The 57671-nt window shown below is 36.4% G+C and carries 58 protein-coding genes, 1 pseudogene and 1 riboswitch (1 of these 60 running past the window's edge); of the genes and pseudogenes, 48 read left to right on the top strand and 11 right to left on the bottom strand.

The genetic code is table 11. The features are described 5' to 3' along the window. The 3 genes and pseudogenes from J5J03_RS15105 to J5J03_RS15095 all read left to right on the top strand — a co-directional run. A protein-coding gene (locus tag J5J03_RS15105; RefSeq protein WP_208590629.1) for an ATP-binding protein crosses the window boundary here: on the top strand, nt 1-462 show its 3' portion. 75 nt of this gene lie to the left of the window's left edge; only the last 462 of its 537 coding nucleotides appear in the window; the start codon falls outside the window, past its left edge; it ends in the stop codon at nt 460-462. A gap of 41 nt (nt 463-503) precedes the next feature. Beyond that, nucleotides 504-1265: a class I SAM-dependent methyltransferase gene (locus J5J03_RS15100; RefSeq protein WP_208590628.1), complete on the top strand. Its 762-nt coding sequence runs from the start codon at nt 504-506 to the stop codon at nt 1263-1265. Nucleotides 1266-1297: 32 nt separating this feature from the next. After that, nucleotides 1298-1972 (top strand): annotated as a pseudogene (locus tag J5J03_RS15095) (HAD family hydrolase). Between the two features lie 198 nt (nt 1973-2170). Here the strand turns inward: J5J03_RS15095 and J5J03_RS15090 are convergent. Further along, a complete protein-coding gene (locus J5J03_RS15090; protein ID WP_208590627.1) occupies nt 2171-3463 on the bottom strand; it encodes a lysine N(6)-hydroxylase/L-ornithine N(5)-oxygenase family protein in 1293 nt (430 codons plus the stop codon). A gap of 115 nt (nt 3464-3578) precedes the next feature. Between J5J03_RS15090 and J5J03_RS15085 the strand changes: the two genes are divergently transcribed. After that, nucleotides 3579-3902 (top strand): DUF4870 domain-containing protein, encoded by a 324-nt coding sequence (locus tag J5J03_RS15085; protein WP_208590626.1) that lies wholly within the window; start codon nt 3579-3581, stop codon nt 3900-3902. Nucleotides 3903-3985: 83 nt separating this feature from the next. On the opposite strand, the gene J5J03_RS15080 is transcribed toward J5J03_RS15085, so the two are convergent. After that, complete coding sequence (locus tag J5J03_RS15080) at nt 3986-4750, bottom strand: FixH family protein (RefSeq protein WP_208590625.1); 765 nt, start codon at nt 4748-4750, stop codon at nt 3986-3988. A gap of 295 nt (nt 4751-5045) precedes the next feature. Here J5J03_RS15080 and J5J03_RS15075 point away from each other — a divergent pair, with 295 nt between their 5' ends. The 15 genes from J5J03_RS15075 (at nt 5046) to J5J03_RS15005 (ending at nt 17522) form a co-directional block, all read left to right on the top strand. After that, entirely contained in the window at nt 5046-6125 is a 1080-nt protein-coding gene (locus J5J03_RS15075; protein ID WP_208590624.1) for a metal ABC transporter solute-binding protein, Zn/Mn family, read from the top strand. 311 nt (nt 6126-6436) lie between these two features. Next, nucleotides 6437-6961: a cupredoxin domain-containing protein gene (locus tag J5J03_RS15070; RefSeq protein WP_208590623.1), complete on the top strand. Its 525-nt coding sequence runs from the start codon at nt 6437-6439 to the stop codon at nt 6959-6961. A 16-nt stretch (nt 6962-6977) separates the two neighbouring features. Then, the gene (locus tag J5J03_RS15065; RefSeq protein ID WP_208590622.1) at nt 6978-8393 is read left to right on the top strand and encodes a cbb3-type cytochrome c oxidase subunit I; all 1416 of its coding nucleotides are present in this window, start codon (nt 6978-6980) and stop codon (nt 8391-8393) included. 15 nt (nt 8394-8408) lie between these two features. Beyond that, the gene (locus tag J5J03_RS15060; RefSeq protein WP_208590621.1) at nt 8409-9035 is read left to right on the top strand and encodes an SCO family protein; all 627 of its coding nucleotides are present in this window, start codon (nt 8409-8411) and stop codon (nt 9033-9035) included. Beyond that, nucleotides 9035-9577: a hypothetical protein gene (locus tag J5J03_RS15055; RefSeq protein WP_208590620.1), complete on the top strand. Its 543-nt coding sequence runs from the start codon at nt 9035-9037 to the stop codon at nt 9575-9577. Before J5J03_RS15060 ends, J5J03_RS15055 begins: the two co-directional genes overlap by 1 nt. A 99-nt stretch (nt 9578-9676) precedes the next feature. Further along, the gene (locus J5J03_RS15050) at nt 9677-10024 is read left to right on the top strand and encodes an ArsR/SmtB family transcription factor (RefSeq protein WP_208590618.1); all 348 of its coding nucleotides are present in this window, start codon (nt 9677-9679) and stop codon (nt 10022-10024) included. A gap of 15 nt (nt 10025-10039) precedes the next feature. Next, a complete protein-coding gene (locus tag J5J03_RS15045) occupies nt 10040-11335 on the top strand; it encodes an arsenic transporter (RefSeq protein ID WP_208590617.1) in 1296 nt (431 codons plus the stop codon). An 18-nt stretch (nt 11336-11353) separates the two neighbouring features. Then, nucleotides 11354-11773 (top strand): arsenate reductase (thioredoxin), encoded by a 420-nt coding sequence (arsC, locus tag J5J03_RS15040; RefSeq protein WP_208590616.1) that lies wholly within the window; start codon nt 11354-11356, stop codon nt 11771-11773. Between the two features lie 86 nt (nt 11774-11859). Next, on the top strand, nt 11860-12837 hold the full coding sequence (locus tag J5J03_RS15035; RefSeq protein ID WP_208590615.1) for a DUF3221 domain-containing protein: 978 nt from the start codon (nt 11860-11862) through the stop codon (nt 12835-12837). A gap of 157 nt (nt 12838-12994) precedes the next feature. Further along, nucleotides 12995-13594 (top strand): NAD(P)H:quinone oxidoreductase, encoded by a 600-nt coding sequence (wrbA, locus tag J5J03_RS15030; RefSeq protein WP_208590614.1) that lies wholly within the window; start codon nt 12995-12997, stop codon nt 13592-13594. A gap of 100 nt (nt 13595-13694) precedes the next feature. Further along, nucleotides 13695-13804: riboswitch (TPP riboswitch) on the top strand. Nucleotides 13805-13882: 78 nt separating this feature from the next. Next, nucleotides 13883-14857, top strand: coding sequence for an ABC transporter substrate-binding protein (locus J5J03_RS15025; RefSeq protein WP_208590613.1), 975 nt, complete (start codon nt 13883-13885; stop codon nt 14855-14857). 13 nt (nt 14858-14870) lie between these two features. Next, nucleotides 14871-15164, top strand: a complete 294-nt coding sequence (locus J5J03_RS15020; protein ID WP_208590612.1) for an MTH1187 family thiamine-binding protein — start codon at nt 14871-14873, stop codon at nt 15162-15164. 102 nt (nt 15165-15266) lie between these two features. Next, on the top strand, nt 15267-16022 hold the full coding sequence (locus tag J5J03_RS15015) for an ABC transporter permease (RefSeq protein ID WP_208590611.1): 756 nt from the start codon (nt 15267-15269) through the stop codon (nt 16020-16022). Continuing rightward, complete coding sequence (locus J5J03_RS15010; protein ID WP_208590609.1) at nt 16022-16765, top strand: ABC transporter ATP-binding protein; 744 nt, start codon at nt 16022-16024, stop codon at nt 16763-16765. The genes J5J03_RS15015 and J5J03_RS15010 overlap by 1 nt, the downstream gene beginning before the upstream one ends. Then, a complete protein-coding gene (locus tag J5J03_RS15005) occupies nt 16758-17522 on the top strand; it encodes a TatD family hydrolase (RefSeq protein ID WP_208590607.1) in 765 nt (254 codons plus the stop codon). The genes J5J03_RS15010 and J5J03_RS15005 overlap by 8 nt, the downstream gene beginning before the upstream one ends. Nucleotides 17523-17571: 49 nt before the next feature. On the opposite strand, the gene J5J03_RS15000 is transcribed toward J5J03_RS15005, so the two are convergent. Then, on the bottom strand, nt 17572-18357 hold the full coding sequence (locus tag J5J03_RS15000; protein WP_208590605.1) for a thermonuclease family protein: 786 nt from the start codon (nt 18355-18357) through the stop codon (nt 17572-17574). Between the two features lie 107 nt (nt 18358-18464). Between J5J03_RS15000 and J5J03_RS14995 the strand changes: the two genes are divergently transcribed. Next, nucleotides 18465-19031: a YdcF family protein gene (locus tag J5J03_RS14995; protein WP_208590604.1), complete on the top strand. Its 567-nt coding sequence runs from the start codon at nt 18465-18467 to the stop codon at nt 19029-19031. Here the strand turns inward: J5J03_RS14995 and J5J03_RS14990 are convergent. The 5 genes from J5J03_RS14990 to J5J03_RS14970 form a co-directional block, all read right to left on the bottom strand. Beyond that, a complete protein-coding gene (locus tag J5J03_RS14990; RefSeq protein WP_208590603.1) occupies nt 19028-19582 on the bottom strand; it encodes a hypothetical protein in 555 nt (184 codons plus the stop codon). The genes J5J03_RS14995 and J5J03_RS14990 overlap by 4 nt on opposite strands. Continuing rightward, nucleotides 19579-20205 carry an SCO family protein gene (locus J5J03_RS14985; RefSeq protein ID WP_208590602.1) on the bottom strand — a complete coding sequence of 209 codons (627 nt, stop codon included), beginning with the start codon at nt 20203-20205 and terminating at the stop codon, nt 19579-19581. Before J5J03_RS14985 ends, J5J03_RS14990 begins: the two co-directional genes overlap by 4 nt. A gap of 379 nt (nt 20206-20584) precedes the next feature. Further along, complete coding sequence (locus J5J03_RS14980) at nt 20585-22264, bottom strand: cbb3-type cytochrome c oxidase subunit I (RefSeq protein WP_208590601.1); 1680 nt, start codon at nt 22262-22264, stop codon at nt 20585-20587. Between the two features lie 12 nt (nt 22265-22276). Further along, nucleotides 22277-22738, bottom strand: coding sequence for a cytochrome c oxidase subunit II (locus J5J03_RS14975; protein WP_208590600.1), 462 nt, complete (start codon nt 22736-22738; stop codon nt 22277-22279). A 95-nt stretch (nt 22739-22833) separates the two neighbouring features. Next, nucleotides 22834-22959, bottom strand: coding sequence for a cytochrome C oxidase subunit II (locus J5J03_RS14970; RefSeq protein ID WP_163581860.1), 126 nt, complete (start codon nt 22957-22959; stop codon nt 22834-22836). 172 nt (nt 22960-23131) lie between these two features. Between J5J03_RS14970 and J5J03_RS14965 the strand changes: the two genes are divergently transcribed. From J5J03_RS14965 to J5J03_RS14955, 3 genes are all read left to right on the top strand, one after another. Continuing rightward, the gene (locus J5J03_RS14965) at nt 23132-23512 is read left to right on the top strand and encodes a cupredoxin domain-containing protein (RefSeq protein ID WP_208590598.1); all 381 of its coding nucleotides are present in this window, start codon (nt 23132-23134) and stop codon (nt 23510-23512) included. A 148-nt stretch (nt 23513-23660) separates the two neighbouring features. Next, nucleotides 23661-24344, top strand: coding sequence for an RluA family pseudouridine synthase (locus J5J03_RS14960; protein WP_208590597.1), 684 nt, complete (start codon nt 23661-23663; stop codon nt 24342-24344). Between the two features lie 14 nt (nt 24345-24358). Next, the gene (locus J5J03_RS14955; protein ID WP_208590596.1) at nt 24359-25396 is read left to right on the top strand and encodes an LLM class flavin-dependent oxidoreductase; all 1038 of its coding nucleotides are present in this window, start codon (nt 24359-24361) and stop codon (nt 25394-25396) included. Between the two features lie 28 nt (nt 25397-25424). Here J5J03_RS14955 and J5J03_RS14950 read toward each other — a convergent pair whose 3' ends face one another. Then, entirely contained in the window at nt 25425-26261 is an 837-nt protein-coding gene (locus J5J03_RS14950) for a COX15/CtaA family protein (protein WP_208590595.1), read from the bottom strand. Nucleotides 26262-26453: 192 nt separating this feature from the next. Here J5J03_RS14950 and J5J03_RS14945 point away from each other — a divergent pair, with 192 nt between their 5' ends. The 22 genes from J5J03_RS14945 (at nt 26454) to J5J03_RS14840 (ending at nt 50434) form a co-directional block, all read left to right on the top strand. Beyond that, nucleotides 26454-26708 (top strand): DUF2249 domain-containing protein, encoded by a 255-nt coding sequence (locus J5J03_RS14945; protein ID WP_208590594.1) that lies wholly within the window; start codon nt 26454-26456, stop codon nt 26706-26708. Further along, complete coding sequence (locus J5J03_RS14940) at nt 26695-26910, top strand: DUF2249 domain-containing protein (RefSeq protein ID WP_208590654.1); 216 nt, start codon at nt 26695-26697, stop codon at nt 26908-26910. Before J5J03_RS14945 ends, J5J03_RS14940 begins: the two co-directional genes overlap by 14 nt. Nucleotides 26911-26914: 4 nt before the next feature. After that, nucleotides 26915-28159 (top strand): hypothetical protein, encoded by a 1245-nt coding sequence (locus J5J03_RS14935; RefSeq protein ID WP_208590593.1) that lies wholly within the window; start codon nt 26915-26917, stop codon nt 28157-28159. 14 nt (nt 28160-28173) lie between these two features. Beyond that, on the top strand, nt 28174-28470 hold the full coding sequence (locus tag J5J03_RS14930) for a metal-sulfur cluster assembly factor (RefSeq protein WP_208590592.1): 297 nt from the start codon (nt 28174-28176) through the stop codon (nt 28468-28470). Nucleotides 28471-28588: 118 nt separating this feature from the next. Continuing rightward, a complete protein-coding gene (locus tag J5J03_RS14925; protein ID WP_208590589.1) occupies nt 28589-28774 on the top strand; it encodes a hypothetical protein in 186 nt (61 codons plus the stop codon). A gap of 91 nt (nt 28775-28865) precedes the next feature. Further along, nucleotides 28866-30494, top strand: coding sequence for a BCCT family transporter (locus tag J5J03_RS14920; protein ID WP_208590588.1), 1629 nt, complete (start codon nt 28866-28868; stop codon nt 30492-30494). Between the two features lie 162 nt (nt 30495-30656). Then, a complete protein-coding gene (locus J5J03_RS14915) occupies nt 30657-30845 on the top strand; it encodes a hypothetical protein (RefSeq protein ID WP_208590587.1) in 189 nt (62 codons plus the stop codon). After that, entirely contained in the window at nt 30842-32311 is a 1470-nt protein-coding gene (locus J5J03_RS14910; protein ID WP_208590586.1) for a sodium:solute symporter family protein, read from the top strand. Before J5J03_RS14915 ends, J5J03_RS14910 begins: the two co-directional genes overlap by 4 nt. Before the next feature lie 102 nt (nt 32312-32413). After that, nucleotides 32414-32830, top strand: a complete 417-nt coding sequence (locus J5J03_RS14905) for a MarR family winged helix-turn-helix transcriptional regulator (protein ID WP_208590585.1) — start codon at nt 32414-32416, stop codon at nt 32828-32830. A 2-nt stretch (nt 32831-32832) separates the two neighbouring features. Continuing rightward, a complete protein-coding gene (locus J5J03_RS14900) occupies nt 32833-33999 on the top strand; it encodes an MFS transporter (RefSeq protein WP_208590584.1) in 1167 nt (388 codons plus the stop codon). Between the two features lie 77 nt (nt 34000-34076). Then, nucleotides 34077-35816 carry a methyl-accepting chemotaxis protein gene (locus J5J03_RS14895; protein WP_208590582.1) on the top strand — a complete coding sequence of 580 codons (1740 nt, stop codon included), beginning with the start codon at nt 34077-34079 and terminating at the stop codon, nt 35814-35816. 250 nt (nt 35817-36066) lie between these two features. Then, nucleotides 36067-36279: a YdbC family protein gene (locus J5J03_RS14890; RefSeq protein ID WP_231710772.1), complete on the top strand. Its 213-nt coding sequence runs from the start codon at nt 36067-36069 to the stop codon at nt 36277-36279. 421 nt (nt 36280-36700) lie between these two features. Further along, nucleotides 36701-38071 (top strand): type I glutamate--ammonia ligase, encoded by a 1371-nt coding sequence (gene glnA / locus J5J03_RS14885; protein ID WP_208590578.1) that lies wholly within the window; start codon nt 36701-36703, stop codon nt 38069-38071. Between the two features lie 99 nt (nt 38072-38170). Further along, a complete protein-coding gene (locus J5J03_RS14880) occupies nt 38171-39388 on the top strand; it encodes an EAL domain-containing protein (protein WP_208590576.1) in 1218 nt (405 codons plus the stop codon). 17 nt (nt 39389-39405) lie between these two features. After that, nucleotides 39406-40299 carry a diacylglycerol/lipid kinase family protein gene (locus tag J5J03_RS14875; protein WP_208590575.1) on the top strand — a complete coding sequence of 298 codons (894 nt, stop codon included), beginning with the start codon at nt 39406-39408 and terminating at the stop codon, nt 40297-40299. Nucleotides 40300-40663: 364 nt separating this feature from the next. After that, nucleotides 40664-42196, top strand: coding sequence for an extracellular solute-binding protein (locus J5J03_RS14870; RefSeq protein ID WP_208590653.1), 1533 nt, complete (start codon nt 40664-40666; stop codon nt 42194-42196). A gap of 156 nt (nt 42197-42352) precedes the next feature. Continuing rightward, complete coding sequence (locus J5J03_RS14865; RefSeq protein ID WP_407927840.1) at nt 42353-43246, top strand: ABC transporter permease; 894 nt, start codon at nt 42353-42355, stop codon at nt 43244-43246. Between the two features lie 30 nt (nt 43247-43276). Further along, the gene (locus tag J5J03_RS14860) at nt 43277-44152 is read left to right on the top strand and encodes a carbohydrate ABC transporter permease (protein ID WP_208590574.1); all 876 of its coding nucleotides are present in this window, start codon (nt 43277-43279) and stop codon (nt 44150-44152) included. Nucleotides 44153-44239: 87 nt separating this feature from the next. Beyond that, entirely contained in the window at nt 44240-46573 is a 2334-nt protein-coding gene (locus tag J5J03_RS14855; RefSeq protein ID WP_208590573.1) for an AraC family transcriptional regulator, read from the top strand. A 21-nt stretch (nt 46574-46594) separates the two neighbouring features. After that, a complete protein-coding gene (locus J5J03_RS14850) occupies nt 46595-49111 on the top strand; it encodes a glycosylhydrolase-like jelly roll fold domain-containing protein (protein WP_208590572.1) in 2517 nt (838 codons plus the stop codon). Nucleotides 49112-49125: 14 nt separating this feature from the next. Continuing rightward, on the top strand, nt 49126-49806 hold the full coding sequence (locus tag J5J03_RS14845; RefSeq protein WP_208590571.1) for a YesL family protein: 681 nt from the start codon (nt 49126-49128) through the stop codon (nt 49804-49806). Then, nucleotides 49799-50434: a rhamnogalacturonan acetylesterase gene (locus tag J5J03_RS14840; RefSeq protein WP_208590570.1), complete on the top strand. Its 636-nt coding sequence runs from the start codon at nt 49799-49801 to the stop codon at nt 50432-50434. The genes J5J03_RS14845 and J5J03_RS14840 overlap by 8 nt, the downstream gene beginning before the upstream one ends. Nucleotides 50435-50816: 382 nt before the next feature. On the opposite strand, the gene J5J03_RS14835 is transcribed toward J5J03_RS14840, so the two are convergent. Then, nucleotides 50817-52979: a methyl-accepting chemotaxis protein gene (locus J5J03_RS14835; protein ID WP_208590568.1), complete on the bottom strand. Its 2163-nt coding sequence runs from the start codon at nt 52977-52979 to the stop codon at nt 50817-50819. A 263-nt stretch (nt 52980-53242) separates the two neighbouring features. After that, the gene (locus tag J5J03_RS14830; RefSeq protein WP_208590566.1) at nt 53243-53944 is read right to left on the bottom strand and encodes a DsbA family oxidoreductase; all 702 of its coding nucleotides are present in this window, start codon (nt 53942-53944) and stop codon (nt 53243-53245) included. Between the two features lie 527 nt (nt 53945-54471). Here J5J03_RS14830 and J5J03_RS14825 point away from each other — a divergent pair. The 3 genes from J5J03_RS14825 to J5J03_RS14815 all read left to right on the top strand — a co-directional run bounded on the left by J5J03_RS14825 (nt 54472) and on the right by J5J03_RS14815 (nt 57043). Continuing rightward, entirely contained in the window at nt 54472-54732 is a 261-nt protein-coding gene (locus J5J03_RS14825) for a phage holin family protein (RefSeq protein WP_208590564.1), read from the top strand. A gap of 16 nt (nt 54733-54748) precedes the next feature. Beyond that, on the top strand, nt 54749-55609 hold the full coding sequence (locus J5J03_RS14820) for a peptidoglycan-binding protein (RefSeq protein ID WP_208590563.1): 861 nt from the start codon (nt 54749-54751) through the stop codon (nt 55607-55609). 150 nt (nt 55610-55759) lie between these two features. Beyond that, on the top strand, nt 55760-57043 hold the full coding sequence (locus J5J03_RS14815) for an IS110 family RNA-guided transposase (protein ID WP_208587795.1): 1284 nt from the start codon (nt 55760-55762) through the stop codon (nt 57041-57043). The last annotated feature ends 628 nt before the right edge of the window (nt 57044-57671 follow it).

Raw genomic sequence — 57671 nt, 5'->3', positions numbered from 1 at the left:
TTACCTCATAAATATCTTGATACGGATGATTATTTTTGGATAACCAAATTTACAGAACAAAGACAAGTTCCAGAAAGAATAAACATGCTTAAAAAGGATTTATCGCAAAATGAAAACTGGATTTTATCCGGGGCAGTTTGTGGGTGGGGAGATACCTTTAAAGATTGTTTTGATCTGGTTATATTTCTATGGATTCCTTCAGACATTAGACTGGAAAGGTTACGACAAAGAGAATTTCAAAGGTATGGAAAAGAGATATTAGCTGGTGGTAGTAAATACGAGCAATCAAAAAAATTTATGGAATGGGCTTCCTTATATGATAATGGCGGTATGGACGTTAGAAGTAAAACTTTACATGAACATTGGATGGATGATTTAACTTGTCCAATTTTAAGGATCGAAGGAGATTATACCGTGTCAGAAAGAGTTGATATGGTCTTGGATTATTTAAAATCTAACTAAAAATTAATTATGCTGCAAAAGGAAATTAGAGAGGTAAGATGATGAAAACAACTAATTATTCAAAAATCGCCGAAAAGTACGACAATAATCAATATAGAGTTGATGAAATAAGCTTTGATGATGATTTAAAAGAATACATGAAAAACAATAGGCAAAAAGAATACGACGTACTGGATTTATCCTGTGGAACCGGTCTTTACCTTGCAAAACAAACCAATTATTTTAATGGCTCAGATATAAAATGGAGCGGATTAGATTTATCAGATCAAATGTTGAGTAAGGCGAAGGAAAAGGTAAAGAATGTCGAGTTGATTCAAGCAGATGTTGTGGATATGCCTTATGCTTCAGAAACATTCGATTTTATTTCCAATAACTATGCATTTCATCATTATATGAAGAAGGATAAGGCATTGAATGAGATACAACGTGTACTGAAAAAAGGTGGCATTTATAAATTACATAATATAGCCATACATGATATGCCTAAATGGTGGGTTTACTATTATTTTCTGTCAGCTTATGATGAAGATTTTAAGAGATTTTGGAGTAAAGATGTTATGTTTAACAAGCTTACATCAAAAGGTTTTGAAGTGGATCTTAAAATCGTGTACCGAATGGAAAATATAAAGGTGGTAGAATATATAGAACACGCTAAAAATAGAGATATTTCCGTACTTACTTTAATCAATGATGAAGATTATGAGAAAGGATTAGAAAGCATGAGAGCTGATATAAAAACTAATCCTAACAAAACAATTGTCAATGATTTTGCGGAAATGTTTTGTATAGCTAAAAAAATATAGCTTATCTGCTATTTACATGGGGGAAATTCCAAGTGATATTCTTCGATATTGATTCAAACACTACTCGACCACGACAAAGCGGAAAGATTGGCAGCAATCGATTTCTATAAAAAGTTTAACGATGAGCTAGCGTGTAACGAAATGGAATTTGTAGATTTGTGGTTTGCATTATCCAAAAAGTATTTCGAGAAATTTTTATCGGGTGAAGTAACATTCCAGGAACAAGAAGATTACGTATAAAAGACTTATATGGTCATCATTTAAATGACCAACAAGCAGATAACAAATTCAACCATTATTTGGCTTTGTATAAAAGAAATTGGTCTTCTTTTGAAGATGTAATCCCTTGCTTAAAATCGTTAAAACAAAAAGGGATTCGACTTGGGATAATAAGCAATGGTGAATATCAGCAACAAATTGAAAAATTAGAGAATTTAGAGATTAAGCATTATTTTGAGTATATCATTACCTCAAGTGAAATAGGCGTTGCTAAGCCTAATCCTATTATTTTTCAAAAAGCATGTCTACTAGCAAATGCTCAGGTTCATAAATGTTATTATGTAGGTGATAGATTTGAAACAGACGCAATAGGTAGTAAACAAGCAGGAATGATTGGCGTATGGCTAAACAGAATAAGTCATGAAACTACTTCAAGTGTAAAAGTAATACATAGTCTTACAGAATTAACTATGATTGAAACGAAATGACAAGAAGTCAGCGGACATTTATTCCGTTATTTTTACAAAAATGACTCATTATAAGGGGGATGCGGACATCTATTCCGTTATTCATCGAGATTTGGCTTGTATTTGGAGAATTTCTTATAAATAAGGGAATAGATGTCCGCAAACAGCTAAAATTACCCCTTTTTCCGTGAAATAGCGGAACAGATGTCCGCTTAAAATCTATTCCGAATCAAACTGTGTAAAAATCGTACCTCTTTTTTCTTCATAGACTGTTTCTCCGGCAATTTCATTAATAATTTGGATATTGCGGTCTACGGCCAATTCTAAATTAGTCGCTCCTGTTCCATGTGATTGTTCCAAATTCGTTAAGGTGTAAAAGTGATGCTTTCTTTGCCCTAGTTTAAACACAAGCTTAAAATTATTATCCACTTTGAAATGTTTGTCATCATTCCATTCAATTTTGTTTTCAAAACGCTGGTAGAACCAGTCTGGAATGTTTGGTCTATACCCAGTAGCTAGTATCACTTTCTCCGTTTCAAAAGTAACATCTTTACCTACCTGCCATTGTTTTGCCTCGACTTTTAAATGTGAGTTATCCTGTACAACTTTCTGAATCTCTGTTAGTGGTTGAATGGTAACTGGCAGTTTATTGTTATCAACGGAACGATGATAAAGTAGCTCATGAATTTTATGTAAGGTTTCCCGGTCAATTCCTTTTCGTAACTGGCCTAGGAGATCTAGAGAATCTTTTCTTTCTTGATAAGGTAACTGATGAAAATAGTCAACATAATCTGGTGTAAATACTTCTTGCCCTAATTTACTGTTATCTAACTGTAAGAATGCAGGAGATCTTGTATACCAAGATAAGTGGTAATCAAAATGCTCTTGAAGTTTTAGTAAGTCAAAAAATATTTCTGATGCGCTTTGTCCTGATCCTACAACGGTAATATGCTTCGCTTGAAGAGTTCGTTTTTTATGGTATAAATATTGACTGGAATGGTGAACATGTTCTGAGCCGATATCATCTAATTCGAATGGAATCACTGGGGTACTACCAGTTCCTAATGTGACATGTTTAGTATAGTAAGAACGTTCTTTTTGTTCACCCCAATGGTTGACAACCACTTCAAAATGATCACCATGATCAATGACATCTTTTACTTGAGATTTAAAGTGGCAATTTGGCATTTGATCGACTACCCATTTTAAATATGCTGCGTATTCAGCGCGAGGCATTTCAAATTTATGAAAAAAGAAATATTTATACAGGCGATTGTGTTCATGCAAATAATTTAAGAACGTATACTTACTAGTAGGGTTCGCAAATGTCACAAGATCTGCCAGAAAAGAAACCTGTAAATCAGAGCCTTCAATCAGCATTCCGGGATGCCAGGCAAATTGCCCATTCTGATCAAAAAAGATTGCTCTCAGATTTGTTTTTTCAGCTGTTAATGTTGCGAGTCCAAGGTTATAGGGACCAATCCCTATTCCGATAAGATCATATTGTTCCATAGTATACCCCTTTTTTAATCATTTCCTCTTATTATATACGTTACAAGAAGAATTATCTATTTATCAACAAAAAATGACAAGATATGGTACAATATCGAAGGAGGAGGTGTGGATAATGACGAACAGTGACGAAAGATTGTTTGGAATGTTAATTTATTTACTAAGTTTCTTTACGGCAATTATCGGTCCATTAATTATTTGGATGATCAAACGTGATGAGTCAGCATTTATTGACTTTCACGGAAAAGAATACTTCAATTTCTTTATTTCCTTTACGATTTATAGCATAGTAAGTGGGATTCTTGTGCTATTGTTGATAGGTTTTGTACTACTGCCGATTGTAGGTGTTCTAGCATTTATATTTACCCTTATCGCCTTATTTAAAGCGTTCAACGGGGAGGAATATCGAATCCCGCTTGTAATCCGTTTTATCAAATAAGTTGCTCTATTTATTGACAAGATGGTAAATAAAGGTATACGTCGTTTCAACTATACATTGAAATGACGTATACCTTTCTCAAATTATTCTTCTATTTCAAATTCAAATTCTTCATGTTCGTGTAGTCCAGTATCATCTGTTACATGGACGACCATCTCTACTTGTCCAGCATCTTCAAAAGAGTAAGAAGCTACGTATTTACCAGTATCAACTTCCTCTGTCTCGACCCAGTCATGTTCCGCCTTATTTTCTAGTATGATTTCGTAACGTACTCGTGCGTTCTCATATGGTTCCTCATCCATGGTAAGTTCTACAGTGATGTCTTTCTCCTGATTGACAGTTATACTTTCCAATGGATTTAGTTTTATTTCAAAACCATGCTGATGCTCATGTTCGTGTTCTGTACTTTCTGTTTCATCATGCGACTCATGATCATGATGTTCAGCTTCCTCACCATTGATAGTAATGGATTTTTTTGGCATCGAATGCATATCTCTAGCTGTCGTATGCGCATAAATCTCATAAGTGCCAGGTTCTTCGAAGGTCACTTCTGCTGAATAAGTGCCATCTTCGTGATTAGTAGCATCCACATTGACTGTATTGTCCTCATCTTCTACATTCCAATACTCAAAGGTCATTTCTTCCGCATCTGTTACCAGTTCATCTTCACCGTAAGTAACGGTAGTTTGTAGCGATACGGATTCACCTACTTCTGCTTCTTTAGGAAGTTCAAAATCTACCTGAATACCTTTTACTTCTTCATGTTCTTGTTCATCATTCTCTGTTTGATTGTTACAAGCCACTAATAATAGCGTTAATAAAGTGATTAGGATATAGATTTTTTTCATTATGATCCTCCGTAGATACATTTTTATTTAATATTACTATACGACTATGAACAGGAATAATCAATGAACAATGTATGACATTTAACAACTGCGCTTCATCTTAGGTTGATAAAACTGTTTTTATTTATTATGTGTTAATAATGGAGCTAAAAACAAATCAAATCGTAACAATTATTATTTACATTATAAAGCTAATCATCTATAATACTATTAAACCGTATCGATTACGGTTTGTTTTTGTGTGATTAATTGTATTTATATTTTTATACGTAAGAATGAAGGGGGATATTTTTTAATGAAAAAGATGAGTATAGTCATTTTATCTATATTATTTCTATTACTAGGTTGTAATGCTGAGGAAAATTCCCAAGCAAACCAACAAGAGTCAGAGAACGATACACTACAAATTTATTCAACCTTGTATTCATTAGCCTATTTTACAGAAGAAATTGGTGGGGAGTTTGTGGAAGTAGAAACGATTTTACCACCTGGATCTGATCCACATAACTTTGAACCTACTTCTAAAATGATGGTAGATATCGCAGAAGGGGATATGTTTTTATATAACGGAGCTAATCTAGAAGCATATGCAGAACAAATAGAAGAAGCACTTGTTGGTGAAGATGTATTAATGTTAGAAGCAGCTAAAGGAGTTTCACTAGTTGAGCATGTTCACGGTAATGAAGCTGAGGAACATAGTCATGAAGAAGAGCATGCACATGAAGAAGACGAACATAGTCATGAAGAAGAGCATGTACATGAAGAAGACGATCATAGTCACGAAGAAGAACAAGAGCATGAGGAAGAAGATGCGCACGAAGAGGATGAGGCACATGATCATGACCATGGTGATGAGGATCCACACCTTTGGCTAGACCCTATTCGTGCCATAGAATTAGCACGCAATATTAAAGATGGACTAATCGAATTAAATCCAAAACAAGAGGAAACTTTTGAAGCAAATTTTCGTGACCTTGAAGAAGGATTGATTGCTTTAGATGATGAATTTCATCAACAATTAGAGTCTGCCCCAAATAATGAAATTCTTGTTACACATGCAGCTTATGGCTATTGGGAACAGAGCTATGGTATTGAACAAATTGCAATATCAGGGGTGTCGCCATCTGAGGAACCTTCTCAGAAACAGTTGGAAGGAATTTTGGATCGCGTAGAGAATAATAATATCCAATACTTATTATTTGAACAAAATATAGAACCAAAAGTAGCAGAAGTGATTCAAGCAGAAACAAACGTCGAATCATTACAATTGCATAACTTATCCATTTTGACTGATGAAGATATTGAAAATGGCGAAACATATTTTAGCTTAATGGAACGGAATCTAGACGTATTAACAGAAGCAGTAGATTATTAAAGAGTACCTAGTTTCTGGGCGATCGAAGCTAGACATATACCCAAATTTTATACTATTAAATAAAAACACGGAGTGACACTCCGTGTTTTTTATTGTTATGAGAAGGGAGAAGAACTGTAATTTATTGTATTAAAAATACCCCTGATACTACTCATTTATTTTATTTTACATAAATAAAAGTTTAATATTTAAATATATTAAAAGTTTTGTTTTTTGTCAATAAAAAAGCCTTTAACGTGATCTGTATCACACGTAACATAAATAAATTGTCATACATTGTGACATAGATATTGATTTTAGGAGGTAGTAGGATGGTTCAAACAGTTGCGTGGATAACAAGTCTTGTTTTTATGTTATTGATTACTTTTATTTTTTTGTGTGTAGCTATGAAATCGACTGAAAAAAGAGATTATGAACCGATTAAAAAGAAATGGTACAAAGCAAGGACATTTTATGGTGTTACTCTGGTGGTATTTATGCTCATCATCACGATTTACACACTGAGAGAACTTCCTTATGATCAGCCAGTTTACGGAAAGGGTGAAGACCCAACAATTGTTGATGTGGAAGCGTTGCAATTTGGTTGGGAGTTAAGTCAATCAGAATTTAAAGTAGGAGAGGCTATAGAATTTCATGTGACAAGTCAAGATGTTAACCACGGGTTCGGACTATACGATGAGGAAATGAACATAATTGCGCAAACACAAGCAATGCCAGAATATACCAATGTTGTCTATTTGACGTTTACCGAACCTGGTACGTATGAAGTGTTATGTTTGGAATATTGCGGTCTTGCACATCATGCGATGACTTATCAAATTACGGTAACGAATTAGAGAAGGAGTGTTTTAGATGGTCCATAACCGATTAATTAAAAATTATTTAGTCATTGGCGGAATAGTGATTTTATTGATGATGGTATTTGGTATTTTAATGTTACTTGCTCAAGGTGGTGGTTTATCTCTTAGTCCGCCGACATTTTATCAATTCATGACCATTCATGGGACAGGAATGATAGGTGCGGCTGCATTAGCAGCATCTGCTGTGATGTGGTATTTTTTAAGTCAACATGTAACATTATCAAAGAGAATTTTTAAGGCTAACTTGATATTATTTTTAATCGGACTAGTGCTTGTCATTATTGGTGTTTTCTCCTTTGATTATGCAAGTGCCTGGACGTTTTTGTATCCACTACCAACCTTATCTGCCAAAGCATGGGGAATAATTGGTGCATTGTTGTATCTATTTGGTATGTTGATTATTGGTATTGGCTTTTTACTATTATTCATTGATACTGGCCGGGCAATCATTAGGAAGAAAGGCAGTCTTGCAAAAGGTTTAGGCTGGGATGTGATTGCCGGTAAAAAGGCTGAAAAAGATGCACCAGAACCTGCGATTATTGCTGGTACAATGGTAACGATCGTTAATGTAACAGCATTGATTGCCGGAGCAACTGTGATTATGATGAACATCATTCATACCATTAATCCAGCATTTACCTTTGATCCACTGTTAGCAAAAAATTTAACGTATGCATTTGGTCATGTTTTTGCTAATTCGATTATTTATATGAGTGTTATTGTCGTCTATGAACTGTTAGCTAAATATACAAATAGATCATGGAAAGCGAATAAAGTCTTTCTAATTGCATGGTCCATGTCAACCATATTCACGTTAATGATTTATACACACCACATGTTAATGGATTCCGTGATGCCCAAATGGATGTTAATAATTGGACAGGTGTTCTCTTATGCAAATGGATTACCGGTATTAATTGTCACCGCTTATGGTACGCTGATGATTGTATATAAATCAGGAATTAAGTGGGATATGTCATCCGGGTTAGCCTTTTTATCCATGTTTGGCTGGACAGTTGGAGTCGTTCCTGCAATCATAGATGCGACGATTGTTGTGAACCATGTTATGCATAATACCAAATGGGTACCGGGACATTTCCATATGTATATGGGGCTTGGTGCAGTTGTGATGATTTTTGCCTTTATGTATTATTTAGCAAAAGTAGATGGTGGTCTAAAAATAACGAAATTAGACTGGATTGCCTTTTTTAGTTATATCGTAACAATGGCTGCTGTTAGTGTTCAATTTTTAGTTTCAGGTGCATTAAGTACACCTAGACGTTGGGCAACACATACTCCTGAATGGATGGGGCCGGCCTTATTTGGAGGAATCGCCGGTGTGTTTCTAGTAATTGCTACTACTTTATTTATCGTTCATTTTGTTCGCTATGTATGCAACGAAACGTAAAAAGGAACGATCAATATGACGAAAAAATGGTGTAATAGAATAGCTATTATTGTATCGATTATTTTAGTTGTTTGGATGTGGTTTATTGGAACAGATGGATTTACTGCTTTTACAGCAGAAACAGCTCGAAAGAACAATTTGATAGAGACGAAACCGAAGTTTCCTGAGGTGATATTGGAAGATAGCAAAGAACGAACGTATACGATGGAGGCGTTTCGTGGGAAAAATGTGTTTATAACCTTTGTTTATACAGCTTGTACGACAGTTTGCCCAGAATTAGAAAGAAATTTTGCCGAGGTATATCAAAGCATTCCCCCATCTTATATTGGGGAAGAGCTCATCTTTCTAACGATAAGTTTTGATCCAGAACGAGATGATCCAGAAACATTAGAAAACTACAGACAATACTTTCATAGTGATGGAGAAACATGGCGAATGGCAAGGATTCCAGATCAGCTGCAGCTAGAATCTTTATTAGACGCTTTTGGGGTGATTGTTATCCCGGATAAGTACGATGGCTTTTCCCACAATTCTGCTTTTTACTTTGTTAATAAGGATGGATATTTAGAGAATGTTCTAGATTATACTGATATTAAAGCTGCTTCAGAATATGTCGTTGGAAGGTTAGAGAGGGAGATATGATGAAACTGGCCATCTTATTTTTTATTCTCTTACTAGCCCCTGTTATTAGAGAAAGTCTTGAATCGGTAATGGTACTGCATATGTTTCTTCAATTACCTTTGCTCATTTTAGTGGGTGTTTTATTACATGGCAATCGTAATTGGCGTTTTCTAGAAAAATGGAATGATAATGGTGTAGCTGGCATGTTACTTGCAGTGGGGGTTTTAATTTTCTGGATGCTACCGCGGTCATTGGATGATGCTTTAACAGAGATAGAACTAGAAATTTGGAAGTTTGCATCACTTCCACTGCTTGGATTTTTATGGAAGAATAGTTGGCGAAAAATAGGGGGGATATTCAAGAGTTTTCTTTATATCAATTTTTTATCCATGTTCGGTTTATTGGCATGGCTGTATCTCGGAACACCTGTGCAAATTTGTAATAATTACTTGATTAACGAGCAACACATAGTTGGGGCAGTGTACCTGTCCAGTGTGCTGGTATTATTGCTTAATTTATTGTATATTGTTTTTTTTAGAGGATTGGGGGAAGAGGCAGAATAGCCTCTTCCTTTATTAATTTTTTGTAAATGTGAGATTTACGCATTGCGCATATAAGTATATTGTTATATATTTATATACAAATGTGAAGGGGGCATAAGAATGACGACCAAAACGGAATTTCAAATTGAAAAAGCCGCACCAATTTTTAAGGTGTTAGGTGATAAAACAAGGCTTACCATGATGAAATTAATCGAAAACCAGACTTGTTGTGTTTGCGAATTTGTTGAAATTTTTCAAATGAGTCAACCATCAATCAGTCAGCATTTGCGTAAATTACGAGATGTAGGCTTAATCAAGGAAGAACGGAAAGGGCAATGGGTATTTTATTCTCTAAATCATGAAAGTGAATGGTTCGTATTCATGAAGTCTATTTTAGAGCAATTACCTAGTCAGGAAGAAAAGTTAATAGAATTAGAGAAAAACGGAGCAAGGATTACTTGTTGTTAGTAGGGGGACAATACTTTGTTTGACGTAATTTTAGCTATTCTTATTTTTTTAGTGACATTAGTACTTGTGATCTGGCAGCCTAAAAATTTATCGATTGGTTGGTCGGCAATCGGCGGTGCAATAGTGGCACTGCTTGTTGGCGTCGTCGGATTTCAGGATGTCTTAGAAGTAACTGGAATCGTCTGGAATGCAACATTAGCATTTGTGGCAATTATCATTATTTCGTTAATCTTAGATGAAATCGGCTTTTTTGAGTGGGCTGCCTTACATATGGCCCGTCTCGCAAAAGGTCATGGTATTAAAATGTTTATTTATGTCAGTTTACTAGGTGCCTTAGTAGCAGCCTTTTTCGCAAATGATGGAGCAGCTTTGATCTTAACACCAATCGTTCTGGCTATGGTTCGTAATTTGCAATTTAAAGAGAAAATGGTCTTTCCTTTCATCATGGCGAGCGGTTTTATTGCTGATACCACCTCATTGCCATTGATTGTTAGTAACTTAGTGAACATTGTTTCAGCAGATTTTTTCGAAATAGGTTTTGTCGAATACGCATCGAGAATGGTCATTCCCAATATATTTTCGATCATTGCTACGATTACGGTATTGTATTTATACTTTAGAAAAAATATTCCGAAAAACTATCAGATCGATCATTTAAAACAGCCAGCTGAAGCATTAAAAGATATTAAAATGTTCCATCTGTCATGGTATGTCCTTGCAATATTATTAGTTGGCTATTTTGTCAGTGAATTTATTGCTGTACCAGTTTCAATTATTGCTGGTATTATTGCAATCTTTTTCTTAATGATGGCACGAAACAGCTCTGCTGTTAACACAACAGCAGTAGTCAAAGTAGCACCATGGGAAATTGTCTTTTTCTCGATCGGGATGTATGTGGTTGTCTATGGTCTTCGTAACGCCGGACTTACTGATGTTTTGGCAGGACTTATTCAATGGAGTGCAGATCAAGGTCTGTTCAGTGCTACTGTTGCCATGGGATTTATAGCAGCAATTTTATCTTCCGTGATGAATAATATGCCTACCGTCATGATTGATGCACTGGCAATTGCCGAAACAAATACATCTGGAGTTGTACGCGAAGCGCTGGTCTATGCGAATGTAATAGGTTCTGACTTAGGTCCAAAAATCACTCCGATCGGTTCGTTAGCAACACTGTTATGGTTACATGTTCTATCCCAAAAAGGTGTGAAAATCTCATGGGGTACTTATTTTAAGACAGGAATTATTCTTACGATACCCATTTTATTTATTACATTAGTGGGTCTATATCTGACACTATTATTATTTTAACTATAGGAGGAATCTAAAATGGCGAAAAAAACTATTTATTTTTTATGTACAGGTAACTCTTGCCGCAGTCAAATGGCAGAAGGATGGGGGAAACAATATTTAGGTGATTACTGGAATGTTTACAGTGCTGGAATTGAAACACATGGTTTAAATCCAAACGCTGTCAAAGCGATGAATGAAGTAGGTATAGATATTTCTAAACAAACATCTGACAAAATTGATTTGGAAATACTGCGAAATTCGAATATGGTTGTAACGTTATGTGGCGATGCACGTGATAAGTGCCCGGTTATCCCATTTGGTATCCGCAATGAACATTGGGGATTTGATGACCCAGCCAAAGCAGAAGGAACAGACGAAGAGAAGTGGGAAGTTTTCCGTCGAGTACGTGATGAGATTGGGGAACGGGTAAAACATTTCGCTGAAACAGGAGAATAAAAGAATGGACGTTTGATTGTCCATTCTTTTTTTGATGTAACCTTTTCCAAAGGATGACGACTAATAGAAAAAGGGAGGCGATTGTATTGAAATATGTACTCGGTCTTATAGCGATATTATTCGTAACTGCTTGTGGTACAAATTTGGATAACGGGAATAAAATGCAAGCGGATCAAAATAATGATGTGCAAAATGTGATGGAAGGTTATGTCGCTAACATAGGAGATAATCGTGTATTAGTTGTCGAGAATCGATTGGATCCATCCATATCTGAGTTCCATCCAGAACAGCAGGAAGAGGCAGGGGATGCAATTAGTTTCAGCCTCGACAATATAGAAGATAGCATGGCTGACTCACTTATGAGAGGCGAAAAAATTCAAGTCACCCATGGTGCAGTTGCAGAATCCTATCCAGGACAAAGTAGTGCAGTTGCAATAAAACGGATCGTTGATGAAGAACATGATATGGTCATAGCACCTGATGAAACGGTAAACTTAGTCACTTTAGAACAATTTATACAAAAAACAGAAAACAATGAAGAAGCCATCATGCGAGGAGTAAACATTACTGCTGAAGGTGGCTCGGTGTTTGATCATTATATTTTTCAGAATGGAGAGTATATCGTAAAAGAAGATGCAACTCAAGATAACTTTGTTGAAGTAGAAACAATAAGCGAAGTATCCTGTCAACAATTAGAATATTACTTAACAGAGGATCAAAACATTATGTTCGAACTAACAGGTTGCGATAATGACACTGGAGGATTAGTTATAGCAAATCTGCCCTTTGCAGATATGATAGTTCCTGAGGACATCTATCACCGTGTTGAGGTAATCGTAGGTGAGGAGGTTGTATTGGATACAACTGACGAATCCGAAAAAAAAGAGATTATAACAAAAATACGTGAAGGTACACCACAATCTGTAATGGCGATGACCATGATGGCACCAGAAGGGGAAATTATTTTATATGGTAAGCAAGCAATCATTCATTTTGATTATCAGGAAGCAGGAAATGTGATTCGCTACAATACTTTGGTTGAGGCAGGGTTAACATTTGATTAAACATGGAGAGTCGCTCCATGTTTTTTTAGTTTATTTATCTTGAAACTGAGATAATTGTGTGATAAATTAAAAGCATCTCATCTTCGAGATAAAAGTATACATTTTATCAAATTGGGCAAACCAAATAATATCTAACAAGAAAAGGAGTTTTATCTATATGGTAAAAGTGGCAGTAGTTTATTATAGTTCTACAGGTATAAACTATCAATTAGCAAACTGGGCAGCAGACGCGGTAAAAGAATCAGGAGCAGAAGTAAGAGTGGTACGAGTTGCTGAAACAGCACCAAAAGAAGCGATTGCTCAGAATCCAGGCTGGCAAAAGCACGTGGAAGAAACAAAAGATGTTCCTGTTGCAACAACTGAAGACTTAGAATGGGCAGATGCCATTATCTTTAGCACGCCAACACGTTTTGGAAATGTTGCTTCCCAAATGAAACAATTTATTGACACACAAGGTGGTCTATGGGCATCAGGTAAGACTGTAAACAAAGTAGTAAGTGCCATGACTTCAGCTTCTAATCCCCATGGTGGACAGGAAGCAACTGTGTTAAGCCTTTATACATCTATGATGCATTGGGGTGCTATCATCGTTCCTCCAGGGTATTCTAATGATTCCATTTTTGCCGCTGGCGGTAACCCTTATGGAACAAGTGTTACCCAAAGCCAGGAAGACGGCTCCATGGTTGAAAATGTTCAAGATGCAGTTAAACATCAGGCAAAACGTGTCGTTGAAGTAGCAAGTAAAATTCATGGATAATAATAAATAAACGAATCTCTTTCATTAGAGGTTCGTTTATTTAATGGTCAAAACTTGAAGAAAAACACGAATTATGTCAAAGTAGAAGTTAGCAATATTATATGAAATGTAGGGGGACCGGTGTTGCCGGTTGAGACTGTATCCGTAAGATGCTGACCCTTAGAACCTGATCTGGTTAGCACCAGCGTAGGGAACATATGAGATTAACTATCTATATGCGCCCTAGGCTATAAGTCTAGGGCGCTTTCTTATATGTTCCTCTAAAAAGATAAAATAGGGGGATTCATCATGAAAAAGTTTTTATTTGCAATAATTGGTATGTTTATACTCGCGGGTTGCGGGAACGAAGAAAGCACACCAGCAGAATTGGAAGAAGTTACCTTAGTATTAGATTGGACGCCTAATACTAATCATACCGGCCTTTATGTTGCGGAATCAAAAGAATATTTCGAAGATGAAGGATTAGATGTGGATATAGTCATGCCAGGTGAAGCAGGAGCAGATCAGACTGTAGCTTCAGGGCAAGCGGAATTTGGGATCAGCTATCAGGAACAAGTAACAGAAGCACGTACTCAAGATATTCCGCTCGTTTCAATTGCTGCAGTAATCCAACACAATACCTCGGGATTTGCAGCACCAGTAGAAAAAGAAATTACATCACCTGCTGATTTTGCCGGAAAAACGTATGGTGGTTGGGGGGCTCCTGTTGAATCAGCAGTTATCGATGCATTAATGAAACAGGAAGAGGCATCTGTCGAAGATGTCGAGATTGTGAATATGGGCAATACCGACTTTTTTACAGCAGTAGAGCGTGATGTAGACTTTGCTTGGATTTACTATGGTTGGACTGGAATTGAAGCAGAACTTCGCGGTAAAGAAATTGATATGATCTATCTCACGGACTATTCAGAAAAACTAGACTACTATACACCGGTTATTACAACAAATGAAGAGATGATCGAAGAAAATCCGGAAACAATCAAAAAATTTATGGCTGCAGTTAGTCGTGGTTATCAGGATGCGATAGACAATCCAGAAGAAGCAGCTGATATTTTATTAGAAGCACAGCCAGATTTAGACGAAGAATTAGTTCATGCCAGTCAGGAATGGATATCACCAAGGTACCAAGACGACGCGGATAAATGGGGCGAACAATCAGAAGAAGTTTGGAGCAATTATGCAGAATTCATGTTTGAAAATGACCTGTTAGAACGAGAACTAGAAGTCAACGTAGCATTTACAAACGAATTTTTACCAGAATAATGGAGGGTTATGAATGGCTGAAGCATTAGTTAGTATCCAAATCATTCCTAAGACACCTAAAGGGGAAGATTCAATACCTTTCGTTGATGAAGCAATCAAAATTATTGAAGAATCAGGTGTCAAATATCAAGTTAATCCACTAGAAACCACAATGGAGGGCGATCTAGCAGCATTATTATCTGTTATCGAAAACATGAATCAACGTATGCATGAATTAGATTGCCCAAGTGTTATCTCACAAGTGAAGATTTATTCACAAAAAGATCATGAAGCTTCCATGAGTGAATTGACGAAGAAATATCGTTAAATTTGAAAAGTGTCCAGAAAACTTCCGAAAGTGTCCAGAAAAAGATCAAAAGTGTCCAATAAATCACGAAAAGTGTCCAGTAAACCAATAGGAGCATGCTCTATGTTTAGAAAGTCTTTTTTACCAGTTAGTGTGATCGTCAGTATTTTAATTATATGGGAATTGTCCAGTCGGATATTAGCTATTCCGACCTGGATTCTTCCTGCACCAACTGTCATTATGCAAGAGGCGATCAATGGCTGGAGTAATTATCAGCATCATATCTTTTCAACTGTATTTTTAACTGTGAGCGGATTTGCCATTGGTGTAAGTGTAGGCTTACTCATTGCGGTTATGCTTCATCTATTGCCTAAAATCCGTGAAGCACTCTATCCATTGCTGATTATGTCGCAAAATATTCCGATTATTGTACTCGCACCTTTACTTGTTATTTGGTTTGGATTTGGTATTACGCCTAAACTATTAATTATTACATTAGTATGTTTCTTCCCGGTTGCTGTATCGACAATCGATGGATTAAGACATACAAATCCGGAATTAATTCATTATATGAAAATGGCTGGTGCAACGAAGAAACAAATTTTCACTAAGCTGGAACTGCCTCATGCAGTTCCACAAATGTTTTCCGGACTGAAAATTTCCGCTACCTATAGTGTGATGGGGGCTGTTATCTCGGAATGGTTAGGTGCTAACAAAGGAATTGGTGTATACATGACGCTAGCCTCATCATCATTCCGTACTGATCGAGTTTTTGTAGCGATTTTATTTATTATGATCTTATGTCTGATTTTTTTCACGATTATTATTGCTATGGAAAAAATTATCTTAAAATGGCATCCGGGTAAGGAGGAACAGTAATGAGCACACTAGAACTCGAAAATATTTCGAAAAGCTTTGGTGAAAAAAACATTCTTGATCACTTGGATTTACGCGTGAACGATGGCGAATTCGTTTCTTTACTCGGACCGTCTGGTAGTGGGAAAAGTACTATTTTTCATATGATTGGTGGACTCTATCAAGCCGATCACGGAACGATTCTACTAGATAACGAAGCGATCAATGGTAAAAAAGGATCGATTAGCTATATGCCACAAACCCCATCGCTTTTTCCTTGGCGTACTGTTCTTGAAAATGTGGTGTTGAGTGTGGAGTTACATCAAAAGCCAGATAAACAAAAAGCGCTAGAGATGTTAGAAAGAGCAGGGTTAAAAGATTATGCCAACGCATATCCGCACGAATTATCTGGTGGGATGCGTCAACGTGTTGCGTTTGTTCGAAGTCTTTTAAGCCCACAATCTTTTATCTGTTTAGATGAACCTTTTTCAGCATTAGATGAGTTCACAAGGTTAGAAATGCAAAAATGGTTATTAACTATTTGGGAACAAGAAAGGCCATCTGTTTTATTTGTTACCCATCATATTGAAGAAGCGATTTTTTTATCAGACCGAGTGCTTGTTTTAGGTTCTAAGCCTGCCAATGTTATCAAGGAATTCACGATTGATTTCAAACGTCCGAGAAATGAAGAATTAACTTTAACGCAGGAATTCCTCGAAAAAAAGAAGGAAATCTATCAGACATTACGAGGTGTATTAGATGATTGATGCACATATTCACTTGGATTGGTATCAGCCCAATGAGCAAAAAAAGATCATGGATACGTTAGAAGTGGATGGAATGATTGCAGTATCCAGTAATCTAACAAGCTGTGAAAAAGTTTGGCAATTAGCGGAGCAATATCCAACTGTTTATCCAGCGTTTGGCTGGCATCCGGAACAATCACTCCCGACTGATCAAGAAATAGCGCACATTGAAACTTTGATTCATGAGCATCATGAGAAGATAGTTGCCATTGGAGAAGTCGGACTTCCTTTTTACAAAAGAAAAGATGAACCTAGTCTCGATCTTCAACCATATATCGACATATTAGAGCGATTCATGGCCCACGCTGTACAATATGATTTGCCGATTGTATTGCATGCTGTGTATGATGATGCTGCATTAGTATGTGATTTATTAGCAAGGTATGGTGTAAAGCGTGCCCATTTTCATTGGTTTAAAGGAGATGCTGCTACAATTAAGCGGATGATCGAGGCAAATTATATGATCTCTGTGACACCAGATTGTTTCTATGAAAAAGAGATTCAGGATTTAATGGAAAGCTACCCTATTGAATTGATGATGGTAGAAACGGATGGTCCATGGCCGTTTGAAGGGCGATTTCAGGGGGAAATGACACATCCGAATATGATCAAAGAAGTGATTAAACAAATAGCAAAAATTAAACAGTTACCCATACAACATGTAAAAGACCAAGTAGAACAGAATACAAAATTATTTTATCGCATATACAATCAGTGATAAAAATATGCCCGAAAGGTCATCTGATGACCTTTCGGGCTTTCCTTCACTACTCACAAGCTACACCATCACCATCGCCATCCATATGGCTACCATACCCAGCATCATCTTCATGCAAAGGAGTTACACCGGCTTCACGTGCCTCTGAGCAATTAGCATAATAAACATCCTCATCTGGAGTCTCTTCTTCTTGTTTTTCTGTAGAAGCATCTTCATGGTTGAAGCCATCTTCCGTTACATATCCATCGATACTCCAGATTCCAATCCCTGCTTCGCGTGCTCGTTGTTCTGCTTGCTTCATTTCATCTTGATGAGTGTAAGGCGGGTCATAGACATAAGCATAGCGTGCTAATCCTTCTTCTAATAATAGTTGATTAAAATTTTCCCCATCCACCCAAATATAGCCAAGAAGTCGATCATAGTTATCTCGTTCTGGTCCATCGAATTCGATTTGAATTTCTTTTCCTGCCAGTTTTTCCACTGCAAAATCAGATGCTTCCGGACCATAAGGTTGAACAGGAAGGTTAGGGTGTTTGGTTTCAGGTGTATCGACTAATAAAAGTCTTACAGTTTCTTCCTGACCATCTAATTCAATATGGACTGTATCCCCGTCAACTACACGATTGACAGTAGCCGTGGCGAAATTTTCATCTTTTGCTGTTTTTAAAGCTTCAGGCTCTTTTACAGGTGTCTCGCTATCCTGAGACATTGTTTCTTCGGTAGTATTGTCCGCTGCTGGTGTTTCAGCTTGGTCCTCTTCGATCGTCGCAGTACCACACCCAGCTAGTATCATCATAACAAAAAGTAAACTGATCAACCATTTTTTCATCAACATGATGTATCCCCCTGTTGTCTTCTTCATCTCTGAAAATAAGTTTACTATATGGAGGGATAGTTTAAAAGCCTTTTTTCAGTTATGATAGGAAGGGAAAGGAGTATATAATGAGAAAAATAGTTATCATTCTGATTGGACTGGCATTCACTTTTTTTGTTATACATACGATCGTTATTATTATTGATGGATTAACCGATGAAGATGAACGATCTGAAGTTGGTGTAGTCCTTGGTAATAAAGTTAATGAAGATGGCACACCTTCACCAAGACTGCAAGCTCGTCTTGATAAAGCTTATAATTTGTATATTAATAATTTACTAGACACGATTATTGTCAGTGGTGGTGTAGGGAGAGAAGGGTATGATGAAGCAGTAGTAATGAAAGCATATTTAATCGAAAAAGGTGTACCTGAAACATCGGTCATAACTGATAATAATGGCTATAATACGAGAATGACGGCGGAGAACAGCTTGGAGATCGTTCAACAACATGATTTGTCAACAGACAATATAACGGTTATTACGCAATTTTTTCATATTTCTAGGACTAAACTGGCTATGAAACAGCAAGGTTTTGAGGAAGTATATGGTGGACATGCAGAATATTTTGAATGGCGAGATATTTACTCTACCATTCGTGAATTTCCTGCTTTTTATAAATATCTTATATTTTAAACTTCTTCATCATTCTCGAACTGACGGTAAACTAAATATAATAACAAACAGGCAGCCATAGCTAAGGAACCCCAGCCAAGAGTTTGTTGTTCAATAATTAAATAATTATTGCAAATTTGCTCATCTACCCAAATATAAAGAAAACCAGTGACGATCAAAGTAGCAAATAAATAGATCAAAAAAATAAATTGTCCATGGTTTCTGATCTTTCGCCAGCTATCACGAAGCGGTATACCTACTAAAAAAGGCAGACTGATAAACTTAAAGATTTCTACATAGGAATGGGCTAAAGCATCATCCATTGCCCGAGGAATTTGCCAATAGGACCAGATTAAGATAACTAACAAGATGCCTGGAATTCCTGAATGATTCCATTTCATGAAAAAGCTTGGAAACTTCTTGTGATAAAAAGGTGTCATCAGAAACCCAGCAAAAACAAATAAAGGCATTTGTGTGTGCATATGAAAGATCATAATCGACTCTAATAAATTAGCAACAGGAGGTAATATTAAAAAAATAAATAATAGAAGACCATACTTTGCCTGTTTCATGCTGAATCTCCTCCGATCACAGATTTAATTCGTTCTACTGCCTGATCAATTTCGGTGTAATCCATTACATCGATTAAATAACCATCCCTGTCAACTAAATAAAAAGCTGTATTGTGTTGGAAATTACCATAATCATCTGGAATCACGATAACACCAAGTTGGTCTAGTAACTTATCTAATGCTTGCTGCTCATTTATTCGTGCCATACGCCATGTTTCACCATCACTGTCAAAATAACTCCGATATTTTTCAAGTGTTTCTGGATCATCATGTTCGGTGTCAAAGCTAATACTTAAAAATTGAATGTCATTTTTGATCATGGAAACTGGTAATTGCTGATAAACCTCTTGCATATTACGTTCTAATTGTGGACAGACAGTAGCACAATTAGTATACATAAACGTAATAAATAAATATTTATTTTGTTGTAACTCCTCCATTGAATAGGTACGACTTTTGCTATCTTCTAAGACTACGTTAGGTACTTGAGGTTGTTCTTTGATTAATTGGTTTGTGCGTGCTTGTTCCGTTGTAAAAGCTTGAAAGCCATCTGTGCCAACCAAGAAAACAGCCAACCCAAAAAGTATGATAACAACAACTGCGATTCTTTCATGATTAGTCAAACCAAGCACCACCTTTTGCTATAGATTGAGTAGAGACTAAGACGAATTATTTGATAAGACATCCATAACCATATACAAGTTTTGGTTCGCTAGTTATGTGTTTTGTTTCATAGGATAAGTGAAAATATGCCTGGAAGTGGAACACATATCCCGTGAAGAGAATTTCTGTTCCCTGGAAAAAGCTCTCTCTTCCATGGATAAGTGAAGATATCCATGGAAGCGGAACATATATCCCGGTAAGAGAAAATCTTTCCCTAGAAAAAACTCTCTCTTCCATGGATAAATGAAAATATCCAAGGAAGAGTTGAGAACCTATCTAGCTATTCAAACTATCTATACGAAAATCATGAAATGTCCTTCCCTTCATATAATCAAATGGTTACCACGTTTTGATCGGTGGAGATCCCGGAGGTGCATTAACAATCATGTCTACAATTGGAATCACGTATGCCATTGCAACAACAGCAAGTAAGACAATAGCCCATAATCCCCAACGTTCTGTCCACATCGGTACTTTTGGTTGATTATCTTCAGGCTCTGCGACTGGATATTCTGTTTTGCCTTTTGGAGCAAAGAACATCATATTAAACACGGCAAACACCTGAATAATGACACCGATTAAAAGCAGGGTCGCACCAGTAGCGAAGACATACTCATATGGCAACCAGCTTAAGGCAGTATCATGACCAGCATAGGTTGTATCAGAAGTACGACGAGGATCTCCGACTAAGCCAGCTAAATGCATGGAACCAGCCATAATCGTCATGCCAATCGTCCAAATCCAAGTTTGAATTACACCAATCTTATTCATTTTCGGTGTTAATTGGCGTTTAGATAAGTGCGGGATTAACCAGTAACAAATACCGAAGAATGTAAGCACAACTGATACCCCCACGGTGACGTGGAAGTGTCCGACCACCCACATCGTATTATGAATGACTTGGTTCATTTGATTACTAGTGTTGACGATTCCACCTGCACCACCTGGGATAAAGGCGATCATCGCTATCATTGGGGCAAGGAAACGAACATCTCCCCATGGTAGCTTCTTAAACCACCCAAATAATCCTTTTCCACCTTTTTTACGTCCTGCTTTTTCTAATACATAGAACATGGCAAAGGCAGTCATCAAGGAAGGAACTGCAATCGACAGGCTCATGAAGACGTGTAAGAATTTAATCGATGTTGAAATAGCAGGATCAATAATTTGATGGTGGAAACCACCTGGAATGTTTAATACAACAAGTAAAATAACCACTAGTCGAATTAATTTTTCATTGAAATGTTTGCCTCCCGCAATTTTCGGCACAATAATATACCATGCAGAGATAGCAACAAGATACCAAATGTTAACAAGGGTATGACCAAACCACCAAAATAATGTTCTTGTTACCATTACATTAATCGTTTCCACCCATCCTAATACCCATGGGATAATCATAAATACTTCAATAGTTACACCGAGACTTGCGAAAAACCATAGTACAAACACACCCATTGCAAAGAAAGCTAGAATCGGTGTTGGTTGGCCCGGATTTTCTCTTCGCCAATGACGATAGTTGATAAATACACCAAAATCTACAGACCAAATACCTAACACTATTAGAACTAATCCGATGTAAAATACTGGGTGTGCTGCTAAAGGTGGGTAGAAAGTGTATAGTACAGATGCTTCACCTAAAACAATCATGGTTACGGTAAGCACAACACCAACAACCTTAAAGGCGATACCCATCCATATCATTTTACGAACTTTTAGTAATAACCCATTAAAAGAATGGGAGAGATTGGCAAGTTGGTACCCGATTGTGAATGTAGCAGTAAATACAACTAACAATAAAAGTCCGTGTGCGGTTAAGACTTGATAATAATTAAATCCTCCCGGTAACGAATAAAGACCGGCGCGCTCTAAACCTTGAATTAACCCTAATAAACCACCAATTAATAATGTTGCAAATGAAATGGTGAAATAAGTGAGCGAAATTTTAGCATCTTGAGGGTTAACTCCTAATTTACTTAATACATTTTCTTTAAATCCAACATTTTTTGCCTGTTCCATTTTTGCCCCTCCTTACTTCACTGTAATGGTTGTAAACATTGCTTGATGTCCAGCGCCACAATATTCATTACATAAAACTAAATACTCACCAGGTTCATCAAATGTTTGTGTAATTTTTTGAATATGGCCAGGTAAAACCATCGCATTTAGATTGGTTCCCGGAATTTGAACACCGTGTGACACATCTTTCGAGGTCATCGTAAATTCGACCTCTGCTCCAACCGGCACTTCGACATTTCCAGGGTTAAACGCAAAAGCTTCTAATGTCATAACTAGTTCATATTTGTTGTCCCCAAGATCAATTAAGCCCGGATTATCAAATGGAGCGGTTTGTTCAACTTTTTGTGGATCGATCGTTTCTTTATGGCTTGGTGGCCCCATCCCTAAAGCATAGGTTTGGTAACCGACAATTACCATAAAGATAACGAGAATCCCAACACTAACTGTCATCCAAATTTCTTCTAACTTACTCATTAATTTATTCCCTCCTTCAAATATGAATGTTTTGTGAAGAATATAACGTAATAGTAGATAAATAAAGAAACCAATCGTTATAATGGAGTCATAGATCACACTCTAGCCATATAAATTGCAAATACACCTGCCCACATTAAAATAATGATTAAAGCAACAATAGTGACAGAGGCGATCGTTCCTGACATGGAATGCTTTGATTTCTTTGTGTTGGAATACATTTTGTGAACCTCCTATCTATTGGATTTGACTCAAGCATAGGATATTTTGATTGGATATAAAGTGAGCCATATCACAATCTGAGTGTGATTAAAATCATATTAATGTTGTGTGTAATCGTTTATGATGTAAGTGGTTGACAAACTAAATGGAATAGAAAGGGGAAAAACAATCATGAAAAAAATACTTTTAAGCATGATGACATTATCATTAGCACTTGTACTTGCAGCTTGTGGTGGCGGTGATAATGAAGGAAGTTCAAATAATGATGGAGAAGCTGGAGAAACTGCAAGCGGTGATGGTGAAACAGTAGATATTCAGGCATCTAACTGGCAATTTGATCAAGAAGAATATACGGTACCAGCTGGTGAAGTTACAGTAAACCTAACGAACGAAGAAGGTTTCCACGGTATTGAAATAGAAGGTACTGATATTGCATTGGATGATGCAGGTTCTGAAACAGCAACTTTAGAAGCAGGCGAGTATACGATCAGATGTTCAGTGCCCTGTGGTGCTGGTCACGAAGATATGGTGGCAACATTGATAGTAGAATAATAATGCATAAAAGGTCTCCTAGTATTAGGGGGTCTTTTTTTGCTTTAGAAAACATATAAGAAAATGAAAATTTTGAAGTAGGCGCTCTCCACTTTTCTTATGTTAGAATATGTAGTACGAACGACTATCTACAAAAAAGGGGTTTTCTATGAATATCCATATTCTATATGAAGACAATCACTTGCTAATGGTGGAAAAACCTGTCAATGTACCTGTGCAGAAAGATCAAAGTAATGATGAGGATTTTCTCACTATTTTAAAAGAAGATATCAAAATCCGCTATCAGAAGCCTGGTAATGTTTATTTAGGGCTAGTCCATCGGTTAGATCGGCCAGTTGGTGGTGTTATGGTATTTGCGAAAACATCAAAGGCTGCATCCCGATTATCTAATTCAATCCGAAAAAATGAATTAAACAAAACATATTTGGCTGTTGTCAGAGGAGTTCCGGCGCCTGCTGAGGAGTGGGTCGATTTTTTGTGGAAAGATCGTCGTCACAATATTGTCACGGTTTCGTCAAAAAATAATTCAAAAGCAAAAAAAGCTGTACTGGATTATCAACTTATAGCAAGTGATAAAGGTTTGAGCTTGGTAAAAATCAATTTACATACTGGCCGCCCACATCAGATTCGAGTTCAGTTTGCTTCACGGGGATATCCACTATATGGCGATCAGAAATATGGGGCAAAGGTAAACAAGCCTGGTCAGCAAATTGCGTTATGGTCGCATGAATTACGACTTATTCATCCGGTTCGTAAAGAGGACATCAGTGCGGTTTCCTTTCCACCTGATCAGTTCCCATGGTCAAATTGGAAAGCTCTGCTTACAAAATAGAGAGGAAGAACAGTATGGAGTTTGGAGTGTATAGTTTATCTGAAATTTTAGAAAACCCGAAAACCAAGCAAACGATAACGACAAAAGAACGTGTCAATATGTTAGTGGAAATGGCCCGATATGCAGATCAGTTAGAATTAGACCTTTTTGGTGTGGGAGAGCATCATCGCTTAGATTACGCGGTTTCCTCGCCACAAATGCTTCTTTCTGCTATTTCCCAGCAAACAAGTAAGATCAAATTAACAGCGTTGACCTCCTTATTAAATACAGCAGATCCCGTACGGTTATTCGAAGATTTTGCGACCTTAGATTTGCTGTCAGGCGGTCGTGTGGAATTTACGGCAGGGAGAGGTGCATTTGTCGAATCCTTTCCATTGTTTGGGTACAGTGAAAAGGATTACGACGAACTCTTTGACGAACATTTACAACTATTTTTACAGCTGAATCAACAAGAAAGAGTAACATGGAAAGGTAAATTCCGACCAGCTATACAAGCGGCAGAGATTGCACCACGTCCACTACAGAACAGATTACCAATTTCGATCGGAGTTGGTGGAACAATTGAGAGTGCTGAACGTGCAGGTCGCAATAGTTGCGGTTTAACAGTTGTGATGATTGGTGGAATTGCTAAAAAGTATCAACGATTAGTTCACCGTTATCATGAAGTCTATCAAGGGGAAAGCCCAGCAGTTGCTATAGCAGGTCATACGATGATTCGTGAAACCGAATTGGAGTTAGAACAGGACTTCTATCCCTATTATGCTAACTATTGGAAACATTTAACGAAACAAGGAATCGGTGGTGCAATGGGCACTGCTCGAACAGATTTAGAATTTATCACAAGTAAAGAATCGACGTTATTTGTAGGTACACCAGAACAAATGGTAGAAAAAATTATTTACCAACATCAGTTGTTTCATCATGATCGATTTCATGCACAAGTTGATTTTGGTGGGCAACCGATCGAATCAGTCAAACAAACGATGGATTTACTAGTCCATAAAGTTGTACCAGAAGTAAAGCGAAGGTTGAAAGATACACCAAATAAATAACGGATCCGACAGTAAACGCTCAAGTTCATCATGAACATGAGCGTTTACTGTTTTCCTTATTTGGTTGCAGCCATGCATCTAACACAAAATAGTAAACAGCAGTGGCAAGGGCTAAATGTAACACCCCCCAGAGCATATCTATCTGGGTCAAGATAGTGATAATACCAGCCGCCATTTGGATAACGAATAAAAGGATTGCAATCAGTATGGAACGGTTGCGATAGATAAAAGCGACAAAAATGAGATAAACAAAACTAATAAGCGCAAAAACTCGATGAATGGTTTGTATCCATTCTACTAAGGAGTTTGGCATAAATGTGCCGTGACAATCCAACCAACTACACGCTAGACCAATTGATGTATGTTTGACATAGGCGCCCAATCCTATTGTGCTAAGTAGCGCCAATAACAATATCGGCAAATGTATTGTCTTTTTTCCTTTAAGAAAAGTGCCATTTGTATGGTGATAGAGGTAAATTAATAATCCGGAAAAAATCATGGCTAATACAAGGTGTAGTGTTACAACAAGAGCAGGTAAATCTAAGATGACTACGACAGCACCAGCTAGAATTTGAAATAGGAGTAACAAATAACTGTTTAACGTAATAGTTTTAAGATGATGGTATCGTTTCTTCTTATAGATATGTAGGACAATCTGGCTGAAGAGTAAAAACAAAACAAGTCCAATCACACGATGGGCAAACTCGATTAAAGTATCACCCTGTAATTCGGGTATTACCGCTCCATTACATAATGGCCATTCCGGTCCACATCCCATTCCTGATTCCGACGATGCTACATAACCGCCAAATACAATCAACAAATACGTTAAAACAATGACTACAAGTAATTTAATCTTCAACAAATCATTCCCTCCTTCTGCGATAACATATCATGTTTTGATGAACGGAATTGTGATCTCAAACACTCATAGCGTAAAAATGTGACCAAAATCACTTCTTTTTTAATTGATAATGATTATCATAGAGGGAGACTTCCATTAGTGGGTGTCTTATGGATAATTAACACCTTGTTAAAGAGGGCAGGAGGGATAATGATGACGGAAGAATATGTTGAACTAGATGTCCGTGAAGATTTAGCGTTAAAAAAAGAACCATTCGATAAAATTATGGGAACTGTTAAAGGTTTAAAAGAGAATCAAGCTTTGATACTACATGCGCCATTCAATCCGATACCATTGCATAAACTATTAGGACGTAAAGGATTTACTTATCAAGTTGAGAAAATCGAAAGGAAACATTGGAAAGTCATCTATCGAAAAGAGGTGAAGGCTGATGATCATATTGGATAATAGAGGGATGGAGCCACCTCAACCAATGGTTCGCACCTTGAAACAATTAGAAGCGATGACAGTTGGTGAGCAGCTGATGATTATCAATGACCGAAGACCAATGTTTTTATATGCGGAATTAGATGAACTGGGCTTTGATTATGTAACAGGACCCCAACAAGATGGCAGTTTTAAGATAATCATTACAAAGCGTGGTGAGTAAAATGATGCCAACTGGAAACATCAAGAGTACGACAGATATTCGCCTGCCGTTAAGTTTTATTGTTTTTGGTTTAGTGGCTTTTGTAGTTGCACAGATTATCTTTTTTTGGAACAGTGCATCGCTTTTACAGGGGCAATTTCGCATACCTGAAATTTGGTCTGCAGTCCATCTATTGCTACTAGGATTTGCGATGATTGTTGCGATGGGAGCAATGTACCAACTTGTTCCTGTTGTGTTTTTAACAAGTATTTGGCGAGAAAAACTAGGGTATTTCCCATTATTATGCAGTTGTTCTGGTGTGGTTATCTTTGCCGGTTTATTAGCAATAAGTCCTGCCCAATCCATTTATGGAGCGGTCATTGTTGTAATGGGGATATGTATGTTTTTGCTACAAATGGCTATTACGCTTCGTCAAACAGAGAAAAAATCAATTATGTATGCCTTTATTCTGACAGCGCTAGTTATGCTCTTTTTTACAATCGCAGCCGGTTTTTTGCTCGCTTATAGTTTTGCAACAAAAGGTATGCCATTCCATGAATCGATTTTTTATACCCATATCTTGTTCGGAGTAGTGGGATGGTTTAGTCTGCTGATCTTTGGCTTTTCTTATAAATTGGTTCCTATGTTCAGTTTATCACATGATTATCCTACTCATTACGGCAAATATGCGATCTGCAGTTATATCATGGGATTGCTATTTGTATCTGTTTCGTTTTGGATACAAATAGCATATGTACAAGCAATCGGTTTTCTTTTATTAGCAAGTGGTTTCACATTATTCACCTATAATATGAAGATAATCTATCGAAATCGTTTGAAAAGAAAATTAGACAAAGCCTTTGTTTTTTCCTTGTTTGCAATTTTAATTGGGAACGTTATCCACATTATTGCTGTGATTTTTGCTTTTATAGGTCTACAATCAGCCTTTCATTGGGGTATTCTTTTATTTAGTTATATTATGTGTTGGATTGTCTTCAGTATTTTAGGTTATTTATATAAAATTGTCCCGTTTTTATGGTGGACCAAACAATATGCAGACTATATAGGGAAAGAAAAAGTACCGACTTTAAAAGAGATGATCAATGAGAAATTAGCAGTAGTACTTTTTGCAGTTTTAACCATTAGTGTAGTCGGATTGATTGGATCGATGTTAGCTCAAATTGGAGTAGGTGTGTGGTTAGCGCAAGGCGTTATGATGATTGTGTCTATGGTATATGCGCAATCAATGATATTGGTTTTATTTAAATAGAGGAGTGGGAAGCGATGGAACGTGAAGTGATAGAAGAAGCTTTATATGAGGTAATAGATCCGGAATTAGCAATAAATATTGTTGATTTAGGGTTGGTCTATGACATTCAAATAGCTGAGTCAAATGAAGTTTTTATAAAAATGACATTAACGACACCAGGTTGCCCTATGCATGATAGTATTTTAAATGGTGTCAAAAACCGATTACTGCAAATAGATGAAATAGAGGTTGTTACCGTTGAGTTAGTATGGGAGCCTGTATGGAATCCATCACAGATGAGTTTAGCAGCCAAAAAGCAATTATTTGGTTAACATTATGAATTCCCCTCTACTTATGGTAGGATTAATGAGTGAAAACGGTTAAATGATTTGTTCAAAAAGCCACTTCTAATTTGATAACTTTTTGAACACGCTCTTAAAGGGGGATGTCATGAGCTATAACAAAATTCGTATACCATTGCTGACAGTGTTAGTTGTGATGATGATTTTAGACTTAACAGGTGTTATTCATGTTCCAGCGATCGTTATTTTCATCATTGCGATTGCGTTACTGTGGTATAACATCCATATTCGAAGAAATGTATCGAATCAACATAATAAAAATAAGAGAAAGTAAAGAGGACAATGAAAAATTGTCCTCTTCTTTGTTTGTTTTAGATTAATATGGGAAAGTTAAAAGTAATATTGAATAGGAAGGTGTGAAAAAAATGAGACATCGACTGATTGATTGGCCGACATTTATTGGAGCGTTTTTACTGTTACTAGCAGTAGTATTACCGCTAGTTTTCTTCCCTGAAGAAGGAAAAGAAATGGTTGGCATGGCTAATACTTTTATGACCACTAATTTTGGTGTGTTGTATTTAGCGATGGGTCTCATTATATTTGCTTTTCTTTTATATGTTGCATTTAGTAAGAATGGTCATGTGAAATTAGGTGATGAGGGTCAAAAACCTGAATTTAATTCTTTTTCATGGGCCGCCATGTTATTTGCAGCTGGTATTGGTTCCAGTATTTTGTACTGGTCTGTTATTGAATGGGTATACTACTTTCAAGGACCTCCGTTCGGCTTGGCCGGAGAATCAACAGAAGCAATTCAATGGGCAACTGCCTATGGTATCTTTCACTGGGGACCGATAGCCTGGGCGATTTATACATTACCGGCATTACCAATTGCTTACTTTTTTTATGTACGTAAGAAACCTGTACTAAAAGTAAGTGAAGCGGTTAGGCCAGTTTTAGGTGGTTTGGTAGATGGACCATTAGGGAAAATTATTGATATTTTCTTTATTTTTGGATTGTTAGGTGGAGCAGGAACTACACTAGCTTTGGGAACTCCCATGATTGCGGAAGGGGTTCACTATTTGACTGGATGGCCTGTTACCTTATGGCTACAAGCAGTTATTATGCTTGTCTGTACGACCATTTTTGCAGTAAGTGCTTATTCCGGCTTACGCCGAGGAATCAAATTGTTAAGTGATATAAACTTATGGTTAGCACTTTTTATTTTAGCCTTTATTCTCGTACTTGGTCCTACCCGTTTTATTGTAGAAACAACCTTCAACTCCATAGGTATTTTGTTAGATAATTTCTTTAAAATGGCAACTTGGGTAGAACCATTTGGGGATTTAGATGAGTTCACTGAATCTGGATTCCCAGAAGCATGGACTGTGTTTTATTGGGCATGGTGGCTAGTGTATGCACCGTTCGTTGGCTTGTTTGTTGCCCGTATCTCCAGAGGGCGAACAATCCGTGAGATGATATTTGGTACAATGGTATACGGGACATTAGGCTGTGTACTCTTCTTTGGTATCATGGGTAACTTTGGTTTACATTTACAGTTATCAGGGCAATTTGACGCCATGAGTTATATTAATGACTTTGGCGCACCAGCAACAATTATTGCGATTATTGGTCAACTTCCACTTCCAGGATTAATGGTTGCAACCTTTACGATTCTGGCAGTCATCTTTCTGGCAACGACATTTGATTCATCCTCATTTATCTTAGCATCTGTTGCGCAAAAGGAAGTAGAAAATGAGCCACTTAGATGGAACCGACTATTCTGGGCATTCACATTATGTATTTTGCCACTTACATTAATGTTTGTTGGTGGTTTAGATACATTACAGACAGCAAGTATTGTGGGTGGCTTTCCATTAATTTTCATTATGTTCTTATTAGCATGGTCGTTTATGCGAGCATCGAATCGTGATATTACCGCATCTGACGATTATGAGTCACCAACCATTTATATTAAACGTTGGAAAAAGAAAAAGAAGAAACGTTCTCCGTTAGAAGTATTAAAAGACCAAAATCCAGATCCACCAGAAGATTAAAAAGTTGCGATCAGCTATGAAGCTGGTCGTGCTTTTTTATTGTGGTGCTTAACATTGATCATAGTCTCTCTTTATAAGAACAAAAATCTTTAACAGGTGTCTTTACACATGTATAATTATCTGTATAATAAGAAGCATGACACGAAAGGATAGGTGAGCGAAGTGAATCAAAAAGAGAAATTTTGGGGACTTATTATTTTGCTTGTTGTCATTCTTGGTTATGTGATTCCTTACACATTCCTCAGTGATGTCACGAAATGGTATGGCAGCTTTTTGTTCTGGTCGATCTTAGCAGTTATCACCATTTTGGCGAATTACTTTTTAACGACGGATTGGAGTGACGAGGAATGAGCACAACATTGGTTTGGTCAACGATTACCATTTATGTGGTGATTGCTATTGTAATTGCTTATTTATCAAGAAATGGCAGACAAAACAGTATGTCTGGATACTTTTTAGGAGAACGAAAATTAAATGGTTTTGTATCAGCTTTAAGTTACAGTGCTACGACTTATAGTGCTTTTATGTTAGTAGGATTGGCAGGCCTTACTTACAATGGTGGTGTCGGTGCGTTCGGATTTGAAATTATTTATTTTATGGGGGTCTCTCTTGTTGCTATATTTGGTCCACGCTTTTGGCTGGTTGGTAATAAGTATGGTTATGTAACACCATCCGAAATGTTAGGTGACCGTTATCAAAATAGATGGGTAGCTATCGTTTCGGCAATTGCCAGCTGTTTATTTTTGATTCCGTACAGTGCTGTTCAGTTAACAGGAATCGGATATTTGCTGCAAGGTGTGACGAATGACGCGATACCGTATACCACAGGTGTTATTATTGCAACGGTATTGGCACTTATCTTTTCCTATATTGCTGGGATTCGATCGGTGGCATGGACCGATTCTTTACAATCATTAATCATGATCATTACTTCAACCATTGTTGTCATTTTGATTGTCAATAGTCTAGGTGGGTTGAGTGGATTTTTTGCATCGATTGAAGCGAATGATCCACAAGCTTTAGCAGTGCCGGGGAACGGATTTTTTAATTTCTGGACATTTTTAGGTTTAACATTACCGTGGTTTTTCTTTAGTATATCCAATCCACAAGTAAGTCAGCGCTTATTTATGCCAGCTTCTTTAAAAAGTATGCGTCATATGTTAATGGGGTTTTTAGTTTTTGGACTTATTTATACCGTTGTATCTGTTGTATGGGGTTTGTCAGCATCTATTCTGTTCCCTGGTTTAGAAAATGCTGATTTAGCTACTCCTATGTTATTATCTTCTGAAGTCGTTCCACCGATTTTAGGTGTGATCGTAATGGTCGGAATTATGGCAGCCGCGATTTCAACCATTGATTCGATTTTATTAACATTATCATCTTTATTTTCACGAGACGTGTATCGTAATGTGAAAGGAGACGTGGACGATCGTAAGCAATTATTGATCGGTAAAATCGTTATCCCTGTAATTGCTGTATTAGCCTTTTTATTTGCCCAATTGGAGCTTGACTTAATTGCTGTTCTTTCTGTTGCTTCTTCTGCCGGATTAATTGTTGTTGTTCCAGCAATCATCGGGACCTTCTTCTGGAAACAAGGTACAGCGGCTGGAGTTATCGTAAGTGTCACTATTAGTAGTATTCTGGTGATTTATATTGAGGCAACTGGTGGATTATTACTTGGCTTGAAATCTGGCATCTGGGGAATCGTGGTTGCAACTGTTTTATTTATGGTTGTCAGTTTAATGACTCAACCACCGGAACAAAAAGCAAATGAATTCATTGATTATATAAAAGAACGAATGAAAAGCAAGAAGTAGTCGGGTTATCACTGGCTGCTTCTTTACTTTTTATCAGTTATATCTTATACTTATAAAGTTAATTATTTACCTAGGTAAATAATTTTAGAGGGGAGTAAGAACATGGATACGAGTCATTTGTTGCACTTATATCATCAAAAACTGCGAATGTTTCAAAATGAATTAAACATAACCTTAAACCAGTTTGGATTGTATCATTCTCAATGGACAATCCTTTATACCTTATATCAAAAGGGGAACATAACACAGACCGAAATATGGCAATATTTAAAGGTCGAAGCTCCAACCATCACTAGAACATTAGTAAAGATGGAGCAAAGAGGGTGGGTTGAGCGAAAAATTGGAACCGACAAACGAGAACGGATTGTCACATTAACGGAAAGAGCAATATCAACCTATCCGGAAATTATTCAAGCTGTGAAACAGACAGAAGAATTATTTCTGGAACAATTATCAAAACAGGAAAAACTCACTTTACAACACCTTCTAGAAAAACTATCAATAGAAAGAGATGAATAAGTATGTCCCAACCAAGAATATGGACGAAGAATTTTATAAGTATAGCGGCAGTGAATCTGTTTATTTTTATCACTTTTTATTCGTTACTAACCACATTACCGTTGTATGTGATCGATAAGTGGGATGCTACGGAGGCACAAAGTGGTCTCGTTGTCACTGCCATGCTGTTGGCTGCAATATTGTTAAGACCATTTTCTGGTACTATTCTCGATAAATTTGGCAAACGTAAAATGTTATTAATCAGTAGTATCCTGTTTGCGATGACGATGATTTTTTATTTATTTGTAGACTCTTTTATGACAATGCTAGTACTTCGTTTTATTCACGGACTATCATTTGCGATTGTTACAACCGTAACATCTGCAATTGCTGCAGATATTGTTCCAGCTAAAAGGCGTGGAGAAGGACTTGGATATTTTACAATGGCAATGAATTTAGCAGTTGTCTTTGGTCCCTTTATAGGTCTTACAGTAATCCAGTTTACTTCGTATTATAACTTATTTATTATGCTTAACCTGTTTACGGTTTTAAGTGTGATCTCTAGCTTTTTCGTTCAAGCGAAAGAGGTAAAACCTACCGATCAGCCAAAAGGCACTTCATTTAAGTGGAAGGAATTACTTGAGAAAGAAGCAGTCTCTATTTCATTTATCGGCTTGCTGATTGCTTTTGCTTATGCAAGTATTGTTTCCTTTATCTCTGTTTATGCTAATGCACGTGGATTAGATCATGTATCCAATTACTTCTTTGTTGTGTTTGCAGTAACGATGCTTTTATCAAGACCTTATTTAGGAAAACAGTTCGATCTTCGAGGACCAAAGCCGATCATTATTCCTTGTATGGTTTTATTTTCTTTTGGGTTATTCATGTTAAGCTTTTCTAATCATGCGATAACGTTTTTGATCGCTGCTGCTGTGATCGGTGTCGGTTATGGTTCATTGTTACCATTTTTCTTAACGATAGCAGTTTCGAATGTGAAAATGCATCGAAGCGGCCATGCTACTGCAACGTTTTATACATTATATGATACAGGGATAGCCCTAGGCTCCTTTGTTTTAGGGGTGATCATTAATTATACTAGCTTTTCACAAATGTTTATCTTTCTTACCGTTTTTGTGCTCATGATTTTATTATTATTTACTTTTTTAAATAGACATTATAATAATGATTAACTTCGATTGATTTTATTCTCCCTTCATTGAAATTTCGAGAAATTTGTCGATATAAAGCATAGGAGGGGGAGTACAACATGAAAAAAATGCAAAGTATCTCAGTAAAGTTAATCGCATTAATTACAGTAATTACAGCAGTTACCGGTATCGTCATCGGTATCTTCAGTTATCAAGTAGCCAAAGATCAACTTCTAGAATCAGGAGAAAGTGAATTACAGAAAATTACGGATGGTGCATACACTGTTCTAGAGTTTTTGAATGAAGAAGTGGAAGCAGGAGATTTAACAGAAGCAGAAGCGAAAGATAAAGCAAGAGAAATATTAAATGGACCTGTTAATGAAAATAATGAGTATGATTATACACAGACAAATTTTGTTTATAAAGATCGTGGTTATGTACTTGCTTATGATCAAGATTTAGTATTGCAACTTCACCCTAGTAAAATTGGGGGAGAACCAGCTGATGAATTAAACAGGAATAATCGCGCTCGTTTGATAGCGGCAGGAGCAAATAGTGATCCTTCAAATCGATTTGCAGAATATAATGACGAACAACCAGACGGTAGCTATCGTAATAAGACCGCTTATATGAGGTATTTTGAACCATGGGACTGGACAGTTGGTGTTGCGGTATTTCAAGATGAGTTATATGAAGGGTTAAATGTATTACAATTTGTTATTTTCGCAATTACAATAATAATTATTATAACAAGCTCTATATTGTTTTATTTTTTAACAAGAAAGAAATTAAAGTTATTAAAAGAAGTAACGTCACAAGCAACCAATATTGCAAATGGAAACATTAGTGAATCTGATTTACCAGAATCAACAGATGAAATTGGGATATTAGCTCGTTCCTTTAATCAAATGTCTACAGAGTTGAGGAACCTTGTTACAAATGTTCAGAAATCTAGCGATCAGTTATTAGATTCAGCAACTGATTTATCAGCTATTTCGGAAGAAACGTCGGCAAGTAGTGAAGAAGTTGGTGATGCGATGAACGAAATCTCAAAAGGTACACAAGAACAAGCGAATGATCTAGAAGATATCCACTATCGCGTAGAGAAGTTAACAGAAGCCATTCATCAGATGAGGAAACAAACCGAAAAAATGGACGACATCTCACATAAAACAGAATCTTTATCAAATGAAGGTATTGATATTGTTGCAAAGCTTCAGGAATCAAACCAACATTCAGTCACTAGAGCGAATGAAATTTCGAATGACATTCGTCAATTACATCAAAAAGTTCAAAACATAACAGAGGTTATGGATACGATTGAGCATGTAGCGGAAGAAACGAATCTTCTAGCTTTAAATGCAAGTATTGAAGCAGCTAGAGCTGGTGAATATGGAAAAGGATTTGCTGTCGTAGCAGATGAGATTCGTAAGCTTGCAGAACAATCTAAAGAGGGGACACATAATGTCCAAAATGTTGTGTCAACCATTGTGTCAGAAACAGAAAAAACGGTAAAAGCTGTAGAAGAGAATCGTATGTTATCAGAGGGACTAAATAATGATGTGAAGCTGACGGAAACAAGGTTTATGGATATGCAACAAGCAGTAAAGGACATTGTTAAAGCTATTACTAAGGTGAAAGAAGAAATAGGTGGAATTTCAACAGAAGCAGAGAAAATGAATGAAAATGTAGAGAGTATCTCAAGTGTGTCTCAAGAAACAGCAGCATCAATTGAAGAAATTACTTCTACCATAGATGAACAAATAAATGCTATCAGTAATGTTGCAAGCTCAGCAGAAACTTTAACAAGCTTGAATCAGGATTTAAGAGATTTAATTGATAAATACAAACTATCCTAACCATGTGTACTTCACATAATGGTTGAAGCTCCCTGTTTCTTCAATTAAAATATAGAGAAGACAGGGAGATATTTAGTAGCAGCCTTTGCTTTCCTTTTTTATCACGTTACTATACGTCTGTAAGATCCCCGCTTCAAGATTGAGGTAACACAAGAAAGCTAAGTGAGGAATAACAGACGCTAAAAACCTGATAAGTCTCCCTTAATAAACGGATTTTTGAATGTGGAATCATAACAGGAGGTTTTTAAACTTGGCAGGTATTAAATATGAGATTATAGAACAAGTGACTGTCCTTTCTGAATCACCAAAGGGATGGCGTAAAGAAGTTAATCTTATTAGCTGGAATGATCGTGAGCCAAAATACGATATTCGTGATTGGTCACCAGATCACGAAAAAATGGGAAAAGGTGTAACCCTTACCTCAGAGGAATGGCAAGCATTAAAAGCATTTGTTCAAGGTTAATGAGTGTAAACCCGGTATCCATAATGAGGAGCCGGGTTTTTAATTTTACGAAAATTCATTCTTGCCGGTTATAGGGTGTGTTCCAAAGTGCTTGATAGCTTAAGTTTGCTTGATATGTAGTGTACCTTTGTCTCCGAGAGGTTCTTTCGAAAAAAGTAAATAGTAATTTGATTCTCTATTGAACCTGCTACATATAAAACTCTTTTCCTTTTTATGAATTTTTTATAGTATTTGATAAATTCTCAAGTCAGGCGATGTGACAGTCATCAGAACCCGTAATAGATTGGAAGAAAGCTAAATTTTATTAAAAAAGTTTGTCAGATTTTCTTACAAAAGTCATGACGATTTATTTCGGCCTATTGTAGGATTGTTAATAACAAAAGATGTTAAATAAAGTTACATGGAAAAGGGGAAATGAAGAATGGCAACAATTGCTCCAGAGAAAACAGTGGACACTGTCTCACAACTAGAAACGATTAAAGAAGAAATCAAAACAAAACATGTAGAATTACTACATTTACAATTCGTTGATATCGAAGGAACATTAAAACAAGTGACGGTAACAGCAGAACAATTAGATGATGTTGTCGAAGGAAAAACAATGTTCGACGGTTCATCTATCACAGGGTTTACACCGATTAATAAATCAGACTTATATTTATTACCGGATCTAAACTCATTCGCAGTATTACCGTGGACAGAAGAATCAGATTACTCAGAAGCGCGTTTTTTATGCAGTGTTACAAACCCTGATGGTTCTTTGTTCGAAGGAGACCCGCGAAATATTCTAAAAAAAACAATAGATAAAGCAAAAGAAAAAGGTTTTTCAGTTAACGTAGGGCCAGAATTGGAGTTCTTTTTATTTGAAGCAGATGAAAAAGGTCAGCCAACTCAACAAGTACATGACCAAGGTGGATATTTCGAACCAGCACCGTACGATTTAGGTGAACGCGTTCGTTTGGAAATCTATAAAACATTGAAAAAAATGGGCTTTACTATTGAAGCTTCTCACCATGAGGTTGCGCAAGGGCAGCACGAGATCAACTTTAAATTCGATGATGCATTAACAACTGCAGATAATGCTACTACATTTAAATGGGTTGTAAAAACTGTAGCACAGCAATTCGGTTTACGTGCTACATTCATGCCGAAACCGGTATTTGGTGAAAATGGCAACGGAATGCACGTGAATATGTCTCTATTCGATGAAAAAGCAGGAAAAAATGCTTTCTATGATGAATCTGATTCTCGTGAACTATCAGCAACCGCATATTCATTTATCGCGGGGTTGTTGCACCACGTACCATCATTTGTTGCATTTACAAATCCGCTAGTAAATTCTTATAAACGTCTAGTACCAGGTTATGAAGCGCCTTGTTACATCGCATGGTCTGCGTCCAACCGTTCTGCATTAGTTCGTATTCCAGCTACTCGCGGTGCAGGAACTCGTGTCGAAATTCGTTGTCCAGATCCAAGTGCTAACCCTTACTACGCTTATGCTAGTATTGCAGCGGCTGGTATCGATGGTGTAGAAAAATCATTACAAGCACCTGTAGAAACAGTCGATGATATTTTTAGCATGAGTGATGAAGAACGTGAAGAGCGCGGTATTGAAAACTTACCAACAACATTAGGTGAGTCTATTCAAGCATTAAAAGCTGGTGCAATTGGGAAAAAAGTTCTTGGTGATTATGCGTTAAATGAATACTTATCATTGAAACAAGATGAGTGGGATAGTTATCGTATCGCGGTTACAGAATGGGAATTAGATCGATATCAAGCGAAATTTTAAACAAAGTAGTGAATAGTCTGAATTCCAATCGGATTCAGACTATTTTTTTGAATAAAACAATATGTGCGGTTACAATTAATGTAAGAGAGGGGAATCAAGATGGATCCTTTAGATGTAATGATGCATGTAGATAAAGTGAAACCTTATTTCCAAGCAATTTTCAGTGCGGATAGTCATGAAGTGACTGGTTATGAAGTGTTAGGTAGATTGGAAATAGATAATCAAGTTATTCCTTTAGGTTCATTTTTCCATGATACGAATGTGCCGGATGATTTCAAAATGGAAATCGATCAAAAGGTTCAAGACAAGGCATTAAGACAGTATGTTGAGCAAGGAATGGAAGAGCATTTGTATTTGAATGTGCATGCGAATTATTTTCTCTTAGATAAAGAAGATCAGTTTCTAAATCATCTATTAAAGTATCAGGAAAAAGGTCTTGATCTTTCCAAAATTGTAATCGAAATCACCGAACATCAATTTCGTGGAGATATTGAGCTGGTGATACATACATTCAAATATTTAAAAACGATGGGGGTGAAAGTAGCCATTGATGATCTGGGAACAGGAGCAAGTAATTTAGATCGGATTAACCTCATGGAACCTGATATTTTAAAAGTTGATTTGCAAGCACTTCAAAGTGAATCAAATTCTAATGGTTTTCATGGCATCATTTATTCCTTATCATTACTTGCACGTAAGCTTGGAGCCGAATTATTATTTGACGGTATTACGTCCAATTACCACTTTCATTATGCATGGAGGAACAATGGTCGATTTTACCAAGGGAGCTTTCTCGCCGAAACGTCGGTTGCTTTCGTAGCAAAAGACGTATTGAAAGAACGTTTTCGTCAAAATATTCAACAGTTTATTGAGGTGGAAAGATCCAAACTGACTACTAAATACCAGCTGACAGCCACACTAAATCAACAGGTTCAAGAAAAATGGCAGCTAGTGAAGAAGAATAAGAGTTTAGATGAACAAGTTGATAGTCTTGCAAAAGAAATGGAACATATCTTTTTTCGAATTTATGTAACTGATGAAGATGGGTTTCAAAAAACCGTTAACTTTGTTCATATGGATCAAGGTTGGGTATGGGATGAGACGATAAAAGGGAAAAATTGGAGTTGGCGTCCGTATTTTATCGAAAATGTTATTCGCATGAAAGAGGAACAATCTGGGATTCTTTCTGATCTGTACAATGATATTGAAACAGGTGATAGGATTCGTACTTTCTCCTATCCGTTAGCTGATTCCTTATATTTATTTATGGATATTTCGCCGATGTATATGGATGAGAACGAAGATTTGTTGTGGTAATGAAAGGAGAAAACTGATTGATATCAAAACAGGCAATGATAATCGTTAATCCTAGTTCTGGTGAAGAAAAGAGTACTGTATTTATAGATGATACAGAAAATATGCTAATTACAATGGGATACCATGTCACAGTGAAAGAAACTAAGAATGAAAATGATGCGGAAAATTTTGCTGCAGAAGCATGTAAAAAAATGATGGACATCATCTCGGTAATGGGTGGAGATGGAACGGTAAATGAAGTATTAAGTGGTATTGCAGAGAAAGAATACCGACCAGTAATACATATAATTCCATTGGGTACCGTAAATAACTTTGCTAAAGCTCTTGATATCCCCTTAAAGCCAAAAGAGGCAATACAAGTGTTAGAAAATCCTGTCGAAAGATTAACGGACATTGGTAAAATTAATAACACTTATTTTATGAACCTTGTTAATTTAGGGGCAATTGCAGAAGCAACTTATGAAGTTACTTCAGAGCAAAAATCCAAGCTTGGTTCACTTGCATACTTCATTGAGGGTGTGAAGCAATATACTAAACAAGACACATTTACTGTCACAGTAGAATATGAAAATGAACTGAAGCAGTTAGAAGCGATGCTTGTTCTTATTACAGTCACCGATACTGTAGCTGGCTTGCAACATGTAATGAAAGAAGTGAAAGCAGATGATGGCTACTTGCATGTATATGCGATTAAAGAGATCTCGGGTTTTGATAGTGTTTCGATGCTTTCAAATTTATGGAATGGAATGCTTAAGGATCATGAACAGGTAGCTTATTGGAAGGCTAAATCTATCAAGATTGATGCAAATCCTAAAAAGGTAACTAATATAGATGGGGATGAAGGTCATGCCACCCCTCTGTCTTTGTCAATTCTAGAGAAACACATAAAAGTATTATTTCAAAAGAGCTAAACAGATTGGATTTAGAATTACCATTGACCTCCATCTACATGGAGGTTTTTGTTTGGGGAAGATGGTATATATTTTATTGAAGAGCAGACTATTCTTAATATGAAACGGATTGCAAAAAAGTGATAATAGGATAAAAAAGTGATATTAATTTTTTGGATACATAATAAGAATCGACTTTTCTCAACTATTCAGTTTGGAGGACAAAAAATGACTATTGTAGGAAAAATGAAAGCGTTTTATATTTTATCTAAGCCGTTACAGGATGTGACGAGATTAAATAGGTGGGGGTGAATAACTCATCACAATTTCACTAAAGAGTTGATTATTAATTCATGATGAAAAAGGGGAGGAATTAGAATTGAAAATGAAAAAGAGTCTGTTATTGTTATTATTTAGTTTATTACTTAGTTCCATATTAGTCGCGTGTAGTGACGATAGTGATACTAGTAGTTCTACAGATGAGGGCGGGGACGATGCGTCATCTGAAACCAACTCAGGTGATGGATCTGAAGATGCATATGACATCTCCATTATGACGACATCGCATTCACCAGAACCACCTGGTAATGATAGTCCTGTTGTAGAAGCAATTGGAGAATTCACAAACACAAATTTAGATATTACGTTTGTTCCAAATAGTAATTATGATGAACGTTTTAATATCACACTTGCATCTGGAGATCTTCCTTCATTAATTTTAACGGGAAAAACATCAAGTTTTATAAATGCTGTTCATGACGGTGCATTTTGGGATTTAACAGATTATCTTGATGATTATGAAAATTTAAGTCAAATGAATGATATTGTGCTAAATAACATATCTATTGACGGAAAGATTTATGGTATTTATCGTTCCAGACCATTAGGACGTATGGGAGTTACAATTAGACAAGATTGGCTCGACAATTTAGGACTGGAAACACCAACTACAATTGACGAATTTTATGATGTGATGTATGCCTTTACACATGATGATCCTGATGGTAACGGTCAGGACGATACACTTGGTACGATTGTATCAGAATATGAGGGACCTTGGGATATCATGCAAACATGGTTTGGTGTTCCAAATAAATGGGGAGTTGCAGATGACGGTACACTCTATCCACACTTCCAGGACCCTAACTATCGAGAAGCCTTAGATTTCTTTAAAAAAATGTATGATGAAGGATTAGTAAATGAAGATTTTGCAGTAATGGATCCTGCCAAGTGGCATGACGCTTTTGTGAATGGAGAAGCAGGAATCATTGTCGATGTGGTAGATGCTGCAAGCAGAAACCAAGATCAAATGATAGATGCAGATCCATCATTAGAAGGGACGGTAGATGTATTTGGTGCTGTTGAAGGACCAAATGGTTTATATAATCTACCTACTTCCGGATATAGCATGATGTATGCCATTTCTAAGCAGGCTGTTGAAACGGAAGAAGAGCTGCATAAAGTATTACAATTTATGGATGATATGAGTTCGGAAGAAGGTCAGACACTAGCGTTCAATGGAATTGAAGGTAGACATTATGAGATGGAAGATGGTGTATATACACCAACCACTGATCAGTCGTTGATTTATGAACATGAAGACACGAACCAATTGCTAACCTTTGTCCCAGAAGATCGATATTTAGAAAAGCCACTGCAAGAACTGGAAGAAAAAGAAGAGGAAGTATTAGAAACGAATGAGGAGATAGTTGTCGGAAACCCTGCAGAACCTTTTGTTTCTGAAATATATAGTCGACAAGGCGAACAACTGGATAACATTATTTTAGATGCAAAAATTCAATATATTGTTGGTCAGATAGATGAAGCAGGACTAGATGAAGCAGAAGAATTGTGGATGAACTCTGGTGGTAAAGAATATATCGAAGAAATAAATGAATTATACCAAGCAACACAATAATTTCTTATAATGTTGGGTTGGATATCTGTTATCTATGCTTGATAGCGTAAATAACAGATATCCGCTTATTCAGGGGGGAAACCATTGACACAACTGAGTATGAAGTCTAAAAAAGCAAAAAACGATGTCGTTGTCTCGACAAGTCAATTAACGAATATGCAAAGAATATTGCGTGATAAATGGCTGTATTTTTTATTGATTCCAGGTGCTTTATATTTTATTCTATTTAAATATTTACCAATGTGGGGAGTATTGATGGCCTTCCAAGACTATTCACCATTTAGAGGTTTTTGGTCTAGTGATTGGGTTGGATTTGATCATTTTATCAATTTCTTTCAAAACCCTGATTTTATCCGATTGTTACGCAACACATTAATCTTAGCCTTTTATGATTTAATATTCTTTTTTCCGGCTCCGATTATCGTCGCGTTATTATTAAATGAAGTAAGAATGCAATTTTTCAAACGTACGATTCAGACATTGGTTTATGTACCACACTTTATGTCATGGGTTATCATCGCTAGTATAACGTATGTATTTTTGACAACTAGTGGTGGTGCAGTGAACGCAGTGGTAGAATTTTTTACCGGTGAGAAAATTAACTTTCTTTCGAGTCCAGACTGGTTTCGGCCCATGATTATCGCACAAGTTATTTGGAAAGAAACAGGCTGGGGAACGGTTATCTTTTTAGCTGCATTAGCAAGTGTTAGTGCTGAACAATATGAGGCAGCAATTATGGATGGTGCAGGACGGTTCAGAAGAATGTGGCACGTTACATTACCAGCATTAAGAAGTACCATTGTGATTTTATTAATATTACGATTAGGGAATTTTTTAGATCAAGGTTTCCAGCAAATCTACTTAATGACCAATTCATTAAACAGAGATGTTGCAGATGTATTTGACACGTATGTTTATTTTGTAGGGATAACCCAAGGTATGTTTAGTTATAGTACAGCAGTTGGTTTATTTAAAGCAGTTGTTGGTATTATCCTGATATATGGTGCCGATTATTTTGCCAAGAAAATGGGGCAAACAGGTCTATTCTAATAGAAGTGTTAATCAAAGGGGGAAGCTCACATGCACAAGATGCACAACACGCCATTAGGACGTGTATTTGATGTGTTTAACCATATCGTATTAATTTTAATGGGGTTAGTAACATTTATACCATTTGTTTATGTAATCGCAGCATCATTTGCTACAGAAGCAGAAATAGCAGCCAGACCTTTTTTTCTAGTACCTGAAACGATTACTACTGCGGCGTATGATTATATATTTTCGACCAATACATTTGTTCGCAGTATCGGTGTTTCTGTCCTCGTCACTATATTAGGTACATTAGTAAGTTTATTATTAACGATGTCTATGGCTTATCCAATATCCAGGAAAAATTTGTTAGGGCGAAATATCATCTTAAACTTGGTTGTATTTACGATGGTATTTAATGGTGGTATGATTCCAACCTATATCGTTGTTCGAAGTTTAGGATTATTAGATTCCTTATGGGCATTAATATTACCAGTCGCAATCAATCCATTCTATCTGATCATTGTCAAAAGTTTCTTTCAAAACCTCCCAACTGAATTGGAAGAGGCAGCACGTATTGATGGCTGTTCAGATATGGGTGTGTTTTGGAGAATAGTCATTCCACTGTCAAAGCCAGTAATCGCAACATTTACGCTGTTCTATGCGGTATTTTACTGGAATGATTTCTTTAATGCATTACTATATATTAGTGATAGTGCAAAATGGCCAGTGCAATTATTATTACAACAATTAATAATGGTCGCCAATGTAGATTTTGGTACAATGGATACGATGCTCACCGATCCACCTGAAGAGTCTTTAAAAATGGCTGTAGTAGTAGTAGCAACACTCCCGATTCTTGTATTCTATCCATTTTTACAAAAACATTTTGCGAAAGGAATCTTACTAGGATCTGTGAAAGGATAATCTAGTTCTATATTCCTTAATTGTTCTTCACTGCATGATAACGCTTACAAAATGTGGTATGCTTATATGAATAAGAGGTGAGCGTAAATGAATTTTTGGACAAAGATTAGAAATTGGGTTGATAATCGGTGGAGCAGTAAATATTTTCGCAGAAGTTTTTTAATGATTCTTTTTATCACGTCCATACCAGGTATTGTTTCCGCTATTGGAATTTATACTTTCGGATTATATTCGACTGAAGAAGAATTACGAAAAATCCATGTGGAGGAAATTAATGATCGAGCCCAGAACATTGATGATCAATTTAACTATCTAGAGGAATCTTTAAGCTATTGGGCATTTGAACCGATTTTTAATTCGCAGTTAATAAATATGGATTATGTCAGCGAATTTCAGAAAACTAGAGACTTAAAGCAAAAATTGCTGATATTACAAGGGAGTCATCCACTAATTGATGAAGTAGAGCTGTTTGTAAACGGTCGAGAACCGATATTATTATCACCATACTTAAGTTTTATCCAGGATAATAGTATTGAAGATGCTTACCAATCATTACTTTTGGGTAGGCAGAATGTCACCTGGGACCAAGAAGACCCATTTACTGAAAATACCAAGTATACCAAAGATATTGTACTAACACACCAAATTCCAGGTGTTGTTAATCATCCATTTGGTGCTATTATAGTTAAAATTGATAAACAGAAGTTGGCTTCATTAATCGAAACTTTAACTCCATATAGCGACGGATTTACAATGCTATTTAATCAGGAAAATGAAGTGCTACTATCTACGGCAAACAGTAATCACAAGGATTTAGCGAATGTTTTATCAAATGAACTTAACAAAAACCAAAATGGTAGTAGTTCCTTTCAATTAGACTGGGAGGATGAAACTTTTTCTGTGTCATCCGGTCAGTTTGATCGAATTGGCTCAACATGGACTTATGTTTCGGCGGCCCCAATATCTGCTATTACATCACCTATCGTTACCATATCGAAAGTGATCATGGTCGCTAGCTTGTCGATATTAATTTTAGCATTTTTGATGACTTGGTTTGCATCTAATCGATTATATAAGCCGGTTCGTAATTTGGTCAATACACTTACAACACCAGATAAACAGAGGGTAAAAGATAAAAGAGATGAGTTTAAACAAATTCATGAGCAGTTTCATGCTTTGACAGATGAAAGGCGCCATTTAGAAAAAAGATTATCAGAACAAATACCACAACTAAGACAAAATTTTTTAGTTCAATTAACCAAGGGATACTTATACGATTATAGCGAAGGCTCTTTAAGGCAAAGAATGGAGAAATATGGTTGGAGTGTGAAGGATCATACTTTTGTCCTTTTAGATATTCAGCTTACAGGGATGTATGACTCAGATAAAATAAATGAAGAAGATGACAGCTTGCTAACATTCGCTATGGCTAATATTGCAGAAGATATTACCAAAGAACAGTTTCAACAATACACGATTTTAAATAATTATGACCTTTCAGCGGGAATCTTTTTAATCGTTCCCAATAATAAAGAGAGTTTACCGACATCGTTGCATGTGTTAGCAGAAAAAATTACAGAAGCTATAAATAAAGTTTTAGCTTTGAAGGCGACGATAACGATTAGTTCTAAAACAGAGCAAGTGAAACAAATCAGTCATTTGTTTGAGGAAATAGGGCGTGGAAAAAGATATCGAGAGTTTGAAAATCAAAATCAAATTATCCATTTAAATGATTTGCAAGAAAGAGAATATAAGAAGAAATTGTACTATCCGTTCGAATTGGAAAAGGAGATCATTCAATGTGTAAGAAGAGGTCGTACGAAGGAAGCTGAAGCGTTCATTCGTCAATTTTTCAATTATTTAGTTGAGAACGGTAATAAAGAATTGAATGTGCAAGCAAGTAATATGCAATTATATAGTACGATTCAACATGAAATATTACATTCTGGAATTGATCCTACTGTACTCTATAATGGCCGAAATATGTATGAAGAACTAGCACAAATAAGAGAAAGAGAATGGATTGTAAGATGGTTAGTAGATAAGGTGATACAACCATATGTGGATTTTGTAGAGAATAATATGAATATTGAAATGAAACAGCTGGTAGATGAAGTTGCATTATATATACATGAACATTACATGGAAGATATCTCTTTAGAAAGTTGTGCGGATCAAGTTGATACAAATGCATATACATTAAGTAAAGCATTTAAGAAAGTACTAGGTATTAATTTTATTGACTATTTAACAACAGTACGACTTGATCAAGCGAAGGAAGTATTACTGAATTCAAACTTGAAAATTAGTGAAATAGCAGAAAGTGTTGGATATCGCCATAGTTATTTTAATCGTATTTTTAAAAAACATGTAGGTGTACCTCCAAGTCAGTATAGAAAAATAAAATCAAATAGCTCTTAAATATATAGAGGGGGAATAAATTTGAGTCAGCTATCATGGAACCAATTTAAAAATCCAGGATCTGAGTATTCGCCAATGCCATTTTGGTTCTGGAATGATCAATTATCCAAAACCGAACTAAAAAAGCAAATACACGATTTTAAAGAAAAAGGTGTGGAAGGGTTTGTACTTCATCCACGGATAGGCATACCAGATAATTTGGAATATTTATCAGATGCATTTATGGAATTTGTGAAATTTGCTGTTATAGAAGCAGGTAAATTAGGTATGCATGTTATTTTATACGATGAAGCGATGTATCCATCAGGTGCAGCTAATGGTAAAGTGGTAGAAAGAAATCCAAATTTTGCAAGCCGAGGCTTAAAAGCTTTTGAACAACAGCTGACATTTCAAAATAATAAATTTACAATCAAAAGATCAGACCGGTTAGTAGCTTTATTTTTAGTACGTAAAATAGAGCAAGTGATTGATAGTAAAGAAATTTATTGTCAGTATCCATTAAATGTGGAAATTGTAGAACAGAAACATGTTGAGAATAAGCTAGAGTTTACTTTACGTGATGAGCTTGTTGATCAGTTTTTCCAAAGTAACAATCGTAACATAGATGAATGGATGTTAGTTGCACTTGTTGAAATGGAGTCAGAGGGTACGATAAGAGGGGTTCATGAAGGTCAAGATGACGGTGAAATTCATGCTCCAAGGTCAGCCGATTTGTTAAATCCAGAAGCTGTTAGAATGTTTATTGATATTACTCATGAGCGTTACAAAGAAGTGGTAGGAAACTATTTTGGTACTACTGTATTTGCGATGTTTACCGATGAACCAGATATGCTGGGGAGAAATGCTCAGAAAGGATTAATACCATGGACATCTGGTTTTGAAAATAATTTCTTCGCCGAAGGTTTTCATATCGAGGACTTACTAGCATTATTTTTTGAGCTAGATAAAAAGGCAGAAGAAGTGGAAGAAGGGTATAAACGTGCGCTTCATAAAAGACTGCTCGATAGTTATTACCGTCCTATTAGTGAATGGTGTGAGCAAAATAATCTGTCATTGACTGGTCATCCAGCTGCAAGTGATGACATTGGTTTGTTAAAATCATTCCATATACCAGGGCAGGATGTAGTTTGGAGGTGGGCAGCTCCTGAAGATGAGAAGGGAATACAAGGCACTCATTCCACTGCAGGAAAATGTGGTGCAGATATTGCGAGACATTATCGTCGCCGAAGAAATATAAATGAATTTTTAGGTGTTTGTGGCGTAGATAATAATTGGAATTTGTCTGCAGCTGATATGAAATGGTATATAGACTGGTTAGCGGTTCGGGGTGTTAATTTGTTTTGCCCACATGCTTTTTATTATTCGATAGAAGGTCAGCATAGAAGTCATGAACGACCGCCAGATGTGGGACCTAATAATGTTTGGTGGCCATATTATCAATATTTTAGCACCTACATGAAGAGGTTAAGCTGGCTGATGACAGATAGTGTTAATCAAGCTGAAGTTGCCATACTAACGAAAGATGACTATTTGCCGTGGAAAGCAGCAAAAGAATTATTTCAAAACCAGATTGAATTTAATTATGTAAATGAAAAATTATTTGTGGATGAATCAGTTGAAGTAAGTGACAGTTTAAAGATTGCCAATCAGTATTATAAGGTTGTTATATTAGACCAGATAGCTTGGGGAAAATATCATCCTAAAGTAAGGGATACATTATTGGAATGGGTTAATCAAGGCGGAGAACTTATTAGAGTTGGCAGAGAAGCTGAAGTGGACGGTATCACTCAGCTAGATCACTCAGCTGAAATGATAGAGCATATTAAACGTTATCAAACGGTCCAATTGGACGAATACTATCCTGATATCAGAGTGAGTCTAGTAGAAAAACAAGGAATTTATTTCTATCTAATAGTCAATGAAGGTGAAGAACAATTTAAAGGTACAGTTGGATTGAAAGAAGAAGGTGGAACTGCAATATGGGACCCGTGGACTGGAAAACAAAAAGAAGCGTATTTTCAAAATGAGCAGCTATATTTAGAGTTAGAAAGAAGATCTTCGCTTATCATTGCAGTGGACCCTAATATTTCAATTGTAAAAAAAGCTTTAGACAGAGAAACAAGGCTGAGTTCATTATCTATTAAATGGGATCCCGAAAAAACACCGAAAAAGTCAAATTATCTCCAGTGGTCAAAGGATAAATTAGTCAGTTGGACTACAGTCGATAAGCTCCGTCATTATTCTGGGACAATAAGTTACTATTTCGAGTTTGATTTAAAAAAAGATATTTTTCCGATAGCGGATGCAATCCTTGACTTAGGTGAAGTTTATGAAATAGCGGAAATTATTTTCAATGATCATTTTACGGATGTACAATTTTGGGCTCCTTATCAGATGAGCATTCCAATACATGCTTTAAAAGAAGGGACCAACCAATTAGAAGTAAGAGTAACAAACAACAGTGCAAATCAAATGGATCAATTAGCATTACCATCTGGATTACTTGGTCCTATACAATTAATCATAGAACATACTTAAAAGTTGGTGATCAAATGAATAGTGATAGCTGGATAGGGAAATTTTATCAATTTGGTGAAGCAGTACTTTTTTTATTATATGTCAATTTTTTGTGGATCGTCTTTTCCTGTATCGGGCTGATTTTATTAGGTTTAGGTCCGAGTACGGTAGCCATGTTTACCGTGTTTCGTAAATGGGTGATGGGGGATCAAGGCTACCATATTGGGAAGTTATTTTGGCAAACATATCGAAAAGAATTCCTAAGAGCCAATGGCATAACATGGATTACCGGTTTGTTTGGTTTAATGCTGTTAACGAATTTACAGTATTTCTCGTTACCAGATCCCATGTGGAATCTGATAATAAAAGGTGTGTTTCTATTTTTTGCATTTCTATTTTTCATAATGGTAGTGTACTTATTACCTTTATATGTCCATTATCAAAATAGTTTTCAACAATATTTCAAGAATGCCTTTATAATTGCCATTTATCAACCTTTAAGGACGATCTATGCTTTAGCGGCACTATTTACATTGTATTATGTACTTGCAACATTTCCGGTCTTTATCTTTTTATTTGGCGGGAGTTTAACGAGTATGGTCGTCATGTATATTACGTATGTTACGTTTGTGAAGATTGAACATAAACAAAAAATGATAGAAGAACAACTGGAAGCAGAAATGAAAACAAAGAAAAGGGAATGGAGTTATGAATAAAACTAGTATTTACCTAGCAAGTGATTCTACCTGTCAGATGTATCCAAAACAAGATTATCCTCAAGCAGGATGGGGACAGTTTCTTGGTCTGTATTTGAAGGGATATGATATCCATAATCATGCTATTGGTGGAAGAAGCTCCAAGACTTTTATAGAAGAAGGAAGACTGGATGAAATATTAGTAGAAATAAGGGAGAAGGATTATTTGTTTATTCAGATGGGGCATAATGATTCTACTAAAGAAAAACCTGCTAGGTATACAGAGCCTTATCAAGAATACAAGCATTTTCTTCGTCAGTATATAGAAGGAGCAAGAGCTAAGCGAGCTATACCGTTACTGTTGACACCTGTAACTAGGTTACATTACGTCAAGGGAGAATTTTTGCAGGATTTCGGTGATTATTGTAATGCTATGAAAGAAGTAGCAGCTGAAGAAAATGTAGCTTTAATAGATTTAATGAATCTTAGCAATGCTCATATACAGTCCATTGGCTATCAAGCTGCCAAAGCATATTTTATGATTGCACATAATGGAGAAGATCACACGCACTTTACAGAAAAAGGTGCCGATCAAATGGCTAAAATCATAGCGCTTCAATTCGAAGCTTTAGTTGATAATAAAAAATAAGTATCTTGAATACAAAAATGGTATAAATCGTTTCTTGTTATAAAACAGATTTATACCATTTTTTGATTAAATAATAGAGATAGTCCAATGCACAAAATACATAAACACGATCCACCGGTAAATTCGGATTGGGTGCAGACATTTGTTCCGCTATTTGTGATAAAAGTGGTTTTTTTTAGGATGCGGTGGACATCTATTCCGCTATTCATTGAAAAAAGTACTAATTTTCATCGAAAGTACCTGAATAAGGGATTAAATGTCCACCAACATCGAAAAAAGGATGTTATTCCGTCAAATAACGCACTAAATGTCCGGGTAACCAAACGTTAGCACATAAGACAAAATTTTCAGTAGTTTTTAACCTCTGAGTCATATTCTACTCCTACACCTGAAATTTCTTCATCATTTCTTGTAATTCTTCAGAAAGCTGTTTTAGCTCATCAGAAGTAGTAACAAGTGATTCACTTACTTTTAATTGCTCTTCTGTAGTGGCAGAAACTTCTTCACTAATCGCAGAAGACTGTTGTGCTGTTGCACTTACTTGGTGAATGGTTGAAGTTAATACTTCCTGTGAATCTCTTAATTGCTGGATAGATTGAGTAACCTGCTGAATCTTACCAGTAAACGCACCCATACTTTCTCCGACACCATTTAGAATTATCTGTGTATCTTCTGCTTGTGTTACTTGTTCTTTAAAACGAGGTGTAGCTTCTTCTAAAACTTCTAACGTTTCATTTACTTCATTCACGATACCTGTCGTAATTTCTTCCACCTTATCAATTGAATCTTTAGATTGAGTTGAAAGTTTTCTGATTTCGTCTGCAACCACTGCGAAGCCTTGACCAGCTTCACCAGCACGCGCAGCTTCAATAGCAGCATTGAGCGAAAGTAGATTCGTTTGCTGAGCTATGTTCGTGAGCATTTCCATTACTTGATTGATTTGCTCTGTACTTTCTTTTAAAGTATCTACTTTTTCGACTAGTGCATTTGTCATTTGCTCGCCATCTTTTGTTTTGCTTACTAACTCGTTCATTTTTTCTAAACCTTCATGACTTCGCTCTAGCACTTCTACCGCATGATTTTCCATTTCACTATTATTTTCGAAGACATTTTCCACTTCATCGTGTATGTTGGATGCTAAAGAATTACCTTTTTCAGCTTCATCTGTTAAGCCTGTAGCACCACTGGCAATTTCTTCTGATGCAGCAGCTACTTCTTTAGCTGATTGAGATTGCATTTGGGAAATATCAGTTAATTCAATAGCAGCATGTAATACTTTGTTTGCAGATTCTCTTGTTTGATGCATCATTCCGGAAATATTTTCAAGCATTTTATTAAAGCTTTCTGCCAGTTCTCCTATTTCATCCTTGCGTGAGGTATGATTCGATCTCACAGTAAGATCACCTTTTTCTGCTGAAGCCATCAGACTAGAAACATCAGCAATTGGACGAGCAATTGTTTTCACTATTCCATTCGCAATGAAAAGAGAAATAATTAACGATAATAGGACAATACCTGCTGTTACATAAAAGATAATGGTTGTATCTTTTGTCAATTCTGCTTCAGGGACAGAGCCTACTAAATACCAATCTGTTACATCTGAATCATGTTGAAAAATGAGTTGCCCATCATCTTCGGTCATGTTCTCTTCCGAATCAACGGCGATTTGGTAAGCATATGGTTGCGTTATATCTTCAGGATCGAAAGAAAAGACGACTTCATTATCCCGATCTACCATGCTTACTAGGCCTTCTTCACCAAATCTAACATCCTGTAGAGCATCTTTAAATACGGCAGTATCTAATTCAACTATTAAAATATATTCAGTACCACTGATTCTTAATTTTTGTCCAAAAGCAACAGTAGGTTCTTCCGAGGTACCATTAACTCCTTGAGCAAGACCACCAATCCATGCAGTCGAACCTTCTGTTTCAACAGCACCCTGATACCAGTCAGAACTAAAAACGGATTCCTCAGGAAGTGTTTCCGAAGAAGAGATTAATCTTTCTTTTTCGGTATGTATGAGGTAGAGACTAACATTATTATCAATCATAGTAATTTGTGTTAGCGCATCATCAATCGTACTTTTTAAATTGAAATAATCAAAATTATTTGTTTCTTCATAGCGATCTAGCTCTGCTAATGTATTGCTGAAATTATCAGCCATTAAAATCTCTGTTACCCGATCTTTATATTGATTCATTAGATAATCGAGTTTATCCCCAGATTGGACAATTGTTTGCTCGGAAGCTTCTGTTACTTTATCTTTAATAATATTATTAGATATAAAATAAGAAGCAATCCCAACGATCAAAACACTGATAAGTACCGTTGCTAATATACTAATTAGTATTTTTGTACTGATCGAATCTTTTCTCGATACATTACTGTTTTGCAGTGCTTGTTGTGCGTCTTTAGCTTTCTTTTTTGGAATTTTTATTTTTAGTCTACTTGCGCCTTTTCCTATTTTTTTTGATGTGTTTAGCAATACTTGCTTTGTTTTCATGACAGCGCTTTTACTTCTGCGTATAAATTTGTTTGTCATAATCAAATCCTCCATACTTCTAGTATTTATTAGTAAGGGTTTTCATAATTGATGTAGGTAAATATTCTTGGTGGATAATTGGTATATAATCATTAAGGATTAGTTCAAATAGATTATAACATGTTTTCGTTCAATAAACGACAAGAAATAGCAAACTTTTTACCTTACCTTAAAATCAGGACTAAAGAACTAAATTCAACGCAAAAAAATAGGCTCTGTTCCATTCAAATGGAAAGCGCCTATTTTCGCACTATAGCGATAGTTTATTTGCAATGATCTCCGTCGCAAAAACTACCATGTTGAAGATTTAAATTTTCTAACTGATTATTTTCTTCTTCTGCTACTTTTTCTAATGCTTGCATAAATGTTTCAATAGGTTGAGCACCAGAAATAGCATATTTTTTGTTGATTACAAAAAATGGAACACCTGTTACACCTAATTGTTGTGCATCTGCTTCATCTTGCCTGACTAATTCGGCATGGATTGTTTCATCCTCTAAAATACGTTGAACTTCTTGTTGATCAAAACCAAGCTCATCCGTAATGGACTGAAGTGTTTGTTTATCACTGAGATCTTTTGATAAAGTGAAGTAATGATAAAGCATCATATCTATATATTCTGCCTCACGGTTCAGTGTGTGTGCATACTTGCTTAACCGATGTGCATCAAACGTGTTACCTGGTTTCATTGTGTCAAAAACAAAATCCAAACCGACAGCTTTAGCTTGTTCACCAATTTGTTGATTGGCTTCTTTTGCTTGTTCAATTGTCATATTGTATTTAGCTGCCAAAGATTCATGTATATTTTTCCCTGAATATTTAGCTGCATTTGGATCTAATTCAAAGCTTTTATATTGAATCGTAACATCTAAATTTTGTGGAAATCTTTCCAAAGCTTGCTCTAATCTTGTTTTACCAATATAACAAAATGGACAAACAAAATCGGACCATATTTCAATTTGCATAAAAACACCTCTCTTAAGCTTCTATCCTATTCTGACATAAATACATCTGTCAAAGAAAGCATTTTGCTTAAGAAGGTGTTTACTTGTTACACAGCGCTGTCGGTTTATAAGAATCCCCTTTGTTTATTTGTCTGGCTTATCTTTCTCTGTGTTATCTTCGTCAGTTATTTCTTCAATTTCCAACCTTATCGCTAATCGATTCCTCTTTTTTCATATGTACCTATGTCTAATTAATGACATAGTTCCCCCTTCCTTTGTTGCGTTAATTTAAATAGGTATTCCCTCATTTAATTACATTAATCTACTATTTTTTAGCATAGACATTTTTTTGAAAATAATAAATTAATTTAGACACTTTCTTTAGTATCTCACCGATTATAAAAATAAGAGAGCATCCATGTCAAACGCCAAATCATGATTGGAGGTCGATACATATTGTAATATGAGTCTTTCTTTATACTGCTAGAAGCGGAAGAACTCGACTGGTTAGTGACTCGAATGAAGAGATCAGAGGAGGTGTTCGTTCGATGGATGATTTATGGCATTTGCTACCGGAGGGTTTTCAGTTTATCGTACCAGCACTCTGGTTTATCGGATACGCCTGCAAAAGAACACCATTTATACCTGATTGGCTGATTATTTGGATTTTATTAACCATTGGAGTCCTAGCAGCATGTAATTTGTATGGTTGGAACATACGATCCATTTCAGAAGGTATTATTGCAACTGGTTTGGCTGTATTTAGTCATCAAATAGTAAAGCAGACTTGTAATAGAGCAAAGGAATAATAAGGGAGGGAAGCCAATGGCAGAATTTCGTGGATATCGAATTACGAGTCCGTATGGTTATAGAATTCATCCAATAAGGGGTTCAAGAGACTTTCATGCAGGTGTTGATTTAGTAAAATCTCATCGAGCACCAATTCGGGCCTTTACTTCAGGAACCGTTATCTATGCCGGCTTTGGTAAAAATGGTACAGGCTTAGGAGGATATGGGAATGTAGTGTTAATCCGAGATAGGAATAACAGAGCACAGCTTTATGCGCACCTCGATTCTGTCGCCGTAAAGGGTAGCCAAACAGTATCACATAATCAAGTAATTGGTTACCAAGGACAAACCGGATATGTAACAGGATCACATTTGCATTACGAAATACGTAAAAAAGTAGAAGCTGCTCCTCCATATGGATATCGTGCTGATAAACCATCATCTACCGTAAATCCGATGTCTTATTTAAATCAGTTTAGTTCAAATAAAACACTAAAAGAAAGAAGTGAGGGAACGGAAGTAAGAAATCTTCAAAGAGAGTTAATAAAACTTGGTTTTAACTTAAATAAATATGGGGCAGATGGAGTGTTTGGAGATGAAACAGAATCAGCTGTAAAAGCATTTCAGCGATCTGAGGGTATAAAAGTAGATGGAATTGTAGGTCCAGTAACAAGAGCAAGACTGGACAAAAATACCACATTAGTAGCTAATTATCCTGGTATTATCAGAAGAGGAAGCAAAGGAGATATTGTTGAAATTATACAACGTAAAGTAGGTGCTAAAGTAGATGGCATTTTCGGACCAGAGACAGAGCGAAAAGTGCAACAATATCAAAAACGGAATAATTTAAAAGTGGATGGAATTGTAGGTCCTGAAACATGGCAAAAGTTATTTTAAAGGGAGGTAGACCTCCTTTTTTTTGTAAGGAAAGCATTCCTGTAATAAAGCAAAATGGGTATTGAATAAAAAATACCCCCTTGGTATGATACGAGGTGTCCAAAGCTGATCAGCGAAAAGGACCCTTAATTAGAACCAAGGAGGACTATTATGTATTATAAACAAAATGAAAAAATATCACAAGTAACGGAACAAACATTAATTATCGGGATTGATATCGCCAAAAACAAACACGTTGCACGTGCGCAAGATTTTCGTGGCATACAGTTTGGAAAAGCTTTATACTTTGATAACTCATGGGAAGGCTTTGAGAGCCTCATGTGTTGGAAAGATGAATTATGCGTCCAGCATGAAAAAACGGATATTATCATGGGGATGGAACCAACGGGACATTATTGGTTACCTTTAACTTATTGGTTAAAAGGAAAACAGCTAAAAGTCGTTGTTGTCAACCCGGCTCATGTCAAGAAATCAAAAGAATTGGATGATAATTCACCAACCAAAAATGATGTAAAAGATGCCAGAGTAATATCCCGTCTCATCCAAGATGGGCGTTATTCGGAACCGAATTTACCAGAAGGTATCTATGCAGAACTGCGAGAAGGTATGAATTTGTACGAGCAATTAATAAAGGATTTTCAAGCAGTAAAAGGTCGTGTTCATCAATGGATTGACCGGTATTTTCCTGAATATACAACGGTCTTTTCCAACTGGGAAGGAAAAGCCTCTTTGGAAGTCCTCAAGATGGGATTGTTTCCGGATGAAATCGTCCAAACAGAGGACATTACCATCTTGCATGAAATTCGTAAAGCAGTCAAAAAAGGAGTGGGATTGAAAAAGATCCGACAATTAAAAGAAGTTGCCGGACATTCTGTTGGCATACAAGAAGGAAAAACCCTAGCTAGGTTAAAACTGAAAACATTAATGGAACAATATGTCCTGCTTCAAGAGAAAATAGAAGAGGCATGGGAAGTGGTAGAGGAGTTTCTAGATACCATCCCAGGCGTGAAAGAAATGGATGATATGAAAGGGGTTGGCAAGGTAACGATCGCATCATTCTATGCAGAAGTGGGCGATATAAGCAACTATACGCATCCTGAACAAATCATTAAATTGGCAGGATTAAATTTGAAACTGGCCACGTCCGGTAAATGGAAAGGCAGAACCATCATCACGAAGAGAGGGCGCCCGAAATTACGTGCTCTGTTGTTTAAAGTCATTCTGCCATTGGTGAATCACAATCCTGCATTTAAGGCAATACATGAATATTTTACGACAAGAAAAGAAAATCCATTGAAGAAAAAACAATCCTTAATTGCATTATGTTGTAAGTTAATTCGTGTATTATTTGCCATTGGAAAGAAACAAGTAGCCTTTCGTCCAGAAAAGATGTTACAGGATATCCCACATTTTCGTTTAAAAGATGCCGTATAACAAAAGATTTGGTAATGTTCTCTTCATGGAATGACAGTTATACCTAAGTGGCTTGACATGGAGCCTCTATGGGCATGATCTCCTCGCCAAGGAATCAAATGGTAAAAAATTGGCTCTGTTGGATCAGGGTATCATGCCCACCTCTCCACATCAAGCCGTGCAATGAATAGAGTGTAGTGAAAGAAAGACTACAGACGATAGTAGCGTATGAATGAAAGATTATCTTAAATAGAAACACATGAATGACATCAAGAAAACAAACACAACATCTGAAGCCACGGAGCAGCCGGCAAACTTATATACGATCGGGCAATGACCCTGGAGGAAAGCATCGCCGGCCCCACTTCATGGATAGACCGAACGAAGGAATGTATGCGCAAAGACGCTGTGAGATATGGGAGGGTTTGTCGCCATGAGTACTGTGGGAATGGAGTGCGATCATAGCACAACTAATTACCATTTTTTTCAAAACAGAAAGAATGGCTTATTAAGTACACCCTTTTTCACCATCATTCCCTAAATGATTTGGTTGACTCCAGTTATGATGTGAAGTAGTCCTTGATATGTAGATGAAATTCTAAGAAAAACAGAGTAATCAAGAGAATACGTTAGTATATAGAGGGAGTAT

It is taken from the genome of Gracilibacillus suaedae (genome assembly GCF_017599345.1).
GTDB lineage: Bacteria > Bacillota > Bacilli > Bacillales > Amphibacillaceae > Gracilibacillus > Gracilibacillus suaedae.
The sequence above is the reverse complement of the archived record's forward strand: the minus strand, read 5'-3'. Positions and strand labels throughout refer to the sequence as shown.

Excerpts from the sequence above, each read along its gene's own strand:
- J5J03_RS15025 (WP_208590613.1), top strand. The coding sequence starts at position 13,883 with ATGAAAAAGTTTTTATTTGCAATAATTGGTATGTTTATACTCGCGGGT.
- J5J03_RS14970 (WP_163581860.1), bottom strand. The coding sequence starts at position 22,959 with ATGTATTCCAACACAAAGAAATCAAAGCATTCCATGTCAGGAACGATC.
- J5J03_RS15085 (WP_208590626.1), top strand. The coding sequence starts at position 3,579 with ATGACGAACAGTGACGAAAGATTGTTTGGAATGTTAATTTATTTACTA.
- J5J03_RS15060 (WP_208590621.1), top strand. The coding sequence starts at position 8,409 with ATGACGAAAAAATGGTGTAATAGAATAGCTATTATTGTATCGATTATT.
- J5J03_RS15000 (WP_208590605.1), bottom strand. The coding sequence starts at position 18,357 with ATGTTGATGAAAAAATGGTTGATCAGTTTACTTTTTGTTATGATGATA.
- J5J03_RS14880 (WP_208590576.1), top strand. The coding sequence starts at position 38,171 with ATGGATCCTTTAGATGTAATGATGCATGTAGATAAAGTGAAACCTTAT.
- J5J03_RS15020 (WP_208590612.1), top strand. The coding sequence starts at position 14,871 with ATGGCTGAAGCATTAGTTAGTATCCAAATCATTCCTAAGACACCTAAA.
- J5J03_RS15100 (WP_208590628.1), top strand. The coding sequence starts at position 504 with ATGAAAACAACTAATTATTCAAAAATCGCCGAAAAGTACGACAATAAT.
- J5J03_RS15005 (WP_208590607.1), top strand. The coding sequence starts at position 16,758 with ATGATTGATGCACATATTCACTTGGATTGGTATCAGCCCAATGAGCAA.
- J5J03_RS15090 (WP_208590627.1), bottom strand. The coding sequence starts at position 3,463 with ATGGAACAATATGATCTTATCGGAATAGGGATTGGTCCCTATAACCTT.
- J5J03_RS14825 (WP_208590564.1), top strand. The coding sequence starts at position 54,472 with ATGGATGATTTATGGCATTTGCTACCGGAGGGTTTTCAGTTTATCGTA.
- J5J03_RS14980 (WP_208590601.1), bottom strand. The coding sequence starts at position 22,264 with ATGGAACAGGCAAAAAATGTTGGATTTAAAGAAAATGTATTAAGTAAA.
- J5J03_RS14840 (WP_208590570.1), top strand. The coding sequence starts at position 49,799 with ATGAATAAAACTAGTATTTACCTAGCAAGTGATTCTACCTGTCAGATG.
- glnA (WP_208590578.1), top strand. The coding sequence starts at position 36,701 with ATGGCAACAATTGCTCCAGAGAAAACAGTGGACACTGTCTCACAACTA.
- J5J03_RS15015 (WP_208590611.1), top strand. The coding sequence starts at position 15,267 with ATGTTTAGAAAGTCTTTTTTACCAGTTAGTGTGATCGTCAGTATTTTA.
- J5J03_RS14870 (WP_208590653.1), top strand. The coding sequence starts at position 40,664 with ATGAAAAAGAGTCTGTTATTGTTATTATTTAGTTTATTACTTAGTTCC.
- arsC (WP_208590616.1), top strand. The coding sequence starts at position 11,354 with ATGGCGAAAAAAACTATTTATTTTTTATGTACAGGTAACTCTTGCCGC.
- J5J03_RS14815 (WP_208587795.1), top strand. The coding sequence starts at position 55,760 with ATGTATTATAAACAAAATGAAAAAATATCACAAGTAACGGAACAAACA.
- J5J03_RS14830 (WP_208590566.1), bottom strand. The coding sequence starts at position 53,944 with ATGCAAATTGAAATATGGTCCGATTTTGTTTGTCCATTTTGTTATATT.
- J5J03_RS15050 (WP_208590618.1), top strand. The coding sequence starts at position 9,677 with ATGACGACCAAAACGGAATTTCAAATTGAAAAAGCCGCACCAATTTTT.
- J5J03_RS14820 (WP_208590563.1), top strand. The coding sequence starts at position 54,749 with ATGGCAGAATTTCGTGGATATCGAATTACGAGTCCGTATGGTTATAGA.
- J5J03_RS14845 (WP_208590571.1), top strand. The coding sequence starts at position 49,126 with ATGAATAGTGATAGCTGGATAGGGAAATTTTATCAATTTGGTGAAGCA.
- J5J03_RS14835 (WP_208590568.1), bottom strand. The coding sequence starts at position 52,979 with ATGACAAACAAATTTATACGCAGAAGTAAAAGCGCTGTCATGAAAACA.
- J5J03_RS15055 (WP_208590620.1), top strand. The coding sequence starts at position 9,035 with ATGAAACTGGCCATCTTATTTTTTATTCTCTTACTAGCCCCTGTTATT.
- J5J03_RS14920 (WP_208590588.1), top strand. The coding sequence starts at position 28,866 with ATGAGACATCGACTGATTGATTGGCCGACATTTATTGGAGCGTTTTTA.
- J5J03_RS14960 (WP_208590597.1), top strand. The coding sequence starts at position 23,661 with ATGAATATCCATATTCTATATGAAGACAATCACTTGCTAATGGTGGAA.
- J5J03_RS14930 (WP_208590592.1), top strand. The coding sequence starts at position 28,174 with ATGGAACGTGAAGTGATAGAAGAAGCTTTATATGAGGTAATAGATCCG.
- J5J03_RS15075 (WP_208590624.1), top strand. The coding sequence starts at position 5,046 with ATGAAAAAGATGAGTATAGTCATTTTATCTATATTATTTCTATTACTA.
- J5J03_RS14965 (WP_208590598.1), top strand. The coding sequence starts at position 23,132 with ATGAAAAAAATACTTTTAAGCATGATGACATTATCATTAGCACTTGTA.
- J5J03_RS14910 (WP_208590586.1), top strand. The coding sequence starts at position 30,842 with ATGAGCACAACATTGGTTTGGTCAACGATTACCATTTATGTGGTGATT.
- J5J03_RS14900 (WP_208590584.1), top strand. The coding sequence starts at position 32,833 with ATGTCCCAACCAAGAATATGGACGAAGAATTTTATAAGTATAGCGGCA.
- J5J03_RS14995 (WP_208590604.1), top strand. The coding sequence starts at position 18,465 with ATGAGAAAAATAGTTATCATTCTGATTGGACTGGCATTCACTTTTTTT.
- J5J03_RS14935 (WP_208590593.1), top strand. The coding sequence starts at position 26,915 with ATGCCAACTGGAAACATCAAGAGTACGACAGATATTCGCCTGCCGTTA.
- J5J03_RS14925 (WP_208590589.1), top strand. The coding sequence starts at position 28,589 with ATGAGCTATAACAAAATTCGTATACCATTGCTGACAGTGTTAGTTGTG.
- J5J03_RS14905 (WP_208590585.1), top strand. The coding sequence starts at position 32,414 with ATGGATACGAGTCATTTGTTGCACTTATATCATCAAAAACTGCGAATG.
- J5J03_RS15065 (WP_208590622.1), top strand. The coding sequence starts at position 6,978 with ATGGTCCATAACCGATTAATTAAAAATTATTTAGTCATTGGCGGAATA.
- wrbA (WP_208590614.1), top strand. The coding sequence starts at position 12,995 with ATGGTAAAAGTGGCAGTAGTTTATTATAGTTCTACAGGTATAAACTAT.
- J5J03_RS14975 (WP_208590600.1), bottom strand. The coding sequence starts at position 22,738 with ATGAGTAAGTTAGAAGAAATTTGGATGACAGTTAGTGTTGGGATTCTC.
- J5J03_RS15010 (WP_208590609.1), top strand. The coding sequence starts at position 16,022 with ATGAGCACACTAGAACTCGAAAATATTTCGAAAAGCTTTGGTGAAAAA.
- J5J03_RS14855 (WP_208590573.1), top strand. The coding sequence starts at position 44,240 with ATGAATTTTTGGACAAAGATTAGAAATTGGGTTGATAATCGGTGGAGC.
- J5J03_RS15070 (WP_208590623.1), top strand. The coding sequence starts at position 6,437 with ATGGTTCAAACAGTTGCGTGGATAACAAGTCTTGTTTTTATGTTATTG.
- J5J03_RS14955 (WP_208590596.1), top strand. The coding sequence starts at position 24,359 with ATGGAGTTTGGAGTGTATAGTTTATCTGAAATTTTAGAAAACCCGAAA.
- J5J03_RS14945 (WP_208590594.1), top strand. The coding sequence starts at position 26,454 with ATGACGGAAGAATATGTTGAACTAGATGTCCGTGAAGATTTAGCGTTA.
- J5J03_RS15080 (WP_208590625.1), bottom strand. The coding sequence starts at position 4,750 with ATGAAAAAAATCTATATCCTAATCACTTTATTAACGCTATTATTAGTG.
- J5J03_RS14990 (WP_208590603.1), bottom strand. The coding sequence starts at position 19,582 with ATGAAACAGGCAAAGTATGGTCTTCTATTATTTATTTTTTTAATATTA.
- J5J03_RS14860 (WP_208590574.1), top strand. The coding sequence starts at position 43,277 with ATGCACAAGATGCACAACACGCCATTAGGACGTGTATTTGATGTGTTT.
- J5J03_RS14865 (WP_407927840.1), top strand. The coding sequence starts at position 42,353 with ATGCAAAGAATATTGCGTGATAAATGGCTGTATTTTTTATTGATTCCA.
- J5J03_RS14895 (WP_208590582.1), top strand. The coding sequence starts at position 34,077 with ATGAAAAAAATGCAAAGTATCTCAGTAAAGTTAATCGCATTAATTACA.